Raw genomic sequence first — 57,671 nt, forward strand, 5'->3', positions numbered from 1 at the left:
ACAGACCAGTATATCTGGCTGCAAACCTATAGAACGCAGTTCCTTAACGGAATGCTGGGTTGGCTTGGTTTTAGTCTCACCAGCGGTCTTGATGTAAGGCACCAGGGTCAGGTGCATCAACATGGCACGCTGCGAACCCAGCTCGACTTTCAGCTGGCGAATTGCCTCGAGGAATGGCTGGGATTCGATATCCCCAACAGTACCACCGACCTCAACCAAGGCAATATCAGCATCCCCTGCACCGTTAACAACACGGCGCTTGATCTCGTCAGTGATGTGAGGAATAACCTGAACCGTACCACCCAGGTAGTCACCACGACGTTCTTTACGCAGAACATCCTGATAAATCCGGCCAGAGGTAAAGTTATTACCCTGCTTCATGGTGGTACGAATAAAACGTTCGTAGTGACCCAGGTCCAGGTCTGTCTCTGCACCGTCTTCGGTAACGAAAACCTCTCCATGCTGGAAAGGGCTCATGGTACCCGGATCAACATTGATATAAGGGTCCAACTTGAGCATCGTCACCTTGAGACCACGTGCCTCAAGAATGGCGGCGAGAGATGCCGATGCGATGCCTTTGCCTAACGAGGAAACAACACCGCCAGTGACGAAAATATAACGCGTCATGCTTACCTGCTGTGAATCTAAAATAAAGCGGGGTGAAAAGAGAGTCTCAAGATGGGAAATCAGGATACCAAAACAGGCGGTAAACGTAAAACCGTTATCGAACCAAATGCCAGAGAATCTATCATTATTAACCCTCGGTTTTCCGAAGGCGGCCAGGGAGCGTTCTCAATTAAACATAAGTTTGCCAACGACAGGAGAAACCGTCATCACTGGCTGAAAGATAACCCTCACATACCCAGAGGCCCGGAGCAGCCACCATCTGATCACCATCAAAAATAAATGGAAAATATTCTCGCAGCCAGGGAGCCACCTTATACTCCTGCAACCATTTCTTCAGTGTCTTGCGCCCTTTTCTTCCGGAAATAGCAAATTTTGCATCACTCGGAATATGACAACGACGCTTTAATAACAGTGGTTTTTGCGGCAAGTAAATGGCTTTGCCACTTCCAGCAGACGCTTTATAACAGAACAGTGATCGATCTCCCAGATTCAGGACCGCATCCTTCTGCCAGTCCCATAACATAGGGGCAAACGGCAGCAATTTTGTATTCTCATCCATTACCACCAGCATTTCCTGATAACGACTTAGAACAAAATCGTCAGAAATTTTTATCCGGGGCTCTGCGTCAATCCGGGCATCAATAACTTCCCTGAAAATTTGCTCCAGAGCATCCCTTGAAGGAGGCTGGCACCCCTGCATCTTCAACCACTCACGAACCACCAGACGCTGGGAATAACCTTCAAGTTGCCGTAATGAATCAAGTCTGATCAATGGCCGTTTTTCCAGCAGCCACTCAGGTCGGTAACCCAGACATTTCTCTAGCTGAAATTTTGTGTCCAACAACAAACGCTCATTCAGCTGCCCGACCTCGCCGGCAAACTCAACCAGTCGCCCAGAAGCACCTGGCCAACGCTCCTCAACCATAGGGATCAGCCGTTGGCGAAGAAAATTCCGCGAAAATTGTTCGTCAGTATTACTGTCATCTTCTATGTGCTTAAGCTCATTAACAGCAACATACGCATCGAAGGCTGCTCTCGGAACATTGAGCAAAGGCCGGAATAACGTGCCCTCGCCTAATGCCCGGCACTCAGGAATACCCTGAATACCATCCATCCCCGTGCCTCTGAAAAGCCGGAGCAAAATGGTTTCTGCCTGATCATCCCGGTGATGCCCCTGTAAAAGACAACCACCGGCCGGTAAGACATCAACAAAAACCTGGTAACGGGCATCACGGGCAGCCTGCTCGAGACCATTGCCCTCTTTTTTCAACGCAACCTTAGCAACGATGAGCGGCACATCCCATTGATCACAAATACTTCGGCAGTGCTGTGCCCAGTGATCGGCAAACTCGCTCAGACCATGGTGAACATGCACAGCCCGGACGTCAGAAACAAAACCCTGATCGCGAAGTCTGGTAAGCAGGTGAAGTAAAACGGTAGAGTCGACACCACCACTGAATGCCACCGTTAATGCACATTCCCTGAATGAACCTTGAAGACGGGAAGATAACCGACTGAGCACCCACTCAGAGCTGAGTGGGTGATGTGCAGGATGGGATGTTGTAACCGAACTCAAAGTGAACCAAAATCCCTGATTTTCTGATAACGATTTTCCAGTAGAGTATCGCTGTCCAGTTCCGAGAGTTTATTCAACTGAGCCACCAGCGTTGCTTTCAAACTGGCCGCTGCTGCTTCCGGATCCCGGTGAGCACCACCCAGCGGCTCTTCAATCAGAGTATCCACCAGCTCAAGCTCTTTCAAACGTTCCGCCGTAACACCCATCGCTTCAGCGGCAGTGGAAGCATACTCAGACTTTTTCCAGAGAATGGAAGCACAGCCTTCCGGAGAAATGACTGAATAGGTGGAATAGCCCATCATCACCAGGTGATCACAGACACCGATGGCCAATGCACCGCCAGAGCCGCCCTCACCGATGACCGTTGAGATAACAGGCACTTTCAGGCGAGACATTACCGCCAGATTATAAGCAATAGCCTCGCTCTGCCCACGCTCTTCAGCACCAATACCAGGATAAGCCCCCGGAGTATCGATAAAGGTCAGAATCGGCATATTGAAACGCTCTGCCATTTCCATCAGGCGACAGGCTTTACGATAACCCTCAGGTTTCGGCATACCAAAGTTACGACGAACCTTTTCTTCAATCTCACGTCCTTTCTGGTGACCAATAACCATCACCGGGCGACCATCCAGTCGGGCCATACCGCCCACGATAGAAGGATCATCAGCAAAATGACGATCACCATGAAGCTCATCAAACTCGGTAAAAATATGGCGAATGTAATCCAATGTGTAGGGGCGTCTGGGGTGTCTTGCCAGCTGCGCCACCTGCCATGAGGAAAGGTTGTTAAAAATAGAATCCGTCAGGCTGCGGCACTTATCCTGCAGTGTCGCAATTTCTTCTGTAATATTCAGTTCCGCATCGCTACTGACCAGCCGAAGCTCTTCTATCTTGGCTTCCAGTTCAGCAATTGGCTGTTCAAAATCCAGGTAATTCGGGTTCATGAAATCCACTTATCTATTTAGAGAGGCTCAAGGCTGTTTGCCACCAGCACAACCCGCTGCCCGGCAATCCCAACGACTCCCTCGTATATGACAGGTTATTCGCCCCGTCATGGGTGACCGGATTGACTCTCAGGCTCAGCTTAATCATGGCCGGATAGTAAATAGCAATCAAAATACGTAAACACCGGAAGAAAGTCGAGTTAAAAAGCGTAATCGCCTGTAAACAAAACACCCATATTGTAGCCGTCATGGCCGCCAGAAAAGCATGTCGTTAAAGAATTGCCACTAAACCTCGCAACGAAATATCAACAGACTCTAGCCCTCTCTATCAGATCCTTACAGGAAATACTGGCAGGCAGTGTGCCATATGCCAGCCCGCCTTTATCCAACCGCCCTCTCAGGAAAGTGCTCGCCACCAAAGCATTGCCGGATTGCAATAATAAGCTTGCCTGCAGACAAATAGCCAGATCTTCAACCAGCCGTCGCGCTTCGTAGTGAGCATGGCTGATATTTGCCAATCTATTCTTCAGGCCTGCAATACACTGATCCAACTGCGGATCTGCCCGGGAAGATTTTTCCAGCTCAGCAAACATGACACCCAACGATTCAGGCTCCCGCTGAAATGTCCTCAAAATATCCAGACACTGAACATTGCCACTGCCTTCCCATATGGAGTTCACCGGTGCTTCACGATAAAGGCGAGGCAGAATGGACTCTTCAACATAACCGCCTCCACCGAGACATTCCTGAGCTTCATTAATATGCCCGGGCGCCCGTTTACAGACCCAGTATTTACCGATCGCCGTAGCTAACCTGCAAAAGAGCTGCTCGTGCTCATCACTGGGGGAGTCAAGACTTTGGGCAACCCGAAGACTCAAAGCAAGGGCCGCCTCACTCTCCAGAATCAGGTCAGCCAGAACATTCTCCATCAGTGGGTGCTCTGTCAACACCTTACCCGCAATCTGCCGGTAACTGCAGTGGTGTACCGCCTGAACCACTGCCTGCCGCATTAACGCCGCAGAGCCCGTGATACAGTCAAAGCGCGTCAGGGCAACCATCTGAATAATGGTGTGAACACCCCGCCCCTCTTCTCCGATCAACCAGCCATGGGCATCCTGAAGCTCCACTTCCGCAGAAGCATTGGAGCAATTGCCTAATTTATCTTTCAACCGCTGGATATATAAGCTATTACGCTGCCCATCCTCACGCCATCGAGGCAGGAGAAAACAGGAAAGTCCTTTTGCAGCCTGAGCCAGTACCAGAAATCCATCAGACATTGGAGCCGAACAAAACCATTTATGTCCGGTTAGCGCATAAAGCTGGCCAGGCCCTTTTTTTCCCAGTGGCGCAGCCCGGGTCGTATTGGCCCGCACATCAGTCCCCCCCTGTTTTTCTGTCATCGCCATACCAATAGTCACTCCCGACTTTTCATACCAGGGCTTATTGTCCGGGTCATACTGTCTGGAGTTAATCAAAGGCAACCATCGACTGGCAACATCTGGTTGTTGGTTCAGAGCAGGAGCAGCAGCAAACGTCATGGTTAACGGGCAACAAGTGCCTGCTTCAACCTGGTTGTGCAGATACATCATGGCTGCTCGAGCCATATGAGCTCCCGTTTGGGAGCCCTGCCAGGGTAATGATGGCAGTCCATTTTCAATAGCAGCTTTCATCAGCTGATGGTAGGCAGGGTGGAAATCCACCTGATCGACTCTGTGTCCAAATCGATCATGGGTTCGCAGCTGAGGCAGGTTTTGATTAGCGAGGAAGCCAGCAGGAAAAAACTCATGCCCTGCCAGGTATCCATAGTCATTCAGTATGGGCTCTGCCCATACCAGCGGTTTTAAGGCTTCCTTTAACGCAGTATCCGTCGAAAAAAGATTATAGGGATCCAGTGGTGGTGGCTGATTAAAAACCGTATGAGTTCCAGTAGTCTTAGAAGGGCCATTCATAAGCATGCTCCCCATTCAGATTTCTTGTTTTCTCCATGAGAACGGGAGCTGCCAGACAACAGCAGCACCCCGTTTAAGATCTACCTCAACTCACTGAGGGTATTCAATACGTCCAGTCAGGCATACTCAACTTTCGCGGCATTCTTGCCAAGCCACTGCCTGAGCTCCAGTACCAGCTCATCGCTCGGGCTAACCAGCCATTGATCACCCAACATCAAGCTGGCACGGGCATCTTCGCGACTGTAATCAATCCTGACAGGCAAACGCCCCGGCTGCTCACTCAGCATGGACGATAATTTTCGCCCAAAATGTCCATCAATCTGCTCATAAGAAACGTCCAAAACCAAACGACGGGCATAATGACTACGGGCATCCACCACTTTCATGACTTTCTTCGAACGAACTTTTAAGCTGCCCGAGTAATCATCAAATGTAACCTCTCCCTCGATCACCAGCACGGCATCCTTATGAAGGAAATGCTGATATTCGGTAAACACATCGGCAAAAACAGACACTTCAATCCGCCCAGTACGATCATCCAGGGTGACAAAGGCCATTTTATCCCCTTTCTTGTTTTTCATAACCCGCAGATCAACAACCAGGCCGGCTATATTCTGGCTGTCGCCACGGGCGGGCTGCAGATCCTTGATGCGGTTCCGGATAAAGTGACGGATCTCACCCTCATATTCATCAATGGGGTGGCCGGTCAGATAGAGGCCCAAGGTATCTTTCTCCCCCCCCAATCGCACCTTATCGGTCCATTCACTGGCTTTCAGATAAGTGTCATACACATTTTCTTCACCCGCCGGCACTAATGCACCAAACATATCCATATGGCCTGAATCCAGACTTTTGGCAGCCTGGTCTGCCGCCTTGATTGCTTCAAGCTGACTGGCTTCAAGAACAGCACGATTAAAGTTCAACTGTTCAGGTTTACCGGGAGCAGGCCCCAGAAGATCGAACGCGCCAGACTTAATCAAAGCTTCCAAAACCCGTTTATTGATGCTTTTAGCATCGACACGCTCACAGAAATCAAACAGATCCTTAAACATCCCCCCCTCATTACGAGCTCGAACAATCGCTTCAATAGGGCCTTCGCCAACGCCCTTGATAGCCCCCAGGCCATAAACAATATGACCTTCATCGTTAACACCGAACATATATTCGCCACTGTTAACACTGGGAGGCAGGACGTTCAGTCCCATATCCCGACACTCCTCGATAAAAGTCACCACTTTATCGGTGTTCTGCATATCGGAACTCATAACCGCAGCCATAAATTCCGATGGGTAGTGAGCTTTTAACCAAAGCGTCTGATAAGAAACCAGCGCATAAGCAGCAGAGTGCGACTTGTTAAAACCGTAACCGGCAAACTTCTCTACCAGGTCAAAGATTTTCATGGCCAGTTCGCCATCAACGCCCTGACTGACTGCACCCTCCTCGAATATCGACCGCTGTTTGGCCATTTCTTCGGGCTTTTTCTTACCCATGGCACGACGGAGCATATCCGCACCACCCAGGGTATAACCGGCCAGAACCTGGGCAATCTGCATAACCTGTTCCTGGTACAGAATGATGCCGTAGGTAGGTTGAAGAATGGGTTGCAGCCACTCATGCTGGTACTGGGCATCCGGGAAGGAGAGTTCCTCCCGGCCATGCTTACGGTTAATAAAGTTATCTACCATGCCAGACTGCAATGGTCCGGGGCGGAACAGGGCTACCAGGGCAATAATATCTTCAAAGCAGTCTGGCTGAAGGCGCTTGACCAGATCTTTCATACCTCTGGATTCCAGCTGAAATACAGCTGTGGTTTCTGCCCTTTTCAGCATATCAAAAGAGCGCTTATCCTCCAGATCAATAGCCTCAATCGCCAGGGGTTCTTCCCCGCGTTGCGCCCGGCGCGGATTAATCAGTTTCAAAGCCCAGTCAATAATGGTCAGCGTGCGCAGGCCCAGAAAGTCAAACTTAACCAGACCGGCGTATTCCACATCATTCTTGTCATACTGAGTAACCACTCCTTTACCATGCTCATCGCAATAGAGTGGTGCAAAATCGGTCAGTTTGGTGGGCGCAATGACCACACCACCGGCATGTTTACCGACATTTCGGGTAACCCCTTCAAGCTTGAGCGCCATCTCCCAGATTTCAGCGGCTTCTTCATCCGTTTCGAGAAACTCCCGAATAATCTCTTCCTGCTCATAGGCCTTGTTAAGGGTCATACCAATTTCAAAGGGAATCATTTTAGAAAGGCGATCCGCCAAACCATAAGACTTACCCTGAACCCGCGCCACATCACGAACCACCGCCTTGGCAGCCATGGTACCGAAAGTAATAATCTGGGAGACCGCATTACGCCCATAAGTCCGAGCCACATAGTCAATAACCCGATCCCGGCCTTCCATACAGAAGTCAACGTCAAAGTCCGGCATCGAAACCCGCTCAGGGTTAAGAAATCGCTCGAACAGCAGGTCATATTTGATCGGATCAAGGTCGGTAATTTTCTGGGCGTAGGCTACCAGAGAGCCCGCCCCCGAACCCCGGCCTGGCCCCACAGGGATACCGTTATTTTTTGACCATTGAATAAAGTCCATCACGATCAGGAAGTAGCCAGGAAACCCCATCTGCAGAATGGTATCCAGCTCAAAATCCAAACGATCCCTGTAGACTTTCTCGGTCTGCGGGAAGTCCTGAGCACTGGTGTCAAACAGAAACTCCAGACGCTCTGTGAGACCCTCATGGGAAAATTCACGGAAAAACTGATCCATGGTTTTTCCTTCCGGCACCGGATACTCTGGTAGGAAGTACTCTCCCAGTTTGACATTCACAGAACAGCGACGAGCAATTTCTACGGAGTTGGCTAACGCCTCAGGGATGTCAGAAAAGAGCTCAATCATCTCCTCTTCTGACTTTAAGTACTGTTCCTCACTGTAGCGGTGATCGCGCCGGGGGTCGTCCAGCACCATACTTTCACCAATACAAACCCGTGACTCATGGGCTTCAAAATCATCCCGGGTCAGAAACATCACATCATTGGTCGCCACAACCGGACAGCCAAACTCTGCAGCAAGAGCCACAGAACCGTGAACACACTCTTCATCCCCTGCTCTATTGGTACGGTGCAATTCCAGATAAAAGCGATCAGGAAAAACATCCATCCATTCTTGCAGCAACTCACCAGCAAGCTGCTTTTTGCCAGACAAAAGGGCACGGCCAACCTCCCCCTCTCTGGCTCCGGAAAGTACAATCAAACCTTCTGATTGCGCCATAATCCACTCACGTTTTACCAGCGCTTTATCATGGTGCTGATTTTCCATAAAGGCTTTGGAAATCAGTTCAGTAAGGTTGTGGTAACCCTGCTCATCAATACAGAGCAGTACAAGGCGGGAAGGCGCATACTCATCTGCCGGATTCTCCACCCAGAGGTCTGCACCACAAATTGGCTTGATACCCGCCCCCATGGCACCCGAATAAAATTTCACCAGCGCACAGAGGTTAGACTGATCAGTGACAGCAACCGCAGGCACTCCGGAGCCTGAGATCGAATTGATCAACGGCTTTATCCTCACCAAACCATCGCTGAGGGAAAACTCGGTATGAACACGTAAGTGGATAAATCGTGCTGTCATGGATGAAGGAAGTCCTGAATGGCAATCGGGTTATGATAACAATGAAGGGATACACCTAACAAATTAATATTTAACACTTATTAAATAAGCAAGTAATAAATGCAAAAAGAAAAATAACGCACATTTGAAAAGCACCAGTTAACACTATAAAATCTCCAACACTAACAACCCACGTACAAATAATCCATCAATAACAATAATGAGCAACCTAATTAATACACCAATTAAAATACAACATACTTCAAAACAAGAAGTACTCTGTACTTATGTGCAGAGCAATACCACAGAGATTAAAAATAGAATAAATCAATTACAACCAAAAAAAATAACAAATCCTAACCTAGAAGTACCATTAACACTAAGAAAAGAAGTTACCCAAGAAATCAACCCAAAATATCTAAACAATCGAAAAGATAAAGAAGAAACGATAAACCTGAAAAGGCCGACTTATCACATACCTTATGTCGAGAAATTACCAAATCCAGATAACCAGCTACATCGTATAAAACAAAAAATTGAACATACACCAATTGTATTTCAACAGCTGCTTGACAAAACAGTCATAAAAGCCAAAAGCAAAAATCATCAAATAAAAAATAAACATAAGAGAAGAAATAAAAAAAAGAAAAGAATAATTCTTACAAAATATTGGAACAATAAGGCTCCATTACTTTCTCTTGGAAAAAATGCTGAAATCCTAAAAAAATCCCTAAGAAAAGGAAAAACTAAGACAAAAATAATATTACCGGAAACAGTCAAGAAAAAAATACTTGCTGATTTTAAAAATCACCACCTGCTAAACCCAAACTACTGGAGCCAGATCGTTGAACACTGGCTATCCCTCAGCGCAAAAAGCCGTCAGAAATCCATTGATGCCTTGCTACGGCCCATTACCATAAATAATTCAGACCCACGCAAAAAACTGCATGGACAGTATGGTGTTCTTGCAGCCAGAGATATATCTCCCTACTCTGTCATCGCACCTTATTCGGGGGTCTACTGTATTGGCTCAGATATTCTCAAGGAAAAGGCTTTTTATGGTACAAATGTTGGCCGTTATGCGGTTGACTGTTCAATTGATAATATGCAGATTGATCTGTGTGCTTACGGACATGGAAATATCACGCTCTGTATCAATGCAAACACTACATATTCCAAGGATGAACCGGTTCTAAACGATAATGCTTGCTTCGCGTTGATTATTTACCAGGGCTGGCCCTATATATTTGTAATCAGTATCAGTGAAATCCAAAAAAACGCCGAAGTCCTCATTGACTACGGTCAATATTATTGGAAAGGGCGATAATTTCATATCTTTCGAGACAACAGGGTGTTTCTCTTTTTAAAACATAAGTACCAAATAATTATGGATTTTAAGAGATACTATTAAGCACCTACCAAACTGATCAAATTTAAAAACATCACAGCCACTTAAAAAAAACAAAAACCTTGCCTATCTTAAATACACTATATTTAACATCTTAAAAACTTCTTACCCAAAAATATAAAAAACCATACTATCAATCTGGAGTGACCAAGAATGGCAAACAGCACTGGCTTTATAAAACTCAATCCAGCTGACTTTCCCCCACTGGTGTCTCAGGACATACCTCCCGGGGTAAATCCATTTTCAGCAAAAGATACATCATCATGGGGAAAAAAAGTCAACCCATCTGAAAGCTCATCATATCTGACACGCCCCGAAATCAATCATACTCAAAACAGGAGCTATGCTGCAGTTTTTCAAGACATGCCAGTCAAAATAAAAGAAGGGAAATCAGTAATCATCCAAGAAAAAGACTGGTTTTCGAAAAAACCAAAATCACCGCAAGATATTATCCCAACTGCAGATATAGAGCTACCACCCACAGATATCGATTATGAAAAACAGGTTGATAAGGGCGTAGAAATTCTTAACAGAGAGCTTCAGAAAAACACTGATCCAATATCACGTTTTTTAAAAGTAGAAAGGATGTGTCATCATTTAAGAGAGACACAGAAATTCTATCGTTCGGATCGCTTGCTTATTGATGGCAACCCCGTTGGAAACCATCGCGATAATAAAAATTATAATTATTTCAGAGATAAAATGACTCGACTCTATGAAACTACCATTATTCCATTCCTACAAAGAATGAAACTAGAAATGAGCATTGGGCATGAGTGGCAATACCACTACCCAATTAATGACGCTCTACGATTTCTGCCTTTACACCGCCAATCAAGGAATGAAAACTCCAAAATTTGTTCTTTAGCAAGAGAGGTTGCACGAACATATATTGAAAGGCAGGTAGATTTCCTTAAATTCAGGTCAGAGCTTCCTTGTAAAGACGAAGCAGATGATAATGAGTTTCGTGATGCACTAATGAAAGCTGAAACAGTTCTAGCTAAAAATGCGCCTGCCGTCTTATACGGACTTATAAACCCGGATGAAGTTGAGCAAAGAAAGCAGCAGATAGCAGGACTAAAAGTTGATTTTTACCGCGCAGATGACATTGCAAGGGAATACAAAACAGAGTCAGAACAGGCTATTTTGTATCGAAACTTGGAAAAACTTGCTTTATTGATAGAGAAGATGGCGCCAACGCGAAGTAAACACCATATGGAGAGAATATTTGCAGAAAGATTTTTGTCTCAGATAAGAGAAGCAAAAGAAGAGATCATGAAACCTTACAGCTCCTTGGCTCAGGTTTTCAATCAAACTACTGCTCTTTTTGAAATGCTTCTCAGAGTAAATAGCCAATACAATAAGCAGATAAAAAAATATCCACTCATCAAAAAAGATTTTTTTGGGCTCGCCAGTGGCGTCGCTAAAAAAATGATGCTAAGCAACTATTTCAAAGACCCATTCCCATCGAAAAAGCAACTGATGGATAGCGTCAATGTTTTGCTGACCAACCGACTGCTAGATCCTAGCTGTCAGGAGTTATGGGATATCCATAATGAAGGAAAATATGGCGAGGCGGCAGGAGCATTGCCTGAAACGGCGCTTCTCCCAATAGACAAACCGCACATATTAGACATTTCGGAAAAAATAGAACGGGCCGGTTACTGGCTAGAGGAATCGCGAAGAACAGACATATCTGCAAGACAAGCTGCAGAATTATTAAGACCCATCCTAGCAATCGAGGAACAGATCCGTGAGATGAAGGGCGGTGGCCCTCTATGTTCTGATCGCTTTGCTAACGCAAAGTCTAAAATTTATATGCATTTCTTCCAGCCTGTATTTGACCTGATTAAAGTATTAGCAGAACGCCAGCAAGGTGGTTTTTTGTCGATCTATACTCACATCATTGAAAAAATGGCACCTCATAAAAACAGGATTTTACTGGCTAGTCCCCATACCGATTTTTTACAAAATGACAAATTACGTTCTCAGTGGCAGTTGACTGCATGCAAAGCCTGGGGTTGCTCACTCAGTCGCTTAAACCATCGCAATGTTATGGAGATGGGAATCTCAATCATAGACAACGATCTCGAGGACCTGCTTGACCTTCAAAACGCTGCACCCGATGTGCCATGTGATAAAACCAGAGAGTTATTAGAACAAGCACTGATTACTGTTTTCAAAATCACTAACAGCCGATCTGTATCTGGATGGTGTTCCCCAGAAAAGCTTGAAAAATTAAGCAGCTGGGCCCTTCAATTGTTTGATAAAGAACGCTTAAAAACGGAAAGAGAAATAGGAGCAGCTCCTTACCTCATAAAACAGATTGAAATATGGCAAAAAACCTTTGATGGCAGCCGAGACAGGCTCAAACAAACACCATCTCCAACTCAGGAAAGCGCCAAAAAATGTCATCAAAAGCAGATCACCAAACTCAGGCTTGAACAACAAGAATCCAACGAACACAGTTCCGAACAAACATCTATCTTACCTGATGGTGACATAGCAAAAACTTGTCATGATGCCGACCTGACTAACTCTTCGAAATCCCCAACAACTCCTCAAGCAGCGGCTCAGTTGATGCAGCACTTCGGCAATACCCAGCAGCATCAGCTTAACGGCATGCTGCCTTTAACAGATGTCAATCAACGACACAACACTGTTGAACCTTTGGTGCCTCTGGAAAAGCCTACAGAATTGAGTTCTCCCAGCGCCCAAACCAACCCTCCGACTATGACACAATCAGGTGTCTTCCATTCAACAATGTTTACATCGCCTCCACCAAGGATAAACGCTCCACTCTATAGGGAGCAGTTCCATTTTACTTCCCCCTATACAGGTTTTACTCCTCCTATCCCGTCGTATAGTTCAATAGCTCCTGGACATACTGCAAGATATCCATCCCCCATACCCTCGAATCCTTTGATCCGAGCCGAGCAAATGAGCTTTCAAGCTCAAGGAGTCTTACCACACTCTTATCAATATCAAACACAGACTGATTATCAAAAAATGTCTTCTGCTTTCTATCAATTTGAACCAGAAGTAAGACATAGCCCGCCTGTAACCACAAGACCTCCCCTAAACTACCATGGCATGCTAAATGGCAATCAATTTCTAGCTCCTCCACTAAAGACCAACCCCCCCCCTCCTCAACGCAGCCAATTTTTCCCGCCCCACCCTTCTTTTTTTGCTAGACCTGTACCGCACAATCAATTACAGGCAGCTCTCATACCTGTACAAGGCTACAGGTTTCCAGCGATGTATGGTGCACAAACAATCGAGCAGCAACAAATGAATTTTCAAGCTCAACAGCCTTTACGTCATACTAATTTGCAAAAAGTAAAATACAGTGTTGAAGCCTCAAGGTCTCTAGACATCAATTCAAGATATACTCCCGGCATACCATTTCCACTAAGGCCTCCACAAGATTTATACACTTCGCCACAAGGCAGGCACTATTTAGCCCACCTTCCGAATTCACAACAACTAATTCCTTTAAGTATACCAACACAGCTACAATCAGCTGATCCCGCAATATTACAAGTAGGAAGCACCCTGCAATCAGCACATCAACAAGCTGCTACTCAGCATATAAATGACTCTTCCTATGCAATAGCCACAACACAGCAGCCTCAACTTCCAAACCAAGGCTTTTTTCAGCACAGGGTCTCTTTCTCACAGGTCCAACTAGTGACAGAGCAGTTCAAAGATAGTTTTTTGGGTAGAAATGAGCAGATAAGCCAATTTACACAAAGCATGCAGACTGTCACCCACGAAATGGGGAACTATTTCCAAAGTAGTAACCCCTTGATGCCCAACCAATGTATTTCACAAGTGATAACGATACCCTCCATCAACACACTATATGAATCTCTAGCCCCATATTGTAAGGACAAGGAAATGGAGTCCAAGCTACAAAAGTTCATAAAATTAGCGTTTGATAATAGAGAGAAGGGGGAGGTTTCTGAAATTTTTGATGACTTGACCAGTTACCAAATCCGATACGGATATTTTATATATGCCTCTAATTTAATCAATATGCGCAACTGGTTGTTTCAGATGAGAGAAACTCTTGGACTACCAGTCAATCATGACTTTCAGGCGATTAAGGTAGAAGATTAAGCGATAAAAAAATCAGGCTTCGTTACTGCTGGTCGAAAAATAATAGTCAACCCCAAATAACTGCTTTCTTAAGTGTGGAAAGCTTAGAAAGCAGTTAAAAGCTCACATCTGATCATCATCATCGAGAGCTCGTCACTCAGAAAGCGATAAGCATACCTTTTGTAATATGCGTCTTTCTGGGTTGTCGTGAATAGGCAATAAGTCCCGCCATCAGACTTACAGTAGAATTAAAGAGTGAACGATGTCGAGAGTGCTCTATCTGAGAAATATTCTTTAACAGATCATTCACGCTTTCTATGACTGCACACTTTCGCAACATCACTTTATCAAAGACCTTCTGCTCCCTGGGTTTCATATTTTTCGTGGCTCTGGTTATCAGGCTCAGGCCTTTCTCTCGTAGCCAGTCTGCCAGCTTTTCGGAGATATAACACTTATCTCGATAAAGCCAATCCGTTAGTTCCCCTACCAAGTCTGGCACTGGCTTGCGGTCATCAGTATTGGCTGTTATCAAACAGAATGACAAAATTTCTCCAAAATGATTGATGATAAGGTGGAGCTTAAAACTAAATTTCCAACCTGCGGACGTTTTTCCACGCTTAGCTTCTTCTCAGAAGGTCTTGTGGTTAGTGATCCGGTGATTATCGCAAACGACGATCGGAGTAGAATCCATGAAGGACAAGCCCGTTAGTTGCCCCATGCACTTAGACTTGAGATAAACAGCAGGTGATCTCAATACCTGTCTCATGAGCTCTGCAAAGCGGTTATAGGATATCAGCTTAGGGGCTTACGAGGGGTGATCAATCGCTGATAATAGTGCTTGAAGCTACGGAAAGCACTTTGATGGAAATAGATGATGATGGTCATTATTTCACTGAGCGACAACTTTGATATGACAGTAGGCTTTTGGGTATAACAAATGAGTTGCCTAGGCCATTGTGATTCAAAGGTTTGTAGAAATCATCAATATCAAAGAATACACTGACAATAAACATGAAAGCCTCCAGCTCACTATCTCTAGTGACTTATCCGAAAAATAGCTAAATGACTGGAGCTTCTCTGTCTTTCATCGTAGAACTCACGTTGAATATTAACAATATTCTGCAACGAATCAGAGGTATTTACCTTCACAGAAACTAAATCCAAGTAATAATCACGAAATATTTTCCCAGCTAGAAAATAGGAAACAAACCGAAGACCTAAAAATCTAAATCTGATACTCATTAATCCATAAAGCAGGTATTAGTCTGTGAGAGAAGCTATCTCAAAAATAAATCACGTATTCCTTATATTTCTAACCTTCTCTACAGCAGGCAGCATTTATGCGGACAATGATGGTCCAGACTTGAACCCAAACCACACTTACACCTCAGAGAAAGAAAAACTCACACATTTACAGTTAGATGAAGCAGAAAACCCTGATCAAATTACAGAAGAAAAGATTCTGGATGAAATAGAACGAATAAATAAAGAACTGGACAAGCTGGAGCAGTCCGGACAACTGGACTCTCCAACCAAATTTGCAATTTCTGGTTTATTGGGCACCATTGTCTATGGTGTCGCTCATGCACAGATAGCCTGGTTTTTCAGACCCGAATTCTATACCGGAATGGTAGTCAGCGGTTCATTATGGATAAATGCCGTTTTGATAGGCATCATAAATACAGCAATACCGGGTCTTGCTGTAGGCGCTCTTTTAGGATTATCCAACTACTTCCCTGAGAACCTACCACAGTTACCCATTGAAGAGTTGGTTACCCCCGGACTGGTTGCGATTATTTCAACTCTGGGCATGACACTCCTGGGGGCTTGGCTTTTCCCGGCGTGCCATCACTGCATTAGTTTTCCAATGAAGATGTTTTACACAGCAACAGTGACTGTTCCCATTAGCACTCTTGGCCTGATGGCAACCATTTATGCAAAGCGAAAAGATCTCCACAACAAAAAGCAACTTGATCTTAAGCATCGCTTAAAGGAGGCCCGAAAAACGCTTGAACAAAAAAAGCAGTTAAAACTGCTCCCGAGCCTCAAGCAACTCTCTCACAGGCCTGAATGAACGACGGTGAACAGGTGCAGGCCCCAATTTTCTTAATGCTTCCAAATGCACTTTAGTTGGATAGCCTTTATGCCCGGCAATACCATAACCGGGCCACTCTCTATCCATGACCTGCATTTCGCGGTCGCGGGTCACTTTAGCAATAATAGAAGCTGCCGCAATCTCAGGAACACGGCTATCTCCCTTTACAATTGCTTCAGCCCTACAAGAAAGCGTTGGGCACCGATTACCATCAATGTATGCCAGCTCCGGTTTTACTGATAAGCCCTGAACAGCACGCTGCATCGCCAGCATCGTTGCATGAAGAATGTTCAGCTCATCGATTTCAGCGACTTCCGCCCTACCCAGCGACCATGCCAAGGCATTATTGCAAATGATATCAAATAGCTCTTCTCGTTTTTTTTCAGAGAGTTTCTTTGAATCATTAAGTCCTTTAATGGGTCGGGCAGGATCGAGAATGACAGCAGCAGCAATCACAGGGCCACAAAGAGGCCCCCGTCCAACTTCATCAACACCCGCGACAATCACACATTCTTCACTGACATCGCACCAGTCAAATTGATTTTGCTTCATTAGCTCTTTGCCCGCTGATGGCCTCTTTCACACTGATAGCTATTCGCCTGCTGGATTACCGACATGACCGCTTCAAAAGCCAATCTGCTGGCATTCTGTTTCAACTTTTGATGTACCTTCGTAAATGACAGCTGCAAAGATCTCCGGTAATCCCGATCCTCCACAGCCTTCTTCATCGCATCTCGCAGATTCTCCGGAGTAGCATCATCCTGCAGAATTTCAGGAACCAGCGCTTTATCAGCCAGCAGGTTCGGCAAAGCGACATATTTTACCTTAACCATTCTGCTAATAATGGCATAGCTCAAAGGCGCCATTTTATAACTGACAACCAGTGGTTTTTTATGCAACGCTGCCTCAAGAACTGCGGTCCCTGAAGCAATTAAAATAGCATCGGATGCAGCCATCACAGGCTGAGCCTGTCCATCATATACCGTTACGTTAAGATCAGGGTATTCACTGACAATGGGTAAAATTTGCTGCTTTCGCCGCTGATTGGCACAGGGAATCAAAAACTGTGCATCAGGAAAATCCTTCCTCAACAAGCGAGCGGTATCCAGAAATAGCTGCCCCAGTTTGGCAATCTCTGCTTTACGACTCCCCGGCAGTAAACCAATGACCGGCCCACCGTCATTACTCAAACCCAGTTTTTGTCTGGCTTCATCTTGATCCGGCTCCATGGCAATCTGATCAGCCAGTGGATGGCCAACAAAAGTGACAGCAACATCATGATTACGGTAGTAATCCACCTCAAACGGCAACAGTGCCAGTATATGATCAACAGCGTGCTTGATTTTTTTGAGGCGTCCTTCCCTCCAGGCCCAGACCTGAGGACTGACATAATGAACCGTAGGGATACCAGAAGCTTTTAATTTTCGCTCAAGGGCAAGATTAAAGTCAGGTGCATCGATACCAATAAACACATCGGGCTGATCAGCAATCAAGCGTTCTCTCAATTGTTTACGTATACCCAGCAGCTCACGCAAACGACCGAGAACTTCGGTAAGCCCCATGACCGACAATCGTTCCATAGGAAAAAGGCTTACAAAGCCCTCGGCCTGCATGAGCGGACCACCAATGCCATAGAAGGTGGCATCAGGATAATGGCGCTTTATTTCCTTGATCAGGCCTGCTCCAAGAATATCGCCAGAGGCCTCGCCTGCAACCAGAGCGACTTTCAATGCCCTACCCTGTAATGAAAAGTCAGGGGAAGGCATCAGCGGGTAATGCCCCGGGTCGATGATTTCAACGAGTCAATTAGCAGCTGAATCTCCGGAAGTGACTCCATACTCTCAAGACGGTCAATGGCTTCAGCTGTTCTTAAACCCTGGCGGTAAATAATTTTGTAGCACTGTCGTAATTTACTGACCAGTTCAGGGCTATATCCCCGACGACGCATACCTTCAAAGTTCATACCATGAGCTTCAGCGGGGTTACCACTGGACATTACGAATGCAGGAACATCCTTGAACAATGCCGTATGGGCAGCACTCATACTATAATCACCGATGCGACAAAACTGGTGGACGGTTGTGTAGCCACCAAGTATCACGCTATCACCAACGATAACATGACCAGCAAGCGCCACATTGTTAGCAATAATACAGTTGTCGCCTATAACACAATCGTGGGCTACGTGGACATAAGCCATCAACAGATTATTACTGCCAATGGACGTCAGCCACTGATCCTGAATGGTACCGCGGTGGATCGTACACCCTTCACGAATAATATTGTTATCACCAATAACCAGCCGAGTCGGCTCGCCTGCGTATTTTTTGTCCTGGCACTCTTCCCCAACACTGGAGAACTGAAAAATACGGTTATTTTTTCCAATAACCGTTGGACCTTTCAGCACAACGTGGGAGTTAATACGGGTACCGGCCCCAACCTCAACATCTGAGCCAATATATGTCCATGGCCCTACTTCAACATGCTCACCAATGCAGGCTCCAGGCTCTATAATTGCCGTGGGATGGACCTTCGCAGTTGGATGAATATCTGCCTTTACAGTGTTAGCAGCTTCAGAATCAGTAACGGAGAGTGTGTCGCTCAAGATTTTATTTCCTTTCTTGCACACGTAACTTCTGCAGAGCAGACAATATTACCATCAACTACCGCTTCACAGGCAAATTTCCAGATATCTCGTTTCAGCGCCAACAACCTTGAGCGGAGAATGAGCTGATCACCTGGAACAACCGGTGTACGAAAACGCACCTTATCAGCTCCAGCAAAATAGTAAATTGTATCGCCATCCGTCTTGCGAATATGATAACCAAGGATACCGGCTGACTGAGCCATCGCTTCAATAATTAACACCCCGGGCATGACCGGATGCTGGGGGAAGTGACCATTAAAGTGCGGCTCATTACTGGATACATTCTTAAGGCACTCAATAGTACCATTCTCTATATCCACATGAAGAACCCGATCCACCAGTAGAAAAGGATAACGGTGGGGAAGGATCTCCTTAATTTCCTCAATTCGTCTCATTCGCCATAAACTCTAATCATCGTTGTAACAGAAAAAGGCTGGATAACCAGCCTTTTTTCTAAACCCTATAATGTCTCTTACCGGATAGTGGCAGAGGATATCAGCGAAGCTTCAGTATCACTGTTTTTCCAACTGTTTCACACGTCTGGCCAGATCATCCAGCTGCCGAAAGCGGACAACATTTTTGCGCCACTCACGACTCTCCATAAAACCAGTGCCGGATGAATATGAACCCGGCTTGGTGATGGAGCGTGTAATCATGGCCATGCCACTGATAAACGTGCCATCAGCAATAGTCAGATGACCGGCAAAACCAGCAGCTCCTGCAATAGTACAATTTTTACCAATCTTTGTACTTCCGGAAATACCGACACCCGCCGCAATGGCGGTATTTTCACCAATGATCACATTGTGAGCGATCTGAATCAGATTATCCAGACGAACACCATTATGGATTTCCGTATTACCCAATGCACCACGGTCAATACAGGTATTGTTTCCAATTTCAACATCACAACCAATAACAACGCCACCGATCTGGGCAATTTTATGCCAACGCCCATCCGCATGGGCATTACCAAAACCATCACCGCCAATCACTGCCCCTGTGTGAATAATGGTCCGATCGCCAATGGTTACACCATGACAAACGGTGACATTGCGATGAAGATGCACACCAGCACCCAGAATAGAGTCATGACCAACCACTGTACCCGCATCTATACGAACGCCTGCGGCAATCTGTACACCTGCTTCAATGACGACATTGGCAGCAATAGCTGCAGATGGATCAACAATCGCGGAGTCATTAACAACAGCACTCGGATGAATACCTTCACTCCCCCCTATGTCAGGGTCAAACAGAGAAGAGAGCCTTGCATAAGCCAAATAAGGATTATCAAGAATCAGTGCATTTCCTGAAAAACCAAGCGCCGCATCAGGGCTAAGAATTACTGCCCCGGCTTGCGTGGTTTGCAGATATTTCGCGTAGGCCGGATTGGCGAGAAAGCTTAGCTCATGCTGCTGGGCATTTTGAAGCGTATTCAACCCTGTAATCTGCTTATCGCCATTACCCTGAACTCGAGCCCCACACTTTTCAGCCAACTCTGATAAAGTATAAAAATCATCCATGGCTCATTACTTCATCTTATTCAGGCTTTCGATAACCTTTCGCGTAATATCAATACCAGGGCTGGCATAGATAGCCATTTGACGATCAATTACCAGATCCAGCTTCAAATCAGTGACCACACTATCGATAGCAGTCTGAAGTTTTGGACGGAGTTTTTCACGCTCAGCATTATCAGCTTCCGCTCTTTCAGTCTGATACTGACGCCCTTTCAACTGCCAGTCTTCATACTTTCGCTGAAGCTCAAGTTGACGGACTTTCAATTGCTCTGCACTCAGGGTTGAGCCATCTTTCTGCAGTTTTTCCTGCATACCCCGAACCTCTGTTTCAAGCTTCTGCAAGGCCTGCAGCTGAGGTTTAAATTTACTCTCAGATTTTCTTGCGTATTGCTTGCCTGCATTGGACTCACTCAACACCATAACGGTATCCAGCACACCAATTTTGCTGCCTGTAGATGCAGCATTAGCAAAAGGTGTCACCATAATCAGGGCTAGAATCGCCAGTCTGATCGATTTCAAAATAAGTCTCCTGAAAAATTATCAGTATCCGTAGCCAGCTTGACAAAGCTTAATCGCTTAGAGGGAAACTACGGTAAGATAGCGGTAAAGGGGTACATTATAAAGAAAAGGTGCCTGATAGCACCTTTTAATTACGTAAAACGCCCCCTGAAAAGAGGGCTTTTCAGCACGTGGTTAGAACGGGGTACCCAATGAGAACTGGAACGTCTGTGTCTCATCCTTACCTTTAGCATTCAGCGCTTTGGCCAGACTGAAGGTCAGTGGGCCAAGCGGGGTAATCCAGGTCAGACCAACACCCGCACTGTACCTGAGTTCGCTCAGATCCGGTTTGGAACAATCCACTACCTGAGAACTGCAGGTGGTATCAAACACATTACCATAATCAAAGAAAACACTGGTTCTCAATGAGCGCTGATCTTTTACAAATGGCAGTGGGAATAAAACTTCCACCGTTCCTTCAACCAGAACATCCCCCCCCATACTGTTAAAGTCATCTGCATTATCTCTTTGCGCTGCTTTCGGCCCGAGGGAGTTATCCTTATACCCCCTGACAGAACCAAAACCACCCGCATAAAAATTCTCAAAAAACGGCATTTCAGAGGTACTGCCATAAGCACCACCATAACCCAGGCGGGTAGCAAAACGCGCTGTCAAACTGCGAGTAATAGGCTGAAAGTACTGACCTCTATATACCAACTTGTAAAATGTGGTCGTCGAACCCGGAATAGCTGCGGACAGGGATAAGCTCTGAGAATACCCCGCCGTTGGCAAAAGCCCTCGGTTTAACTCGGATTGCGACCAGCCCAGCGATGTTTTGATGTTAGTAAACTTGGTACCCTCTTCCGTCAGGTAGTCCATGATTACCTGTGGAGTACCGGCCCCAGTTGTAATTTCCGTTCCATCAACCCCAAGACTGAAATTAATGGATTGCGTCTCAGATAACGGATAGCCAAACCGGACATTCCCACCAAACGTATCTGCAGCATAACTGGAGATGTCCGAGTCACTGTAATCATAGGTCCGGTAATAAACATCAAAACCACGGGAAACACCATCAATGGTGTAATAAGGGTCCATAAAGCTGAAATTATAGAGCTGACTTACATCACTCTTATTCAGCCCTACGGTAACCTTGTTACCACTACCCAGGAAGTTACTCTGACTGACAGAACCACCCAATAACAGACCATCCGACTGAGAATAACCAATACTGGCGGTCACACTGCCAGAAGGCTGCTCTTCAACCGTGTAATTGACATCAATCTGATCACTGGTTCCCGGTACAGGAGGCGTCTCAACATTAACCTCTTTAAAATAACCCAGTCGTTCCAGGCGAACTTTGGACTGTTCAATCTTCTGAGTATTTGCTGAAGCCCCTTCCATTTGGCGCATTTCACGACGTAATACTTCATCATCCGTTTTGGTATTACCAGAGAAATTAATACGCCGTACATAAGCCCTTCGACCAGGATCAACAAAGAAGGTCAATTCGACGGTTTTGTCGTCATGATCCGGTTTTGGAATACCGGTAACATTCGCAAAGGTATAACCTTCGTTACCAAGGCGACGGCTTAGAATTTCTTCCGTTGTAGTAATCAGCTTACGGGAGAAGACCTGTTCTGGCTGAGCCAGTAAAAGCTTTCTGGCCTCGTCTTCAGGAATAATCAGGTCACCTGCAAGTTTGACGTCACTGACAGTGTATTTATCACCCTCGTCCACGTTAACTGTGATGTACACACTCTGCTTATCAGGGCTGATAGAAACCTGAGTAGATGTAATATTAAAATTGATATAGCCTCGGTCCAGGTACCAGGACCTTAGGCGCTCCAAATCACCCGATAGTTTTTCACGGGAGTATTTATCCGCAGAACTGAAAAACTGATACCACTCAGCTTTCTGCAGTTCAAAAAGACCGATCAGCTCATCTTTAGGAAACGCGGTATTACCCACAACATTAACGTGCTGGATTGTCGCAACTTTGCCTTCCTTAACATTAATTCGAAGCTTGACCCGGTTACGGGGCTGCGCCTCTACATCAGCAGTAATTCTGGCACCGTATCGACCCTGAGCAACATACTGCCGCTCAAGCTCAAGGCGAATAGCTTCAAGAGTTGCCTGCTGAAAAATCTCACCTTCAGCAAGACCAGAACGCTCTAACCCCGTCATCAAGTCTTCAGTCTTGATGGCCTTATTTCCCTTGATCTCAATAGCGCTGATGGAGGGTCTTTCGACAACGCCAACCACCAGCACATCACCCTCCCGGGCCATGCGAATATCATTAAAATAACCGGTTTGATAGAGAGCACGGGCAGCTCCGGCGATATCCGGTGATTGAATATCGTCACCAACCTCAACAGGCAGGGCATTAAAGACTGTCCCGGCTGAAACCCGCTGAAGGCCATCAATCCGGATATCTGAGACGATGAAGGCCTGGGCACCAGGCGCGATGGCTAAAGAGCCAATCAGCAGAGACAACAGTGATCGCTTCATGGAATCCGTTCTTATCCGTGTTCATTTGGCATTAACGTGAAAAACATTTTACTTCACCGTTTTTCATGGTTTGCAGATGGCGCAGGGCGCAAAATGCTTTTCTTTGGTCCGGGGTGGCGGCAAGTCTGACGCAGTACTTACCCCGGAAAGACTATTGACTTTCTCTTCAAAAGAGTCTCTGAGAACTCATTGAAAGAGTCGGCTCAAGTCGTTGTACATGGCCAGCATCATTACGCCAACAACCAGAGTCACTCCAATTTTCAAACCCAGTGTCTGGACTTTCTCTGACAGAGGCTTGCCTCTGACCATTTCCACTAGGTAAAAAAGTAGATGGCCACCATCCAGTACAGGTATGGGCAGCAGGTTCAACACCCCGAGACTGACGCTCAACATTGCCAGAAAATAAAGGAAATTTTCCAGCCCAGACTCAAGCGACGCGCCAGCCACTTTAGCAATGGTTATCGGACCGCTCAAGTTTTTAACAGAAACCAGACCAACAACCATTTTCCAGAGGGACTCCAGAGTCATAGTTGTTAGAGACCATGTTGCCTGAGCACCCTTGGCAATCGACTCAACAGGACCATACTGTAGATGGCGGATCATACCTTCCGGCCAGGTAACCTGCATAACACCTGCACCAATATAGCCGGTAGTCACACCCTCTGATGATCGACTTCCCGGAGTGAGCTGTATATTCTCAGTATTTCCACCCCGTTCAATCAAAAGCTGCAGAGGCTTTCCGGGGTTATCGCGAATAATCTCTACAAAATGCATCCAGCCAACGATGTCTTCATCACCAACAGCCAGCACCCTGTCTCCAGATTTCATCCCATCCCTCGTAGCAGCGCCATCCGGTGACAGCTGACCAATGACTGCCGGAATTTCTGGAGAATAAGGAATAATACCCAGTGAGCGTATTGGATTTGGCTGCTCTTCACTCACCAGCCAGTCAACTACCTGAAGGTTTTTATCTCTGACCGCACCCTCTGCGACCTCGCCAGGCTCACCAGAACGAACGGAGAAAGAAATACTTCTGGATTCACCCAGATACGCCAGCAATTCCATATTTACCGCCTGCCAGCCAGGAGTTTCAGTCCCATTGACAGCAACAATTTCATCGCCAGGCAGAAGGCCTGCAACCGCTGCAGGTGATTCCGGAATAACTTCGCCCACCTGCGGCATCAAGGTGCGGACACCCACCATGTACATGAGCCAGAGGGCAAAGATCGCCAAAAAAAAGTTAGCGACTGGCCCAGCGGCAACAATGGCTATCCGGGAAAGCACAGGCTTACTATTGAAAGAGAGGTGTTGCTCACCACTGGGAACAGGCCCCTCCCGCTCATCCAGCATTTTGACGTAGCCACCAAGAGGAACGACGGCAACTGTGTACTCAGTGCCATGACGGTCCGTTCTACTCCAGAGCGACTTACCAAAGCCCACAGAGAATCGAAGTACCTTAACGCCACAACGTCTGGCCACCCAGAAGTGACCAAACTCGTGAATACTTACCAGTATCCCAAGGGTTACCACAAAGGCGAAAATGGTTTGCGCTGAGTCAAGAAGGGATTCAAAAATCATGCAACACCCTGCATTTGAGAAACCTGTTTCTGTGCCAGATAACGAGCATCCTTATCGGCTTCCAGCACTTGTTCAAGATCACCGGCATTCATAATGGGCAATGTCTGCAGCGTTGCATCAATTACTTCAGGGATACGATCAAAACGCAGCCTGTGATCAAGAAACGCGTCAACTGCAATTTCATTAGCTGCATTCAGCATGGCTGCAGCTGTACCACCACTACGAGCCGCCTCCTGAGCCAGCTGCAGGCAACGATAGCGCAACATATCCGGCGCATAAAAGTCCAACCTGGCAATATCCGTGAGCGATAGCGGAGATACACCGGACGGAATCCTCTTTGGCCATGCCAGAGCGTGAGCAATGGGTGTTCTCATATCAGGATTCCCCATCTGCGCCAGCACTGAGCCATCCTCATAATCGACCATCGAATGGATGATACTCTGTGGATGAATAACCACTTCTACCTGATCAGGCGTTGCACCAAATAACCAGCAAGCCTCAATAAACTCAAGCCCCTTATTCATCATGGTCGCAGAATCTACAGAGATCTTACGCCCCATACTCCAGTTTGGGTGAGCACAAGCCTGCTCGGGTGTAACAGTAGCAAAACTTTCTACAGGAGATTGCCGAAATGGCCCCCCAGAAGCTGTCAGCAATATTCTTCTAACCCCCACTCGTTCAAGACCTGATTGGTGCTCAGAAGGTAGACACTGAAAAATTGCATTATGTTCACTGTCAATGGGTAGCAGGATAGAGCCAGAAGCCTTGACTGCATCCATGAATAAGGCACCTGTCATTACAAGTGCTTCCTTATTGGCCAGCAGAACCTTCTTGCCAGCACGAACAGCAGCCATTGTTGGCACCAGTCCAGCAGCGCCAACAATAGCAGCCATGACAACATCAACGTTACTATCCGCTGCAACCTGAGCCATCGCAGTCACACCGGATTCTACCGATATGCTCAATCCTTCAGCCTTAAGATCAGCTCGAAGAACTTCCGCTGCCTGCCTATCAGCCATCACGATATACTGAGGCCGAAATTGACGAGCCTGCTCCAGCATAACATTCGCACTTTTGCCGGCAACTAATGAGTGAACGCTGAATTGATCAGGGTTTCGAGCTATTACATCCAGCGTGCTTTTTCCGATTGACCCCGTAGAGCCCAGCACACAGACCTGCTGCCTGGCAGATTGAGAGCATAATACAGTCATGACCTATATACCCCTGATTATCATGACGTAGAGAGTAAATACCGGAACGGCCGCAGTCAGACTGTCAATTCGATCAAGAACACCACCATGACCTGGTAAAAGATTACCACTATCCTTAAGCCCCCTATACCGTTTCAGAACACTCTCCCACAGGTCACCCAGAACGGAAACCAGAACTGTCAAAATGGTCAGCGTTAACAATGACACCCCCTGAAAGAAGCTCACACTGCCAAACAGTGTAACAAGGCTCGAAATGAGCATTGACACCAGAACGCCCCCCACCAGCCCTTCCAATGTCTTTTTTGGACTAACCCGCTCAATAAGCTTTATCTTACCAAAACGCTTGCCAGCAAAATAAGCGCCACAGTCTGCTCCCCAAACCATCACCAGCAGGGTAACGATAAGCCAGGCTGAATCCGTCATTTGCTTGAGTTCATAAAGACCAAGCCACGCTGGCACCAGTGTTAACACCCCCATCAAAAGCCTGAGCGGTCGACTTACCAGCAAGCGTCCACTACCAGGGTATTGTTTAACAAGGACGAAAACGACCAACCACCAGACAGCAGCCAGACCAAGTATCAGAAAGGGAGGTAGAAAAAGGGTAAGTCCACAGAAAGCACCAACAGCTAATGTGTATGAAAGCCGTATGAATACCTGTTCAAAACCGGAGAGGTTTGCCCACTCCCATGCGGCGAGCATAATAATCGCAGCAATAAAATAACCAAAGCTGGTCAACGGCAATAAAAACACTCCAGCCAGCGCCAATGGCGCTAATACCAGAGCAGTTATAATTCTTTGTTTCAGCACGTAGTTTCAGCCTCCACCTGCTCGCTTGTTTTGCCAAATCGTCGCTGGCGACGGGCGTAGCTCAGCAGGGCCTGCTGAAGTTCATCACGTCCAAAATCAGGCCATAATGTTTCGGTAAAATAGAATTCACTATAAGCACACTGCCACAACAGAAAATTACTAATCCGCTGCTCACCACTGGTTCGAATCAGGAGATCGGGTGGAGGCAGGCCTGAAGTACTAAGATGCCGCTCAATAGCTGACTCATCAATATCCTCAGAACTCAGTTCACCTCGAGCGACCTTTTCTGCCAGTTGGCGTGTAGCAGAAGCAATATCCCACATACCGCCATAGTTGGCTGCGATCACCAAAGTTACCGAATAGTCTTCTGCAGTTTGTGCCTCAACCTCATGAATGTGCTTCTGGATATCAGAACTGAACCGGGAGACCTCACCAATCACTTTCAAACGGATACGGTTCTTCTTCAGCCGCCGGGCTTCTCTTCTGAGAACGTTCAGGAATAGACGCATAAGCCCATTCACTTCAACGACAGGCCGGTTCCAGTTCTCACTACTGAAAGCAAACAGTGTCAGTACTTCAACACCATAGTCAGCACAGGCCTCAACGACTTCACGAACCCGATTAACGCCCGCTCGATGACCAGCAAGCCCTGGTAAATGCTTACGCTTGGCCCAGCGGTTATTACCATCAAGAATAATAGCCACATGGCGCGGCAGCCTCTCCGATGGAACTCCCTCAATGCCGCTTGTTCCCTGTAAAGATGTATTGGCCATGAATAAAGACGATCTGAAAATTGGCAGGTAAAACGTTTTTAGATAAAGAAAGTTTAACAGTAGAACCTTGCAGGAGCCTGCAGTAAAAAGCAAGCACCAGCAAAGTATCAATTGACAACTGACGCCTGTTACTTTGCCTGTCAGCATAAAAATAGTGTCGCAGGATCCTTAGCGGATTGCACCGCTTAGAACGCAACGACGCCATTTTTATAAAGTGCGATCCAAGGTAATCAAGACTGTCATCAGATCGCCATAAGATCATTTTCTTTGACAGAAAGACTTTTATCCACCTCAGCAATAAAGTGATCAGTCAGCTTCTGAACATCATCCTGCCCACGACGCTCATCATCCTCACTGATCATTTTTTCTTTTTCCAGTTCTTTAATGTCCGCCAACGCATCACGGCGAATATTACGAATGGCAATACGTGCATTCTCTGCATCCTGCCGGGCCTGACGTGTATACCCTTTACGAGTTTCTTCAGTCAGCGGCGGCAGCGGGATACGAATCACTTCGCCTGCAGTAGAAGGATTCAGCCCCAGGTCAGACTTCATAATCGCCTTCTCTACATCAGGAACAACCTGCCTCTCCCAGACACGCACGGCCAGAGTCCGGCCATCTTCAACAGAAATGTTGGCCATCTGGCTCAGAGGTGTTTCTGAACCGTAGTAGGAAACCTTGATACCATCGAGAAGACTTGGATGAGCACGACCAGTACGAATCTTATTGAAGGCAACCGTCAACGACTCAATGGTTTTGCCCATACGCTCTTTGGCATCATCTTTAATTTCATTGATCATCATTAACCCCCGTTTACCAGTGTTCCTTCATCACCACCAACCACCAGATTAAGCAATGCACCGGACTTGTTCATATTAAACACCCTTAATGGCATCTGCTGGTCTCGCACAAGGCACACCGCTGTCAAATCCATAACGCCCAGCTTACGCTCCAGGACATCATCATAGGTTAGCTGGTCAAATTTTACTGCATCAGAATACTTAACCGGATCCTTATCATACACACCATCGACCTTGGTTGCTTTCAACACTGCATCAGCACCAACCTCGATACCACGCAGGCAGGCCGCCGAATCTGTCGTAAAAAAAGGATTTCCAGTACCAGCAGAAAAAATCACGACATCGCCAGAATTGAGGTATCTCATGGCACGCCGGTGATCATAATGCTCGACAACACCACTCATAGGAATGGCTGACATAACCCGGGTATTAATATTGGAACGCTCAAGGGCATCACGCATAGCCAGGGCATTCATGACCGTCGCCAGCATCCCCATATGATCACCGGTCACACGATCAAGACCTGCAGCACTCAGCTCAGCGCCTCGAAAGAGGTTTCCGCCACCAATGACGATACCAACCTGCACACCGATCCCTACCAGCTGACCGATCTCCAGCGCCATTCGATCCAGAACCCTGGGATCAATACCAAACTCACCCTCACCCTGAAGGGCTTCACCACTGAGTTTAAGCAGTATACGTTTGTATTTCGGTTGACTATCACTTGCCGGCATGTTCAGTTTCCGAGTCTGATTGGCTAAATTACACTCAACCCGCAAATGCGCAGCCAACTGGAAGTCAGCTACCTTCTGGAAATCAGCTACCATCCGGAGGTTAGCTGAAATAGCCGCATTCGATGAGACATCTGGCCACAAGCCAGCGAGTTGAAGTGTCCTGACAGTTAATTCCTTACTTCATGACTTTCACATGAAAAAAAACTGGAAATCAACCATCAGTTTCAGATGGACATAAAAAGGCCAGCCCTAGGGCTGGCACAGGAGTTTGCCCGAGAGCAGCAATCTACCCCCAGACAAACCCCGAAGATCACAGTCCTGCCTGAGCGCGAACTTCAGCAGCAAAGTCCACTTCTTCCTTCTCAATACCTTCGCCAACTTCAAAACGAACAAAGCTGATGACGGCAGCGCTGGACTTCTTAGCCAGTGCACCAACAGTAGTATCAGGATCTTTAACAAAAGGCTGTTCAACCAGGCTGCTTTCAGCCAGGAACTTGCCGATACGACCTTCGATCATTTTTTCAATGATATTAGCTGGTTTGCCAGACTGTTCAGCCTGAGCTTTGAAGATCTCTTTCTCTTTTTCAACCAGCTCAGCTGGCATGTCTTCTTTGTTAACCACCTGCGGGTTAACAGCGGCAACGTGCATAGCGATATCACGAGCCAGCTCAGTATCACCACCTTCCAGCTTGGTCAGAACCGCGATACGCTTGTTGCCGTGAACGTAAGAACCGACTACACCGCCTTCAACGATCGCAATGCGACGAACACCAATATTCTCACCAATCTTCTGAACCAGCGCTTGACGAGCTTCTTCAAGCTCACCTTCCATCAGAACAGCAACATCAGTCTCTTTACGAGCGAAAGCAGCGTCAACTACCTGCTGAACGTAACCCAGGAAGTTATCGTCACGAGCAACGAAGTCAGTTTCACTGTTCACTTCAACCAGAACACCAAAGCTGGCATCGTCAGCCACTTTAACAGCAACGATACCTTCAGCAGCGATACGGCCAGCTTTCTTGGCGGCTTTTGCCTGACCGGACTTACGCATTTCTTCGATCGCAACTTCGATGTCACCCTGCGCTTCAACCAGTGCTTTTTTGCACTCCATCATGCCCAGACCAGTGCGCTCACGCAGTTCTTTTACCAGTGCTGCACTAACAGCTGCCATGGTTGATTCCTCTCAATTTGACAGTCTTGCTCCAACTCTGCTTCACGAGAGATGGAAAAGAAAATAGTTATCTGTACATCGGAAAAAAGGGGGCAAAGCCCCCTTACTTCCTACCTAAAGATACAAACAGCCTCTGTGGCTTTTACAGGAGAGTCTCAACAACAGCTTTCCCTAATCATCCTGCAAGCAAACCAGCAGGTCTGACTACCCAGATACTGCCTGAAGTCGGATCCTTAAAAGCCTCAGGCTTCTTTAGAACCTTCCGCTTCTTCAGCTTTTGGAGCTTCCTCAGCAGCCTTTGGAGCTTCTTCGACTTCTACAAACTCTTCTTCAGCACCAGTGTTCGCACGGGCACGGCCTTCCATAATCACATCACCAGCAGCCTTCAGGTACAGCTGAATAGCACGGATAGCATCATCGTTACCTGGAATGATGTAGTCCACACCTTCAGGACTGGAGTTGGTATCAACGATACCAATAACAGGAATACCCAGCTTGTTGGCTTCCTGAATAGCAATGCGTTCATGCTCAACATCGATAACAAACAGCGCGTCTGGCAGACTACCCATATCCTTGATACCACCAAGGCTGCGATCCAGCTTTTCCAGATCACGGCTACGCATCAAAGCTTCTTTTTTAGTCAGTCGCTCAAAAGTACCGTCATCACGCTGGCTTTCCAGGTCACGCAGACGCTTGATGGACTGTCGAATAGTCTTGTAGTTGGTCAGCATACCACCCAACCAGCGGTGATCAACGTAAGGCATACCACAACGGGTAGCTTCTTCACGAATGATCTTGCCAGCAGCGCGCTTGGTTCCAACAAACAGAACCTTGTTCTTACCTTCAGCCAGCTTGCCGATAAACTGCAGAGCGCCATTAAAGGCAGGCAGGGTGTGCTCGAGGTTGATGATATGAATTTTGTTACGTGCACCAAAGATGAACTTGTTCATCTTCGGGTTCCAGTAACGAGTCTGGTGACCGAAATGTACGCCAGCCTTGAGCATGTCACGCATAGTGACTTGAGTCATGGGAATCTCCTGATTCAGGGTTATGCCTCCACACACCCCATGCATTCGACCAGGCTTTATTTCAAGAGAGACCTCTCGAGAGAAGCTCATTGAGAAAAGCCGGCACCCAGAATGATGTGTCGGTGTATGTGAGATCTATTTTCAATAGTAAATTTTTTAATGAGACTCGCTTCATCCAGCCCTGAGGCTGAACTTAATGTATCTCATCTCGAAATCGAGTGGCGCTTTATACCATATCCAGGCAATTTTCGAAACTTTTTCTATTTATTAAGAACTAATAACACTCCTGTAGCACTTTTCGGATCATTGTGAATTGCGCAAACGAAGTCTTTCTATTGAACCCATGCTGTTTGTAACGGAGACTCTATTTGTATGATAAGCCAGAACGCACCAACTGGAATCACGATAGCCAATACACTTATTCATGGTCATCGCTCTACTGAACAGCGACCAGAAAGCCCGAAAACCAGCCACCAACTCAAACCAATAGCCAACTCTACCGGAGGGGCTATTCTAGAGCATAGAGAATGCTCAGAAGCCTCCCCACTACCCTCCAACCTTGTAAAAAATACTGAACCCGCCAATGTTAGAACCCACCCACCCCTCATGAAGCCAATGGATCAACTCGCAGGAATGATGACCAAGTTAGGCCCTAGTAACCCTGCATCAATACGGACACCGCGAAATAGTGTAGATTTTTCAGATTCACATCAGGTGGAATCCACTCGACGTGCAAAAAAAAGGAAGCTAACAACATCACCTGCGTTAGAGCAGCCTCCCTCAGAGAAACGCTTAAAGCTACCCGTTATGGTTGAAAAAGCAATCCACCCACAGGAAGCTTTTTATCACGCAAAAACATCTTCTCCAGCAACTCCTGGGGTTCGTGAATTCCCCTCCCATTCTCAGCATCCACTCAACACCAGGGAACTCATATCAAAACTGGAAATACTACATCAAGACAGATATCCACTTCTTCTTGAAGAGAGAAGCCAAGAATAACAGGAGTTCTCAACAAAAGAGCTCTACAAATTGCTATTATCCTCCTCAACAGCATCATACAGCCGCTCCAATATATCCGGAACAGCAGACATCACTCGGTTCCAACTTGGAATAAAGGGTCGTTCCATGGGGTTTTCAAGGAAGTGCTGACCTGCCTCCATGATATTTCTGGCAAACAGCTCAACGGCCCGCTCCTCACTGTCACGGTCGACATATAACCCGTTAATCATGGCGTCATCGTAATAGGACTCGATAAAGTCCAGTGCGACTCGGTAGTACGTTGCTTTAATAGTTCTGAAGGTTTCCGTATTAAACTGAACACCATTGGTCGCCAGTTTACGAAAAATAGCCTTGATGATGTCATGGCTCATTTTTGACAACCCCCGACTCACATCACCTTCAGACAGGGGCTGATGCTTATGGTCGTAAATATCCGCAATATCCACCTGACAGAGGCGCTTGCTGGAATAATTTCGCTTGACCTCCGACAGCACACCGATCTCCAGCCCCCAGTCACTGGGAATCCGGATATCGTTAAACACACTGGTTCTCATGGAGAATTCACCCGCCAGGGGGTAACGGAAGCTGTCCAGATATTCGAGATACTCCATAGGCCCGAGGATTTTTTTCAGAGCCCTTAATAGAGGCGTAACCAGCAGGCGGCTCACCCTTCCATTTAACTTATTATCAGCAATTCGCGCATAGTATCCTTTGCAGAAGTCGTAACTGAACGCTGGATTAGCGACCGGATACAGCAGTTTAGCCAGAAGATCCCGCTGATAGGTCACAATATCGCAATCATGCAGCGCGACAGCTTCAGACTTTGCTGACGCCAGCACATAGCCATAACAATACCAGACATTCCGCCCCTTCCCCGGTTCTCTGGGCGCCAGCCCTTTACTGGCCAGCAACACATCAATTTCCTGTAACTTGGGACCGTCCTGCCAGAGAATACGGTGATGCTGATCGAGCCGTCCAAAAAAATCTTTGGCATAGGCAAACTGCTCTTGATCGGCACGATCCAGTCCAATCACAATTTCAGAGAGATAACGAACCTGGCTCAGCTCTTCGACAATATGCCCCAATGCTGGCCCTTCCAGCTCTGAAAACAGTGAAGGCAACACCAGAGACATCGGGCGCTGACGAGAGAACGCCAACAGATCATGCTCCATGTCTTCAGTTGATCGAACTCTCAAATTATGAAAATTGGTAATAATTCCATTCTGATAAAAGTCACCCATTACCGCATCCTTTCTCAGCTGTTATTAGAATTTTTTTTCATCTTTTACTCAGCAATTCGAGGATGGCTTGATTCCAACCCTCAGGACCAACCCCCCGGGTTTTAACCACCTTAGCGATATGCCCCACCTCCGGTTCAAGGCCGTGCTCTGAACGGATAAGCACCGGATAATCCACCGCTTCAAGCATCGGCAAGTCGTTCATCCCATCACCAAGAGCACAGGTCTGAAAGGTATCTTCCGGGTATTCCTGCCAATACTTTTTCAGAAGCGCCTGCAATGCCAGCCCTTTATTACCTTTTCCGGAAACATGGTAAAAACGCCCCCCCCTTGTCAGATGAAGCCCTTCAGATTCCAGCAATCCGACAAACTCCGGCAGCACTGAGTGACTATCAAGCCAGACCAGAGGCTCACTGGCCTTACGGGTCATGGCTTTACCAGCTTCATCTCGTGATAACCCGGTAACCTCGGCCACCTGCTCCACAGTTAAATCGCCAAACCCTTTAAATCGAAAACCATGCTGACGCCGGATATTGGACAAAATTCGGCGTATGCTCCGATAAGGCTGGCCATGAAAAAAGTGGGTGGGTTCTGTTTCGCAGGAGTCCCGAAAACAGCCTGCAGGGATCGTTGTCACCATGCCATTTTCAGTAATAAACGGCTGCTCTACCCCCATTTCCCGCTGAATAACAGCCGCCTCTGCCAGTGTTTTACTGGTATTAAAAATGACCGGTATTTCACGTTCACACAGCAATTTCAAGGCAGGCTGAGCAGCAGCCCAGCTATAGCTGTCATGATCAAGCAGAGAGCCATCAAGATCGGTAAAAACCAGAATTCTCAGCGTTTTTACTTCCATCAAAAAACCATCCACTCAGCCAAAACGCTTTTGATAAATGGCATTGGTTGCCTCGACAAAACCACCAATACTGCCGCAATCAAATCGCTTACCCTGAAATTTACAGGCAATCACACAACCACTCCTGGCCTGAGTCAAAATGGCATCCGTGAGCTGCACCTCACCGTTTTTCCCAGCTTCCGTATTGGCAATAATGTCAAAGATATCGGGGGTCAGAACGTAACGTCCAATCACGGCAAGATTGCTGGGCGCCTCAGAAGGAGCCGGCTTCTCAACCATGTCCGTCACCCGAATCAATTGTTCATCCAGAGCCTCCCCCACAATCACACCATATTTTTCAGTTTCTGCCTCTGGCACTTCCTGAACCGCAAGAATTGTGCAACGAAACTGCTTATAAAGATTAACCAGCTGAGCCATCACCAATGGCCCCTCATCATTCATACAAAGATCATCAGCAAGAATGACACCGAAGGGCTGATCACCAATTAATGTCTTTCCGCAGGCAATGGCATGCCCCAGCCCCAGCATCTGATTCTGCCGTGTATAAGAGAATGTACATGCCGACATCACATCCCGAATCGAAGACAGTTTCTCTTCCTTACCACTTCCCGCAATCTCGGCCTCAAGCTCATAGTTAATATCGAAGTGATCAGGTATCGCCCGCTTATTACGGCCATTCACAAAACCAAGATCCGTTAATCCGGCTTCCATAGCCTCCTCAACGCCATATTGAATCAGTGGTTTGTCAACAATTGGGAGCATTTCTTTAGGCATGGACTTGGTGGCCGGTAGAAATCGTGTTCCATAACCGGCAACAGGAAAGAGACATTTTGAAATCATTCAATAACTCCATTTACTGATTTATCAATTGCACATTTACTGCAAAACAAAGCAGATCCCGTGCCAAGGTTATATGGCACAACTCATGCTTCCGATAAAGAGAGTAAACAAGATGGCCTTTATTTCAGGAGATGCACAGTGCAAAGCTACCCACCTATCTTTGCTTCATTTCACCAGACGCTGTCACAACTTCTAAAACTCCCATATGGAGACAAGTCTGAGGATCTGGCCAGCATCATTGTCCTTCGGGTAGAACACTTCCTTCTCAACAACGCGCACCAACATTTTCCAACATGGTCAGAACAGGATATCTATCTGATCACCTATGGTGACAGCATCATTGACGGAGAAAAAAAACCACTCAACACCTTAAATTCATTCCTTAAAAAGCAGCTAAAACAACTGATTTCAACTGTTCATATACTACCCTATTTCCCTTTTAGTTCGGATGACGGTTTTTCAGTCATTGATTATCTGCAAGTTAATCCAGCACTGGGACGCTGGAAGGATATCAGCGCCATAGCCAAGGATTACCGGGTGATGACAGATCTGGTCATTAATCACGTATCCAGGGAAAGTCTTTGGTTTGCAGACTTTGTCAGTGGCACCCAACCTGGCAGGGATTACTTTATTGAACAAACTCCGGAAACAGACCTGACCATGGTCACCCGCCCCAGAAACTCCCCCCTTCTGATCCCGACCCAGACGCGCCGCGGAACCCGCCATGTTTGGGCAACGTTCAGCGAAGACCAGATAGACCTCAATTTCAGAAATCCTGATGTACTGATAAAAATAGTCGATGTTGTGCTTTTCTATCTTGCACAAGGCACCAGTGTGATTCGGCTTGATGCCATCGCCTTTCTATGGAAAGAGCTCAATACAACCTGTGTGCACCTGCCAGAAACTCATACCATCGTAAAATTAATGAGAGTAATCATCGAAAAAGTCAGACCCGGCGCGCTACTGCTAACAGAAACAAATGTACCTGATAAGGAAAACTTCAGTTACTTTTCCCATGGCAATGAAGCCCACATGGTATACCAGTTTGCCCTGCCCCCGCTGATCCTTCATGCACTAAACAGAGGCACAGAGAAACATCTGGCGCACTGGGCAAGGGCATTACCAGAATACCCCAAGGGATGTACTGTATTGAATTTTACAGCATCTCACGATGGCATAGGACTACGCCCCCTGGAAGGACTCGTTCCTGATAATGAAGTCTCGGAACTGGTGGACAGCATGCATAGATTCGGTGGTTTTGTGAGTGTTCGCACGCTGGAAGATCAGAGCGAGAAGCCCTATGAAATCAACATTGCCCTGTTTGATGCCATGAAAGGCACTCGCCGTGGTGAAGATCACTGGCAAGCACAGCGTTTTCTCTGCTCACAGATTATCATGCTCGGCATGAAAGGCATTCCAGCAATGTATATTCACAGTCTGCTGGCCACACCAAACGATCTTTCGGGTGTTGAAAGCTCTGGCCGAACCCGCTCTATCAATCGTCGTAGATGGGATCTCAAAGATCTGATGACAGAACTGAATAACCCGGTTTCAACACAAAGTATGATTTTCAAAACCCTGAAAGAAATCATTGAGATCCGTAGAAAAGAAAGCTGCTTCCACCCTGACAACCCACAAGCCATTATTGATATAGCCCCAGGTATTTTCGCTTTTTCAAGAACCGAACCAAAAACCGGAAAACACCTGATTGCTATTCATAACCTGACTCATACCCATATGAAACATTGTCTGAAAAAATACAGAAACTGGTTTGAACTGCTTGGGAAAAAGCCCTTTGTTTCAGATCACTTAAAACCCTATGAGGCCCTGTGGCTGATTCCTCCTCCCAAAAGCTACACCCCCCAATCAGATTAATACAATCGGCAAACTTGCTTTATATCACAGACACTTATGAGTAAAAAACAAGATAATCTTTAGGGTAAACATTAAGCCCTACATTAACATTTTTGCAGGGAAAGCCAGCAAAGCCAAGCCTGTTTTTGTTCAATTGATTTACTACGTAAACCCTACAGTACAGCGGAATTCTTCTTAACTAACGAGAATAGAGAACAAATGCTTACCTCCAATATATGACGATTAACTTGTCAACTTATCAAACCTGAAAACATTCAAAAACAATACACAAGTAAGAACTTCCTTACTAAGGATTACCTCACTTCTATCAAGACATCCCGTAGTAAGCCCAACAAGCAATAATCAACCACAAAGTTAAAAGATACTTTTTAGAATCACCAAACAAATCACAAACAACAATAAGCTAGCCACTACGGCTATCTAAAATGGCTTTATTAGTTAAATTAACTCCATGCACACTCAATAAGATGGAACTATATTCTTTCACCACGGTCAATCAACAAAGCAGATAACTTACCTCAAATCAGAGTTTAAGCGATGAACAGAATCCCTGGCAGCCTGTTATTGTGCGCCTTATTTATTTCAATTCCGTATATAGAAACAGTAGAAGCAAGAAACCCCACACGAACAGAGCCAATCCAGGTTGAACATAACCATGGACACTATTCACCTTCTGGCTATTATCATGAAAAAATGCCCAGAGCTGATCTGGAAACAGCATTACCTCCCGTTGTCAATGTTACACCGGACAGTACCGATGAATTGAATATCAATCTATCCAACAAAACAGAAATTGAAAAACAATATATACAGGCTTTCTATATGAGGGGTGAGCGTGATGGAGACATCCTGCTCTCAACCATTGATAGACTGCATAGCAGGCTCAGAGATTTAACCGTTGTGGCTTCAGAAATCCAGAAAGCTTCTGACGAAAGCATTCTTCAACCAATACCAGTGAAAGAATTTCTCAGCAATGTGAGAACGTTCAAACAGGAGTCCAATTTATTTTTGGAGGACGTCAACAACCTGGAAAACTTTCCCACCCTGAGGCCCGACATAACGGTTGATCCAGAACATCAGGTTGATATGCTACCTCTGGTTCACCAGTATCAATCAGCACTGCGAAGACTGGACTCTCAGGTCAGCGAACTTCACTTCACCATTGTTCTCCCAAATGGCATTTTTCATCAGCAGCTCGGGATTAACAGTGATCAGCTAAAAGGAATGTCTCTTTATACCTCTGATCAAATATCTGACATGAAACGCAACATCCTGCAACTCAGAGCCATGCGCACCCAGGATAAGCGCGTCATTGATGAGGGAATCAACCGCTTCACCAAAGATGCCATTGAAACCTTCATTGATACTTTTGGCACTTCCGAAAGGTACAGAACCATGTCCGACCCGGAAGGCAGCAAAAGAGCCAAAGAGATGCTGATGGATGCATTCTGGGCAAGATCCTACATCCGGGCCACCTACGGCATTCAGATAGGCTGTATCCCTGTTGAATACGATAAGCGTATTTTCAACCTAGATTATTACCTCAATGATATGACTGTTGGAGCCGCCCCCATATACGACCAGAACAAGCTCATGCGCTATTCAAACCTTGCCCAGGAAGCCATGGTGACCATAGAGAATTCTGCCAGTAAAAAGTGGTCCTCTGTCAGCTCATGGATAACCTGGGTTGCCGGTAAATCCAATGAGATGGACACTAAATACTTCATCATTGCCCTGATCAAAAAAGACATTGATGAAGAGCTGGCTATCAGCCGTTCAGGTGGGCTGAGAAAAGTTCGTGACGGATATCGCCATCATTACCTTAGTTCTGATATGGGCCGTGCTCTATATCAAGTAAAAGCCAGACAGGTATTCACCTCCCCAACCGAGATGGATGAAGATGATATCGAAAGTGATGTCATGGTCGTTGAGGCAGGGACACTCAAAGGTGCTGTTGCCATGTGCATTAACGCCTTGGAAAATCAGGAAAACCGTCTCGATGAAGCACGAAAGTTGCAAAGCGTGGTTGATGAACTGACAAGGGGCAATGTCTATTCTGACCGCAGAAAAAGGCGCCAGGGCTTCTAACCCGGTTGACTCTAAAAATATAGTGGTTAGGTGAGTACCCGGAAATGGGTACTCATTTGCAAAATAATTATCTTATTAAAAATTTTCGCAGGTCATTTTAATGGCTATTAAAAAGCACCTTTTGTATGCGGCTTTACTAGCCATACTTTTTCCTTCCAAACCCTACGCTTTTCTCGGAGGCTCGGAGCCCTATTTCATTGCAAATTACTGCTTTCAAAGATCAGCCTCCTATGACAGACCGAGCTGGTCATGTCCCGGACAAATTATTCCTTCCTACAAAACCCGAAATTTCCGGTTTGAAGAGTTGAAGTGCTCTGGCAACAATAATACACATGTCCGTTTACCAGAATCCTTTGATGAAGAAGCCTGGCTTGACCTGAAAAACATCAGTCGTCATGAAGCTGCCGATATTTTACGACAACAACCTTCACCAGCCTGGTCAGGTGAAATACATTATCAAACTTATATTCACTGGGAGTGGGAAGACTGTCGCCTGGTCACTGATGCATTTATCTGCGGAACCTACGAGGTTTGTGAAGAAAGAGTTGTACCAACAGAGCACGGTGGCACACAACACGTCAACCAGTGCCATCTGGAACCAAAAAGTTGTTATGCAGATATCACAGTTCATGAAAATCAGTACTGTACCGGCGGGGATGGACAACTGGACTTTGATGTAGAGTTTTTGAAAAAAAATGCTGATCACTGGAATCCGGGGAGTCCCAACTATGTTGATCGACTTGCCAATGGGTATGACCTCCTGCCCGGAGAAGAGGAAGCAATCACGATCAGTAATCTGAAAAGCAGCTGGTGGGAGTCTCATTCTACAGAGTTAACCCCAACTCTTATTATCGAAGACCCCAAAAATGAGTACAACCTTAGACAGTTTATTCATAACCAGCAATCTGATAGCCTTTCATGCCGCTTTCAGGGTCATGACAAGGTCAGTTTTACCGTAGACACCCAGAGAAGAATTGCTTCACAATCACCTAATGCGTTCTCACTCCCCAAAGCTTTTGACAATGAAGACATTGACCCACTGGTATGGCAGTCCGCACCTGGCATGAATGGTTCAAGAGAAGAAAAAGGCTACCCGCTGATAATGAGAGCACAAGACTTCTCAGCAGCCGCCCTCAGTGAAGTCTCAGAAGACGTAACAGAAAAACTGAAAAACATCATTGTCAGGGTTCAGCTCTATGAACCCTCAATATTTGGAGAGCGCTTAAAGGCAACCATTTATATTGATGAAGCGAAAGCTATTCAGCAAACACTGAATGCCATCTCAAGTGATCAGAAGATACGACGGTCCACACTTTGGGAGTTTAAACTAAAAAATGGCAATAACCCAAACAAGAACATCTATAGAAGCTACCTGCCATCATTGTTTTATTATCCGGGAAAAATTTTCTTGTCGGATGAAGCACTCAGTTATGAGGATAATCTGGCTCCTGATACAGAATACACACTCAAATTAACGGTCTACCAGAAAAACCTTCCCTTCTACCATCAGTCCTGTGAGTCCGATCCCGATGCTTGGGATTGTAAGTGGTACACCTTATGGGGACTCTTCAGCTCAAGTCGGCATGAAGATAATTATTTTTCAAGGAAAAGCCTTGATGTCAGGTTCAGATCAAATCCCAATGTTGACCTGAGAACCTGGTCATCAAGCTTCTGGCACTTTGTCAGCTATGCTCAACTTGCGATACCTGTAGGGGCAGTCGCTCTATTCCTCCTAATGCCTTAGCTCGTGATTACAGGGCTCTATACGAGCCCTTGTGATGAAAAAGGCTCCCATGCCATGATCAGTTTTTTCCATTCCACCAGGGTATCAATGCTGATACTCTTTTCATATTCTATTCCTGCTTCAGCGCTCTATTACTGCGTTGAACGACACGCCCCTATCGAAAGACGCAGTGAATCGTGCCCAGGACTGGTAATCCCTGCTAATAAAAGCCGAAACTTTATGGGTGAGAGCTTGAAGTGCTCTGAAGCACATCATGAACACCTTCGACAGCAGATGCCTTATGATGAAGAAGCATGGCAAGACTTAAAGAACATTGATCGAACCAAAGCAATAGAGTTTCTTAGGCAACTTCCGGAACCAGAATGGTCTGCAGCTATTCATTACCCAACGAATCTTCACTGGAGCTGGCAGGAGTGCGAGTTGGTAACATCGGAGCTGCATTGTGGAGCCATTGTATATTGCGATGATAACTCATGTACCCATATACCACTGACTTGCTATGCAGACATTACGCATGATGAGGAACTGGCTTGTGGGCATGGACAGCTTGATTTCAATGTGAAGTTCATCAGAAAAGATGCTAAATGGTGGCATCCCGGACACAAAAACCATGTCGACATCCTCGCTAATGGTTATGACCTGCTACCCGGTGAAAAAGAAGTCATTACGGTCGGTAATCTGAAGACCAGCTGGTGGAGCGGTAATCAGTCAGAAAAACTAAGCCCAACATTGTCAATTGAAGATCCCAGAAATGAGTACAGTTCCGGCATGACGATAAACGACAAGCATGCCGAGAGCCTTTCATGCAGAGTTAATGGTTACGATAATGTCAGTTTTTCTGTGTACACTTCCAAAAGAATCACCTCAAGTTCACCCAATGCTTTTTCCTTACCAACGGCCTTTGACAACACAGAACTTGAACCTCTGATCTGGCAATCAACCACTGGGTATAATGGTCAGAGAGTAGCCAAAGGATTCCCTCTTATCATGAGAGCCCAGGATTATTCAGCAGCAACAATGAGTGAGGTTTCAGAAGATATTTCTAAAAAATTAAAGAGCATTATTATTCGAGTTCAGCTTTTCGAACCCTCAATATTTGGAGAAAGATTAAAGTCGACCATTTATATTGATGAAGCGAAAGCCATTCAGCAAACACTCAATGCCATTTCAAGTGACCAGAAGATTCGGAGATCAACGCTCTGGGAGTTCAAGCTAAAAAATGGTGACCACCCCAATAAAAATATATACAGAAGCTTTGTCCCTTCACTTTTCTATTACCCGGGCAAGGTATTCTTGTCTGACGACGAGCTCAGCTATGACGATCATCTGACTCCCGATACTGAATACACTCTGAAATTAACGGTGTACCAGAAGAACCTTCCTTTTTACCTCCAATCCTGTGAGTCAGACCCTGACGCCTGGGACTGTAAATGGTATACCCTTTGGGGGCTTTTCAGCTGGAACCGCTATGAAAGGAACTATTTTTCGAAAAAAAGCCTGGATGTCAGGTTCAAAACCAATCCCAATGTGGATCACAGAACCTGGCTATCCACCTTCTGGCACTCTGTAGGATGGACACAAGCCTTAGTGCCTATTGGTGCTACCGTGTTAACGCTCAAATACTTGGGAATCTGGTTTTAAAAGCATGGCTTAATAAGTGCTTTTCCAAAAGGATAATCTGCCATTTTCAAGCCCCTTTTAAAGAATGCCTGCCCAAAATAAGTATTTTTACCAGTATTTTCAGGCATAAAAAAACAATCATCCAACGCTTATTAAATTCAACAAAATAATAGCTGGATTGACCAGAAAAAATCAAAATAAACACCTGCCATACAATGAGTTAAGCACCAGTTTCAACTTTTTATTTATATTCAACTTATGTACCATCGTTCATTATTTTCTCAACATACTTGAGAAAAAAGCTTTATGTCGGGGCTTTTGCCCGACCACCAAGTAGCCTGAAAACTCGGACTTCTTTAACACGATCCATAGTCTGATGGCTGAAATTCATGATGTGCGAAAATAAGCACACTTATAAAAATTGACACAACTGTTGGAGTGGAATATGTCGTACCACGAAGTACTCCCAACAGGTGATGCCAAAAATAATAATAAGCGCAGCACCTTTAATCGTTTTCTCAGCACTGTGGAGTGGTTAGGCAACCTGCTACCTCATCCGGTGACTCTATTCGCGCTCTTTGCGTTTGCCATTGTCGTGCTAAGCGGCCTGGCTTCCTGGTTTGGCCTCAGTGTTATGGACCCCCGCCCTATTGGTGCTCCCGGAAGAGCTGCCGACGGTATCATCGAGGTTGTTAACCTCCTGAATGGTGATGGTCTCAGAATGATTGTCACCAGCCTGGTGTCCAACTTTACCGGCTTTGCACCACTGGGTACCGTACTGGTGGCCATTCTTGGAGTTGGCATTGCCGAACACTCCGGCCTGCTTAGTGCAGCTGTTCGCTCCCTGGTCATGAAAGCCTCCAAAAACACGGTGACTCTTATCGTTGTTTTTGCTGGCGTTATCTCCAATACCGCCTCAGAGCTGGGCTATGTCGTTCTGATACCATTAGCAGCAATGATATTCCACTCGCTGGGCAGACACCCTATTGCCGGGTTAGCCGCAGCTTTTGCCGGTGTATCGGGTGGTTACAGCGCAAACCTGCTGCTCGGCACCGTTGACCCACTACTGGCCGGGATCACCCAGACGGCAGCCAGAATTATCGACCCAACCTATGTCGTTGGACCTGAAGTTAACTGGTATTTCATGGTGCTGAGCACCTTTATGATTGCCGGTGTTGGCAGCTGGGTGACGATCCGGTTTGTTGAGCCCAACCTTGGCCCATACAACCCAAAAGAAGCCAGCATCAATCTGGCCGAGGAAAAGCTGGATCAGATCACCTCAGACGAAAAGCGGGGCCTGAAAATGGCAGGTCTGTCTGTTCTGGCGGTTTCTGCCCTTATGGCACTGACTATTGTTCCAGAATGGGGTGTATTGAGAAACCCGAATACAGGACTGGTTGCCGGATCACCTTTCCTCAAGGGTATCGTTGCCATGATTCTGGTATTTTTTGCGGTACCCGGCATCGTTTATGGCAAAGTAGTTGGCACTATCAAGAATGACCGTGATGTCATTGACTGCATGGCCAAAAGTATGGGCACCATGGGTATGTATATTGTTCTGGTGTTCTTTGCCGCTCAGTTTGTCGCTTTCTTTAAAATGACAAACTTCGGAACGATCTTCGCCGTACTTGGCGCAGAATTCCTGCAAAACATCGGACTGACAGGCCCCCTGCTCTTCCTCGTTTTCATTCTGATGTGCGGCTTTGTCAATTTGATGATTGGCAGTGCTTCAGCACAGTGGGCTGTTACAGCCCCTATTTTTGTTCCCATGCTTATGCTGGTCGGCTATGCCCCGGAAGTGATTCAGGCGGCATACCGGATTGGCGACTCAGTCACCAATATCATTACTCCCATGATGAGCTATTTTGGCCTGATTGTTTCGTTCGCGACTCGCTATAAGAAAGACTTGGGAATCGGCACATTGATTTCCACTATGCTGCCTTACTCTATTTTCTTCCTGATTGGCTGGACAGTACTGTTCTTTATCTGGGTATTTGTGCTAAATATGCCAGTAGGTCCCGGTGCTGCTACATACTACACAGCTGGCTAACCCTGTGGCGCCCCTTCTCCAGAAGGGGCACTTAAGCTTTTATAATATTGTTAATACTTCGCTCAGGGATTCTGATAAGATAATAAGCATTATCATTTGACTTTCGCATCTTTTAAGCGGCTTAACCAAACAATGAATGTAACCATTAAAACCCCTGAAGACATTGAAAAGATGCGCATCGCTGGCCGTCTGGCCGCTGAAGTGCTGGAAATGATCGAACCTTATGTGAAGCCTGGCGTTTCAACAGGGGAGTTGGATCGCATCTGCCATGACTATATTGTTAATGTTCAGAAAGCAATCCCAGCCCCTCTGAACTATGGTGCTGCACCAGGGCGTCCCGGCTTTCCAAAATCCACCTGTATTTCCATTAACCAGGTGGTTTGTCATGGCATTCCAAGTGATAAGAAGTTTCTGAAAAGCGGTGATGTTGTCAACATCGATATCACGGTTATCAAAGATGGCTATCACGGTGACACCAGCAAAATGTTTCTGGTGGGTGAGGTTCAGGCATTTAATCAAAGGCTGGTTCAGGTTACTCAGGAATGCCTTTATATGGGCATTGAACAAGTTAAACCCGGTAATCGTTTAAGCGATATTGGGCGTGTCATTGCCAGACATGCCCATGCCAACCACTTCACTGTGGTCGAAGAGTATTGCGGTCATGGTATTGGCCGGGTTTTCCATGAAGACCCTCAAGTCATTCACTATGAAGGCTATAACGATAGAAATGACTGCGTTCTGAAAGAAGGAATGACCTTCACCATTGAGCCAATGATCAACGCTGGCAAGAAAGGAACAAAGTTGCTGGGTGATGCATGGACAGCGGTAACCAGAGACCGCCGACCTTCAGCACAATGGGAACATACCATTGCGGTGACTGCTACGGGTTATGAAGTATTAACCAAACGATCTGAAGAAAGCTTCTAAAAAAAGCCTCCAGCTCCAAAACTAAACACCTTGAAGGTATTCATTACCTTCAAGGTGTATCAGTAATCTCTACCGTCAGCTGTCCACCCCCAAAGATTCCAGAATTAACTGCGCACCAGACAGGTAAGCCCGATCAGAATCAAGCAACGTGGTTTTAATGGAAAGTTCATCAAACGCCAACTGGTAAAGCTCCATCAACTGCCCGCTTCCAACAACGACAATATCATCTAACCCCATAGACTTCAGGTCTCGGAACTCGTGACCAATCAATAGCCCTGATAAATAACTGCTGACATGCTCTGCCTCAATTTGACTGACCAGCCGCCGGGTACTCGAACTGAATAAGACTTTTGACAAACAACCTGACTTCAAGGCGGTTCTGACGCCGGTCATAAAATCAATGGAAGACGTTTTCTGTTCAATGCCTGAGTGCCGAGATAAGGATGAATATTGATCCAGCAGCTTGAAGAGCTCACCCGTAATATATGTGGACAAAAGGCTAACCCCCCCCTCTGCCACCCTGACCAGCTTCGAATGTTCTCCTGGTCTCAGAATCCACCCATCTGACAGTGCCTGCTCCTTGATGGCACCAATAATAGATACCTCTTCCCCCCTTAAAACCTCGGGATAATCTTCCCCCGTGTGCAAAATACCCGGTACTATAAACACATTTTTCAACTGGTTGGTAGGAACCGTGACTACCCCCCCCTGAATCTCAACACTGGAACAAGGCGTGTGAATATAGGGCGCCTCTACCCAACCCTCTCTAGCTCCCACCAGCCCTGAAAGAATGATTGGAAACTCACCATGAGCAGATAACCATGAGTCAATCAACTGCCTTAATGTGACCTCAAATGCCTGATCCTCAACCTTAAGTACCCCCTGCTCACCAGCCTTAGTATCTACCAGGTTTCCTTTTTTAATCAGAAAAGCCTTGTAACTATCGGCTCCCCAGTCAACTGCAGCCCATATTTGACCAGAAGAAAATATACTCATAGTGACGTATTACTCATGCAGAAAATGCAATGAAAATAAAACAGGAGGCAGACACATTCGATTCATATTTAAGCGTTACAAGCCATTATAGTACTGATTTTTTCCACCAATCCCCTTAAAATACTCATAAGTAGCTGAGCAAAAAAATCAGAAATGCTCAATTCCGTTTGCATAGCCACTTAATCAGGTTCAATAAACTCTCCCGATCAGGTCTTGAATCAACCAGTCCATTTTATGAGTCAGAAACAGCCCTGAGCCAACAATAAAAGACAGAAGCCTATAATGAGTAATCCTTTCCAGAAGATTCCAGCCCCCGTTAAGGACAGTCTTTTTAACAAAAGCCAGTTCCGTGCAGACCTGACCATTTCTAAAACGCCAATCCCTGCCTATAAGAAGTGCCTTAAAGAAGCCACCGCTAAAATGGATCAATGGTTCATGGATGGAATGGATATTGAACAGCTGGTATTTGCCAGAGCCTGGCTTATTGATCAGGTGTTATGTCTGTCATGGGAACATCTGGACTGGACCAAAGGCTGCCCTATTGCCTTGCTGGCTGTTGGCGGCTATGGAAGGGGGGAACTTCACCCCGGTTCCGATATTGATATCCTGATTCTTCTTGAAGAAGACCATTATAATGAGCACCAAGATGCCATTGAGCATTTTTTGACGTTACTCTGGGATATAGGCCTGAAAGTCGGATCCAGTGTGCGATCTCTTGCCGAGTGCGCACATCAGGCAGTCAATGACCTGACTATCATTACAAACCTGATGGAATCCAGAGTGATATCAGGCCCAGCCGTACTGCATGAGCGTTTGCTGGATATCACGGACACTGACCATATGTGGCCAAGCCAGCGATACCTTCAGGCAAAATTTGAAGAGCAACGTAAGCGACACCGGAAATACAACGATACCGAGTATGATCTGGAACCCAATATAAAAGGTTCTCCGGGTGGACTCCGGGATCTTCATATGCTGGGCTGGGTCGCTCGACGACACTACGGAACCCATGATCCCGCAGAGCTTCTGGAACTTGGCTTTCTAAGCAATGTTGAACACCAACAGCTACTGCGATGCAGGGCATTTCTGTGGAAGATTCGCTGGGCCCTGCACTCACAGACCGGACGCAGTGAAGACCGACTGCTATTCGACCACCAACGGACACTGGCCAGTCAGTTTGGCTATCATGACCACACTGGCGCACTGGCTGTTGAGCAGTTTATGCAGAGCTATTTTCGAACGGTCATGATTGTCAGCCAGTTAAAGGACCTGCTGCTTCAACATTTTGATGATGATATTCTCAGTGCCGGTGAGTCTCAGGAAGTTCGCCCTATCAACGAACGATTTCAAGTGTGTAATAACTATATTGAAACCGTTCACGATAAAGTGTTTGCCGAATATCCGCCCGCAATACTGGAAATGTTTGTCCTTATAACCAGAGACCAGACGATTCAGGGACCGACAGCAGAAACCATAAGATTACTCAGGGACTATCGCCACCTGGTAGATAGCACCTTTCGCAAAGACCCTCGGTGCACGCGGCTTTTTCTGGAGTTAATGAGAGCACCGTTCACACTCACCGCCACACTGAGAAGAATGGCCCGTTATGGCATTCTGGGACGGTATCTACCAGAGTTTGGGCAAATCATTGGTCAGATGCAGTATGATCTGTTTCATACATTAACTGTCGACGCCCACACTCTGCTACTGATCAAATACTTGCGCGGTTTCTCCTACGAAAAGAGTCGCCAGCAGTTCCCCATTGCGTCAAAAATTATTCATAGAATTCCAAAACCCGAACTCCTCTATCTGGCAGGCCTGTACCACGACATCGGCAAAGGTCGCGGTGGAGATCACTCTCAACTGGGCGCAGTGGATGCAAAACAATTCTGTCGAGTGCATGGATTAAACAAAGAAGATACTTCATTGATTGTCTGGCTGGTTCAGGAGCACCTGACGATGTCAGTCACTGCTCAGAAAAAAGACCTGTCCGATCCTATCGTCATCCAGGACTTTGCCCGCCGTGTTGGCACAAGGGAAAGACTGAAATACCTCTATTTGCTGACGGTGGCCGACATCAATGCGACAAACCCCGGGCTATGGAATGGCTGGAGAGCCTCCCTGCTCCAACAGTTATTTTCACAGACTCACCAGCTATTAAAAAGGGGTATTGATAACCTTCCTGAACTCAATGAACAAATTGCCAATACCCAACAAAAGGCTTTGCTATTACTTAAGGAGAAGGGCTTTGAAGAAGCCTGGATCCTGAAGCTATGGGAACAGTTCAACGATGAGTACTTTCTTCGACACCAGAGTGATGAGATCAGCTGGCAGACGGAAGGAATCCTGAACCATCGGCCCGGCAAGCCTTTGATACTGATCCCGGAAGTCAAAGATGGCTATGAGCATCAAGGTTCCAAAGTATTTGTTTATACCCATGACCAGTCCAACCTGTTTGCAGCGACAGTTGCGGCCTTCCATCAACTGGGACTGGCTATTCAGGATGCCCGAATTATTACGTCTAATAATAACTTCAGTCTGGATACCTACACCGTGCTTGAAGAAGATGGATCGGCTATTGGCCCCAACCCGGAGCGGATTCTTGACATACAGGTTCACTTACAGAATACACTGGCTGCGCCTGATAAATTTCCAGAACTCATTCGCCGAAGAACACCCCGGCAGCTTCGCTACTTCAACCGCGAACCGGTTGTCCTGATCAGTAACCAGGTCGAACCCAGACAAACCATTCTGGATATAACGGCTACAGACCGTCCCGGCTTGCTGGCCCTGATAGGAAAAAGCTTTGCCAAACTTCAATTACAGGTCCATGGCGCTAAAATTGCCACATTTGGTGAAAAGGTTGAAGATAGTTTTATTATTGCGGACAGTAATGGCGACACCATTCGTGACGCACAAAGCTGCAAAAAAATCTGTGATACATTGAGCAGTGTTTTACGAGAAGCATCCAGCCTTGACGCAATAACACCCTGACTTTTCAAACTGTAGAATTGAGATTAATGTGCCAGATAATTTCTGGCACTCAAAATCCGCACCGTTTCTGGTGAATGGCCAGATACACATTCCTTCTATCCAATTAGAAGTCAATTATCGTACAATTCAGCAGCAATTTATTGCCGAATCATCAGTACTATACCCAAAGGATTTCAAGTTGCTACGCGGCGGCAAGTAAGCAAAGCCCCTTGAGCCTACAAATAGTAGGTGATCGGACTGAGCTGGCGTTCCAGTAAACGAATGCAGCCAACAAAGTAGCTATTTGCAAGGCAACGGGTATATGGCAATCTACCCATGACTCTGTGTCATCAGGTATTTAGCGTTTTATGGTCTGGATGATCCGACAATCCAGTGACTGGTGCTCAGCACCCCTCTCAAAGCTGTTTACCAATAAAAGGCAGTAACCATGATCTATGCCTATAGTGCTCAGGAAAACCAATTTTCCATTGACCGGGTTACCCCAGATTTCCCTCCGGCCAAGGGCACTATATGGTTAGAAGCCACTGAACCGGATAGTGACGAACACCACTGGTTGACTACGCACTTTCCCGGATGCCTGCCTGAAGAAGAGGACCTGGGTGAAATTGAGATATCATCACGCTACTTTGAGACAGAAAGCGGTATTCATATCCGCTCACTGTTTCCGCATCGTGCCGGTCACGATCTGAGAAACATTAACGTTGCCTTCAACCTGAGATCCGACAAACTCATCACCCTGCAGGATGAGCCCACAGGCCTGTTCAGGCTGATGCGTAAACATTTGAAAACACAGCATGTTAAAGCCGCCACACCACTGGATGTTCTCATCGCACTGTTTGATGCCAAGGTTGAATATCTGGCGGATACCCTGGAAGAAGTATACGAAGACCTGGAAGAGGTCAGCCAGAATGCACTTTCAGAACAGTATAAGGATGTTAATGAACAGCTACGAACCATCACACTTCAGGAAGACCTGAATGGCAAAGTAAGGCTGAATCTGCTGGATACGCAGCGCTCTCTCCGTTACCTGATGCGTTCATGCAACCATATGCTGAACGATGAACAGCGGGACAATATTCGGGATATGCTCCGGGATATTGAATCCCTGACACCGCATACCGGCTTTATATTTGAGAAAATCAACTTCCTGATGGAATCGACCATGGGTTATATCAATCTTGAGCAGAACAATATCATCAAGATTTTCTCGGTTGCCGCTGTGATGTTTCTGCCTCCAACATTGATAGCCAGTATTTACGGAATGAACTTTAAAACCATGCCAGAGCTTTCCGTTGAGTACGGCTACCCTCTTGCCCTGGGGCTTATGCTGCTAAGCGCACTGGCAACGTTTCTTTTCTTCAAACGAAAAGGCTGGCTGTAGCTAGGGGGCGTTATCAACTGGACATACAACCAGCCACCCATTATTTGTACCAGACAAGGCGCGAGCTGTGTAGTGTGGTTGCTCCACATGAGCAGTGAGCAACGCAGCATGGTGCAAATAATGGGTGGCCCTTTGGGTTGGCCATACAAGCACTCATGCCGTGTTGAACGTCTTGAACAGGGAACCACCATGTCCTGCGCCGTTCACCTTGCCTGAGTGCTTGTATGGCCAACTGGTTGAATGGCCAGTTGGTAACGCCCCCTAATGAAATATTAGCCTCTGTTATCAGCCATCAGGGGCTATACTCTTCTCACCTCAAGCCAAGATTCACTGGGGTGATTCCTATCATGAGCATTCCCAACACAGTCCATAATTATCTCTCTGAACAGAAGATTCCCTATCACACGATCAGACACCAACCCAGCAAAAGTTCAGTCCAGAGTGCCATTGCTGCGCAGATCCCACTCCACCAGCTGGCCAAAGCTGTTGTCCTGAAAGACAATCAGGATCACTACCTGATGGCCATTTTACCTGCCGCAAACCGGGTCAATATTCACCAGGTGAGTCAAATCACCAATTCAAGGCTTCAACTTGCAACCGAGCATGAGCTTAACTGCACATTCAAGGACTGTGAACCCGGTGCCATTCCTCCTCTCGGCCAGCCCTATCATATGAATATGCTCTTTGATAACCGGATTTGCCATAATCCGGATATCTATCTGGAAGCCGGTGACCACGAAACATTGATCCATTTATTACAGAGTAGTTTTCAACAGCTTATCGACGGCCAGCCTCATGATGACCTCTGCTCAGCCCCACCAAAAAACATGAAATAACCACCGATGATCTCCTGCCTCGTTTATAACCCGGTGTCTATATTAATGTCAGGGTGCCATTCGACTGAGTGAATCCCTGAGGTCCGTAAGGCTTCTTAACTACCACTTTCACAGATAGCGTCCATACTGATATCAGATAGTTCGCTCTCGAACGAACCCGTCACCAGAAGGGCTATTCCACTTAAAAAGGAGCAGATCCCGGTAAAACATCCAATAATCGGGGATCCTGAAGCTGAGAATATGAATCAGAGACTGAGTTTACAGAATATTGTTGGTATGGGGTTTATGGTATTCGCCATGTTTCTCGGTGCAGGGAATCTGATTTTTCCCCCTATGGTAGGACAGCTGGCTGGGGAGGACATGTGGTATGCTGCCGCGGGCTTTTTGATAACCGGGGTTGGCCTGCCATTATTGGGTATTGTTGCCATCTCCAGAGTGGGAGGCGGGTTTAATGAGATCAGTGGGGAAATGCCCAGACCGTTGATCATTGCCCTTGGAACCTGCATTTACCTTATTATTGGGCCATTATACGCAGTACCCAGAACAGCCCTGGTGTCCTATGAAGTTGGACTTACACCTTTTCTACCCGAATCCAGCGAGTTTACACAGCTTATATTCAGCCTGATTTTCTTTAGCATCTCCTGGTATCTATCTATTCGTCCAGGCAAACTTCTTGAATCGGTAGGAAAGCTGATTACACCGGCTCTTATTGCCCTGCTGGTAATCCTTGGCCTTTCTCCCATCATATCACCGCTTGGCGTACCCGGTAATGCCATGGGAACCTATACCGAAACCCCGTTTATCAAGGGCTTTCTGGAAGGGTATATGACCATGGATGCTCTGGCGGCATTGATGTTTGGTATTGTTATTATTACCAACCTCAAATCCCATGGCATTAAAGAAAAGGCTAGCCTGTTTCATTACAGCATCACCACCGGGGTAATTGCAGCCATTGGTCTGGCCTTGGTTTACCTGTCTCTATTCTACCTGGGAGCAACCAGCCGGGAAGTAGCTCCAGATCCCGGCAACGGCGGACAAATTCTGACCACCTATGCCGAAACACTGTTTGGCACGACCGGTATCGCCTTGCTGGCAGCCGTTGTAACCCTGGCTTGCCTTACAACTGCAATTGGCTGTATTACTGCCGCCAGTGAATACTTTGACGAGATGTTTGAAAAAATAAGTTATCGATCAATCGTTACCATCATCAGTATTGTCTGTGTTTTCTTTGCCAATATGGGATTGAATGAGATCATTGACCTTTTCATTCCTGTACTGCTGATTCTATACCCGATATCCATTGGATTAATCTTTCTGGGCCTGATCAGAGACTGGTTACCAAACCCGGTTTTAACCTACCGAGCGACGCTAGCGACCACCTTTTTTCTTAGCATCATTGATCTACTGAGAATTAAAGATTACGCAGGACTACAGCCAATCCTGCAACCTTTCAGCCTTATTCCCGGCTATGAAGATCACATGATTTGGCTACTGCCTTCAATTGCTATATTATTAATCACAATCTTCCTCGGCTTTGCCATCAAGCCAGCATCGAATTGTGAGATGCCATAAGTGTCATTTGTACAACGTATGTTTTGTTGTCTGTGCAGCTTCTACCTGCACAGACAAATAAGTCTGCCCCCCCGTAAATCGTCTTTTTTGCTCAGAATACACCCCAACCCTCTCATAATGCCCTCATAACCACCAGTTAATTGATACCGGTTACTATCAACTAAAGCCGGACATCAATATTCGTCTTAACATTACCGGATGCTTATCAGAATTTAATCATGATTGGGAATTGGCAAGCGGAGGCAGATCAAGTAAGCTTCCTCATTTTTAGTTGCCGATACTTCAGCCACTATAACCAGAAGCAGGTTTTTAGACCTCTCTGATTCCGTTGATCACAGGCAACAGCCATGGCTGCACGCATATGACGCGTGAACCCTAATAATCCCCAAAAAATCGTAGTGCTAGTCACATGTCCCGCAACTTGGCCCTGCCCGCTTTACTTTTTTTAATCATGATTTTAACCGGCTGCCAGACAGTTTTTTATAAAGAGCGTCCCAGAAAGGACGATTCAAGTATTATTCAACCCGTTCCAGTCCCTGAGAAGTCGGAACGTCCCATGGTGCCATCAAGACCGGAGGAAACAACCCTGCCTCCTGCCAAGACCCATGCGATTACCATCCGGGAACAGACCATACAGACCCCGGCCCACTTGGATGGGCGTCTGGTGCTGGGTATCAATGAAACAGCCTCCTTACCCAACCTGAACCTCACTATGCAGGCAAAACTGGATACCGGTGCAGAAAACAGCTCCGTTGATGCCAGAAACATCCAGTTCTTTGAACGAGACGGAAAAAAGTGGGTCAAATTTGATCTTCACCGAACTTCCAAAGGTACGATACCTCTGGAACAACCCGTTAAAGGCATCATAAAAATCAAGCGACCAGGGCTGACCTCCATTGAGCGTCCGGTCATCCACCTGACAGTGACTATTGGAGAGATTACCCAGGCGATCCCGGTATCTCTCACCGATCGAAGTAAATACGAGTCGCCACTGTTAATAGGAAGAAGCTTTATGCAGGACCTTGCTGTTATTGATGTCAACCAGAAGTTTATCGCCACCAAGTCGGTGATCAGCTCCAATAACCGCAAAGCTGAAGTTCCTATTACCCAGAAGTCATACACTCGGGCAACCATCAAGCCTGTCAGTGTGAAGGGGATGACGACCCTGGGAGCTGTTGAGCATATGGCACTACCAGACACAGGCACTGTTCTGAAGGCTCGCATTGATACTGGTGCACTGACGTCTTCTATTGATGCACGGGATATCGAACTATTCCAAAAGAATGATCATGACTGGGTCCGTTTTCAACTGGCAAACTCTGTTGGTGACCTTGTTACTATGGAAGAGCCGGTTACCCGCTTTGTCCGCATCAAGCGGCATGGAGAAGATTCTGAACGCCGCCCGGTAATTACACTAAACGCCCAGATTGGCAGTATTTCCCGACCAACACAGTTTACCTTGCGCAGCCGGGAAAACTATGAATACCCTGCACTTATCGGCGCCCGCTTTCTTGAGAAACGGGCTCTGGTTGACGTATCCAGAGAATATACTTCCGATACCAAGCAGCCTTGAGCGGCATGCAGCCTTTTGAGCAGTAATATAGACAGTAAAAAGCGAGGGAAAGAATGAAAGGTCGTTTTCAGCTTGGCCTTATGGTCGCTGTTCTGATTGTGGCCGGCCTTGGATTAACCCTGTACAAACATTTTGCACTGGGCTTTCCTCTGCTGGGTAAAGATGTCACAACGGTTTGGAGCATTGAGGCCTGGGTCAGTTTTAAAGCCCAGGATCAGGCAGCCCAGGCCAGCCTGACCCTTCCCGACCAACAGTCCGATGTACGAATTCTGGATGAGTCATTTGCTTCACCCGGCTATGGTATCAATCAAACCAATGACGGAGGCCAGCGTCGTGCAGTATGGAGCATTCGCAAAGCGGATGGCCGCCAGGACCTGTTCTATAAGGTTAAACTTCACCTGGAACAGGGCATCAGCCCAAGCGTAAATGACCAGCCTGAAGCATTTATTGCTCCCGTTCTTCCTGAACCTTATCAAACTGCAGCAAAAAGCCTGTTGAAACGAGTAACAGACCGCTCAGCAGACCCTGTCAGCTTTGCCGGCACTATGATCAATCAGTTTAATGCCAAAGAACCCAGTCAGAATACCAATATGCTGCTTGGCATGGTGGAAGAAGGCGTAAAACTCCCTGATTTGCTGGTCAACCTACTTCACATGGCGAATATTCCTGCCCGCATTGTTCGCGGACTGCACCTTGAAGATGGCCGTCGTCGACAACCCATCGTTGACATGATTGAAGTGTACGATGGCACCGAGTGGCAGCTCTTTGACCCGAAAACCGGCAAAGCTGGCAACCCTGATGCATTTTTTCTCTGGCAGCGCGGCGCCAAATCACTTCTGGATGTAATGGGTGGCGTTAATTCAGACGTTAAGTTCTCAATTATTTCCCAGAATATACCCACCCGCGAGCTGGCACTTACACAGGCCACGCAAGATGGAGCCGCATTAATTGATTTCTCCATCTACTCTCTGCCACTTGAAATTCAGAACGCTTTTAAAATTATCCTGCTGATTCCCATTGGCGTTCTTGTAGTCCTGATTATGCGCATTATGGTTGGGCTGCGTACATCCGGTACCTTTATGCCCGTGCTTATTGCCATGGCATTCCTGCAAACACAGTTACTCCCCGGCCTGGTGATTTTTATATCCTTGGTATCTATTGGCTTATGGATTCGATCCTTTCTCAGTCAGCAAAATATGCTGCTAGTTGCACGACTGGGCGCAGTCATTATCGTTGTCATATTGATCATGGCTGCCATGAGTATCCTGAGCTGGAAAATGGGCATCACGCAGGCACTCACGGTCACCTTCTTCCCTATGATTATCCTGGCCTGGACCATTGAAAGAATGTCAATCCTCTGGGAGGAGGAAGGGCCCAAGGATGTCGTCAAAGAAGGCGGCGGTAGTCTCCTGGTAGCAACAATGAGCTATCTGCTGATGTCGAACCACATCGTTGAACAACTGACCTTCAACTTCCCTGAATTGATGCTGACGTTACTCGGTATCGTTCTGCTACTGGGCCAATACACTGGCTACCGCCTGCTGGAATTAAAACGGTTCTACCCACTGGTTCACTCTGAAAATAAGCAGTCATGAGTTTAAAAAGCATCAGAGGATAATAGAGGTGGGTTTCCCATGGGATGGTTAAGTACTTTTGTTCATAACACACTCAAGAAAAATTCGATCACGACACCAGCCCAGCTGCGAGAAGCTGGGATTCTGAGCATGAACAGCCGTAACCTGAATTATATTTCAAAATATAACCCCAGGCGGCTGCTCCCTTTAGTGGATGACAAGCTGACAACAAAACGCATGGCTGAAAAAGCCGGTGTTGATGTACCAGAGCTGATTGGTGTCATTGAGTACCAGTCAGATATTCGAAAGTTGAAAAGCATTCTAGAGCCGTTAGAACAGTTCGTTATCAAACCAGCCAAAGGCAGCGGCGGCAAAGGCATTTTGGTTATCACTGGCCGGGATGGAGACCGCTATGTAAAAGCCAGTGGCGAAAGTCTATCCTTCACCGCTATAAGTCGTGATGTCTCCAACATTCTTGGCGGCCTCTACAGCCTTGGTGGCAAAACCGATGTCGCAGTCATCGAAAGCCTGATCGTGGCTGACCCCATTTTCAGAGACTACAGTTTTGAAGGAGTACCGGATATTCGGGTCATTGTTTTTCGGGGATTCCCTGTGATGGCCATGATGCGACTGGCTACCCGAGCTTCGGATGGCAAAGCGAACTTGCATCAGGGAGCTGTTGGCGTCGGCCTGGACATTGCCACCGGAAACAGCCTCCGTAGCGTACAGCATGACCTACCGGTTCATCATCATCCTGATACCGGCCACAACTTCTCTGCGCTCAACGTCCCCCACTGGCATAAAATACTGAGCCTTTCCGCAGCCTGCCATGAAATGACCCAGCTGGGTTACCTCGGAGTAGACCTGGTTCTTGACAAAAACCTTGGCCCACTGATTCTCGAGCTCAATGCTCGCCCCG

At 46.6% G+C, this 57,671-nt stretch carries 42 protein-coding genes and 1 pseudogene (2 of these 43 only partly in view); 18 read left to right on the top strand and 25 right to left on the bottom strand.

Annotated features, from left to right (window positions below; all coding sequences use genetic code 11):
* The 5 genes from GV64_RS15380 to dnaE form a co-directional block, all read right to left on the bottom strand.
* Positions 1 to 627 carry the 5' end (the start) of a CTP synthase gene (locus GV64_RS15380; protein WP_020584370.1) on the bottom strand. Its footprint begins 1,005 nt before the window's first position, so 627 of the gene's 1,632 nt are visible here — the first part of the coding sequence; its start codon is at positions 625 to 627; the stop codon falls past the left edge of the window.
* Positions 628 to 796: 169 nt separating this feature from the next.
* Complete coding sequence (gene tilS / locus GV64_RS15385; protein ID WP_020584369.1) at positions 797 to 2,203, bottom strand: tRNA lysidine(34) synthetase TilS; 1,407 nt, start codon at positions 2,201 to 2,203, stop codon at positions 797 to 799.
* A complete protein-coding gene (gene accA, locus GV64_RS15390; protein ID WP_026258537.1) occupies positions 2,200 to 3,150 on the bottom strand; it encodes an acetyl-CoA carboxylase carboxyl transferase subunit alpha in 951 nt (316 codons plus the stop codon). The genes tilS and accA overlap by 4 nt, the downstream gene beginning before the upstream one ends.
* A gap of 305 nt (positions 3,151 to 3,455) precedes the next feature.
* Positions 3,456 to 5,105 carry an acyl-CoA dehydrogenase family protein gene (locus tag GV64_RS15395; RefSeq protein ID WP_020584367.1) on the bottom strand — a complete coding sequence of 550 codons (1,650 nt, stop codon included), beginning with the start codon at positions 5,103 to 5,105 and terminating at the stop codon, positions 3,456 to 3,458.
* A gap of 110 nt (positions 5,106 to 5,215) precedes the next feature.
* On the bottom strand, positions 5,216 to 8,725 hold the full coding sequence (dnaE, locus tag GV64_RS15400; RefSeq protein WP_020584366.1) for a DNA polymerase III subunit alpha: 3,510 nt from the start codon (positions 8,723 to 8,725) through the stop codon (positions 5,216 to 5,218).
* A gap of 199 nt (positions 8,726 to 8,924) precedes the next feature.
* On the opposite strand from dnaE, the gene GV64_RS15405 reads away from it, so the two are divergent.
* On the top strand, positions 8,925 to 10,031 hold the full coding sequence (locus GV64_RS15405) for an SET domain-containing protein-lysine N-methyltransferase (RefSeq protein ID WP_152554080.1): 1,107 nt from the start codon (positions 8,925 to 8,927) through the stop codon (positions 10,029 to 10,031).
* Positions 10,032 to 10,265: 234 nt separating this feature from the next.
* Positions 10,266 to 14,234, top strand: coding sequence for an atrophin-1 family protein (locus tag GV64_RS15410; RefSeq protein ID WP_020584364.1), 3,969 nt, complete (start codon positions 10,266 to 10,268; stop codon positions 14,232 to 14,234).
* A gap of 136 nt (positions 14,235 to 14,370) precedes the next feature.
* Here the strand turns inward: GV64_RS15410 and GV64_RS25640 are convergent.
* Positions 14,371 to 15,226: pseudogene (locus GV64_RS25640) on the bottom strand (IS982 family transposase).
* A 254-nt stretch (positions 15,227 to 15,480) separates the two neighbouring features.
* Between GV64_RS25640 and GV64_RS15420 the strand changes: the two are divergent.
* A complete protein-coding gene (locus tag GV64_RS15420; protein WP_020584361.1) occupies positions 15,481 to 16,287 on the top strand; it encodes a hypothetical protein in 807 nt (268 codons plus the stop codon).
* Here GV64_RS15420 and rnhB read toward each other — a convergent pair.
* The 15 genes from rnhB to rpsB form a co-directional block, all read right to left on the bottom strand.
* Complete coding sequence (gene rnhB / locus GV64_RS15425; protein WP_020584360.1) at positions 16,240 to 16,860, bottom strand: ribonuclease HII; 621 nt, start codon at positions 16,858 to 16,860, stop codon at positions 16,240 to 16,242. The genes GV64_RS15420 and rnhB overlap by 48 nt on opposite strands.
* A complete protein-coding gene (gene lpxB, locus GV64_RS15430) occupies positions 16,860 to 18,074 on the bottom strand; it encodes a lipid-A-disaccharide synthase (protein WP_020584359.1) in 1,215 nt (404 codons plus the stop codon). The genes rnhB and lpxB overlap by 1 nt, the downstream gene beginning before the upstream one ends.
* Positions 18,074 to 18,856, bottom strand: coding sequence for an acyl-ACP--UDP-N-acetylglucosamine O-acyltransferase (gene lpxA / locus GV64_RS15435; RefSeq protein WP_026258535.1), 783 nt, complete (start codon positions 18,854 to 18,856; stop codon positions 18,074 to 18,076). The genes lpxB and lpxA overlap by 1 nt, the downstream gene beginning before the upstream one ends.
* A 53-nt stretch (positions 18,857 to 18,909) precedes the next feature.
* Entirely contained in the window at positions 18,910 to 19,350 is a 441-nt protein-coding gene (gene fabZ, locus GV64_RS15440) for a 3-hydroxyacyl-ACP dehydratase FabZ (RefSeq protein ID WP_020584357.1), read from the bottom strand.
* Positions 19,351 to 19,467: 117 nt separating this feature from the next.
* Positions 19,468 to 20,481 (bottom strand): UDP-3-O-(3-hydroxymyristoyl)glucosamine N-acyltransferase, encoded by a 1,014-nt coding sequence (lpxD, locus tag GV64_RS15445; RefSeq protein WP_020584356.1) that lies wholly within the window; start codon positions 20,479 to 20,481, stop codon positions 19,468 to 19,470.
* Between the two features lie 6 nt (positions 20,482 to 20,487).
* Complete coding sequence (locus GV64_RS15450) at positions 20,488 to 20,997, bottom strand: OmpH family outer membrane protein (protein ID WP_020584355.1); 510 nt, start codon at positions 20,995 to 20,997, stop codon at positions 20,488 to 20,490.
* A 174-nt stretch (positions 20,998 to 21,171) separates the two neighbouring features.
* Positions 21,172 to 23,487, bottom strand: coding sequence for an outer membrane protein assembly factor BamA (gene bamA / locus GV64_RS15455; protein WP_020584354.1), 2,316 nt, complete (start codon positions 23,485 to 23,487; stop codon positions 21,172 to 21,174).
* Positions 23,488 to 23,673: 186 nt separating this feature from the next.
* A complete protein-coding gene (gene rseP, locus GV64_RS15460; protein ID WP_020584353.1) occupies positions 23,674 to 25,065 on the bottom strand; it encodes a sigma E protease regulator RseP in 1,392 nt (463 codons plus the stop codon).
* Positions 25,062 to 26,276, bottom strand: a complete 1,215-nt coding sequence (gene ispC, locus GV64_RS15465) for a 1-deoxy-D-xylulose-5-phosphate reductoisomerase (RefSeq protein WP_020584352.1) — start codon at positions 26,274 to 26,276, stop codon at positions 25,062 to 25,064. Before ispC ends, rseP begins: the two co-directional genes overlap by 4 nt.
* A 3-nt stretch (positions 26,277 to 26,279) precedes the next feature.
* The gene (locus tag GV64_RS15470; RefSeq protein WP_020584351.1) at positions 26,280 to 27,083 is read right to left on the bottom strand and encodes a phosphatidate cytidylyltransferase; all 804 of its coding nucleotides are present in this window, start codon (positions 27,081 to 27,083) and stop codon (positions 26,280 to 26,282) included.
* Positions 27,077 to 27,856 carry a polyprenyl diphosphate synthase gene (gene uppS, locus GV64_RS15475; RefSeq protein WP_152554081.1) on the bottom strand — a complete coding sequence of 260 codons (780 nt, stop codon included), beginning with the start codon at positions 27,854 to 27,856 and terminating at the stop codon, positions 27,077 to 27,079. The genes GV64_RS15470 and uppS overlap by 7 nt, the downstream gene beginning before the upstream one ends.
* 242 nt (positions 27,857 to 28,098) lie before the next feature.
* Positions 28,099 to 28,656, bottom strand: a complete 558-nt coding sequence (gene frr, locus GV64_RS15480) for a ribosome recycling factor (protein ID WP_026258533.1) — start codon at positions 28,654 to 28,656, stop codon at positions 28,099 to 28,101.
* A 2-nt stretch (positions 28,657 to 28,658) separates the two neighbouring features.
* The gene (gene pyrH, locus GV64_RS15485; protein ID WP_033403603.1) at positions 28,659 to 29,390 is read right to left on the bottom strand and encodes a UMP kinase; all 732 of its coding nucleotides are present in this window, start codon (positions 29,388 to 29,390) and stop codon (positions 28,659 to 28,661) included.
* Positions 29,391 to 29,700: 310 nt separating this feature from the next.
* Entirely contained in the window at positions 29,701 to 30,561 is an 861-nt protein-coding gene (gene tsf / locus GV64_RS15490) for a translation elongation factor Ts (protein ID WP_020584347.1), read from the bottom strand.
* A 242-nt stretch (positions 30,562 to 30,803) separates the two neighbouring features.
* Positions 30,804 to 31,589, bottom strand: coding sequence for a 30S ribosomal protein S2 (gene rpsB, locus GV64_RS15495; protein ID WP_026258531.1), 786 nt, complete (start codon positions 31,587 to 31,589; stop codon positions 30,804 to 30,806).
* Positions 31,590 to 31,961: 372 nt separating this feature from the next.
* On the opposite strand from rpsB, the gene GV64_RS25950 reads away from it, so the two are divergent.
* Positions 31,962 to 32,588 (top strand): hypothetical protein, encoded by a 627-nt coding sequence (locus tag GV64_RS25950; RefSeq protein WP_020584345.1) that lies wholly within the window; start codon positions 31,962 to 31,964, stop codon positions 32,586 to 32,588.
* A gap of 23 nt (positions 32,589 to 32,611) precedes the next feature.
* On the opposite strand, the gene GV64_RS15505 is transcribed toward GV64_RS25950, so the two are convergent.
* The 3 genes from GV64_RS15505 to galU are packed head-to-tail and all read right to left on the bottom strand — an operon-like array spanning position 32,612 to position 35,522.
* Positions 32,612 to 33,829 (bottom strand): glycosyltransferase family protein, encoded by a 1,218-nt coding sequence (locus GV64_RS15505; RefSeq protein ID WP_020584344.1) that lies wholly within the window; start codon positions 33,827 to 33,829, stop codon positions 32,612 to 32,614.
* A gap of 37 nt (positions 33,830 to 33,866) precedes the next feature.
* Positions 33,867 to 34,682, bottom strand: coding sequence for an HAD-IIB family hydrolase (locus GV64_RS15510; RefSeq protein WP_033403602.1), 816 nt, complete (start codon positions 34,680 to 34,682; stop codon positions 33,867 to 33,869).
* A gap of 15 nt (positions 34,683 to 34,697) precedes the next feature.
* Positions 34,698 to 35,522 carry a UTP--glucose-1-phosphate uridylyltransferase GalU gene (galU, locus tag GV64_RS15515; RefSeq protein WP_020584342.1) on the bottom strand — a complete coding sequence of 275 codons (825 nt, stop codon included), beginning with the start codon at positions 35,520 to 35,522 and terminating at the stop codon, positions 34,698 to 34,700.
* Between the two features lie 138 nt (positions 35,523 to 35,660).
* Here galU and GV64_RS15520 point away from each other — a divergent pair, with 138 nt between their 5' ends.
* From GV64_RS15520 to map, 6 genes are all read left to right on the top strand, one after another.
* The gene (locus tag GV64_RS15520) at positions 35,661 to 37,397 is read left to right on the top strand and encodes a sugar phosphorylase (RefSeq protein WP_020584341.1); all 1,737 of its coding nucleotides are present in this window, start codon (positions 35,661 to 35,663) and stop codon (positions 37,395 to 37,397) included.
* 537 nt (positions 37,398 to 37,934) lie between these two features.
* Entirely contained in the window at positions 37,935 to 39,485 is a 1,551-nt protein-coding gene (locus tag GV64_RS15525; RefSeq protein ID WP_020584340.1) for a hypothetical protein, read from the top strand.
* A 100-nt stretch (positions 39,486 to 39,585) separates the two neighbouring features.
* Positions 39,586 to 41,229: a hypothetical protein gene (locus GV64_RS15530; RefSeq protein WP_020584339.1), complete on the top strand. Its 1,644-nt coding sequence runs from the start codon at positions 39,586 to 39,588 to the stop codon at positions 41,227 to 41,229.
* An 87-nt stretch (positions 41,230 to 41,316) separates the two neighbouring features.
* On the top strand, positions 41,317 to 42,870 hold the full coding sequence (locus tag GV64_RS15535) for a hypothetical protein (protein WP_152554082.1): 1,554 nt from the start codon (positions 41,317 to 41,319) through the stop codon (positions 42,868 to 42,870).
* A gap of 424 nt (positions 42,871 to 43,294) precedes the next feature.
* Positions 43,295 to 44,899, top strand: coding sequence for an AbgT family transporter (locus GV64_RS15540; RefSeq protein WP_020584336.1), 1,605 nt, complete (start codon positions 43,295 to 43,297; stop codon positions 44,897 to 44,899).
* Positions 44,900 to 45,031: 132 nt separating this feature from the next.
* A complete protein-coding gene (gene map / locus GV64_RS15545; RefSeq protein WP_020584335.1) occupies positions 45,032 to 45,826 on the top strand; it encodes a type I methionyl aminopeptidase in 795 nt (264 codons plus the stop codon).
* Between the two features lie 75 nt (positions 45,827 to 45,901).
* On the opposite strand, the gene GV64_RS15550 is transcribed toward map, so the two are convergent.
* Positions 45,902 to 46,822: a 2-dehydro-3-deoxygalactonokinase gene (locus tag GV64_RS15550; RefSeq protein WP_020584334.1), complete on the bottom strand. Its 921-nt coding sequence runs from the start codon at positions 46,820 to 46,822 to the stop codon at positions 45,902 to 45,904.
* A gap of 282 nt (positions 46,823 to 47,104) precedes the next feature.
* On the opposite strand from GV64_RS15550, the gene glnD reads away from it, so the two are divergent.
* The 8 genes from glnD to GV64_RS15590 all read left to right on the top strand — a co-directional run.
* A complete protein-coding gene (gene glnD / locus GV64_RS15555; protein WP_020584333.1) occupies positions 47,105 to 49,816 on the top strand; it encodes a [protein-PII] uridylyltransferase in 2,712 nt (903 codons plus the stop codon).
* A gap of 427 nt (positions 49,817 to 50,243) precedes the next feature.
* Positions 50,244 to 51,197, top strand: coding sequence for a magnesium/cobalt transporter CorA (gene corA, locus GV64_RS15560; RefSeq protein ID WP_020584332.1), 954 nt, complete (start codon positions 50,244 to 50,246; stop codon positions 51,195 to 51,197).
* 87 nt (positions 51,198 to 51,284) lie between these two features.
* The gene (locus tag GV64_RS26145; protein WP_269078666.1) at positions 51,285 to 51,413 is read left to right on the top strand and encodes a hypothetical protein; all 129 of its coding nucleotides are present in this window, start codon (positions 51,285 to 51,287) and stop codon (positions 51,411 to 51,413) included.
* Between the two features lie 8 nt (positions 51,414 to 51,421).
* A complete protein-coding gene (locus tag GV64_RS15565) occupies positions 51,422 to 52,033 on the top strand; it encodes an aminoacyl-tRNA deacylase (protein WP_020584331.1) in 612 nt (203 codons plus the stop codon).
* Positions 52,034 to 52,273: 240 nt separating this feature from the next.
* A complete protein-coding gene (gene brnQ / locus GV64_RS15570; protein ID WP_020584330.1) occupies positions 52,274 to 53,605 on the top strand; it encodes a branched-chain amino acid transport system II carrier protein in 1,332 nt (443 codons plus the stop codon).
* A gap of 409 nt (positions 53,606 to 54,014) precedes the next feature.
* Entirely contained in the window at positions 54,015 to 55,178 is a 1,164-nt protein-coding gene (locus GV64_RS23895; RefSeq protein WP_020584329.1) for an ATP-dependent zinc protease family protein, read from the top strand.
* Positions 55,179 to 55,231: 53 nt separating this feature from the next.
* Positions 55,232 to 56,773 carry a UUP1 family membrane protein gene (locus GV64_RS15585; protein WP_020584328.1) on the top strand — a complete coding sequence of 514 codons (1,542 nt, stop codon included), beginning with the start codon at positions 55,232 to 55,234 and terminating at the stop codon, positions 56,771 to 56,773.
* Positions 56,774 to 56,812: 39 nt separating this feature from the next.
* Positions 56,813 to 57,671: the 5' portion of an alpha-L-glutamate ligase-like protein gene (locus GV64_RS15590; protein ID WP_020584327.1), read on the top strand. Its footprint extends 140 nt past the window's final position; 859 of the gene's 999 nt are visible here — the first part of the coding sequence; its start codon is at positions 56,813 to 56,815; its stop codon lies off the right edge, out of view.

The sequence above is a fragment of the Endozoicomonas elysicola genome, assembly GCF_000710775.1.
Taxonomy (GTDB): domain Bacteria; phylum Pseudomonadota; class Gammaproteobacteria; order Pseudomonadales; family Endozoicomonadaceae; genus Endozoicomonas; species Endozoicomonas elysicola.

Coding starts and splice junctions, on each gene's coding strand:
- accA (WP_026258537.1), bottom strand. CDS start 3,150: ATGAACCCGAATTACCTGGATTTTGAACAGCCAATTGCTGAACTGGAA.
- GV64_RS15395 (WP_020584367.1), bottom strand. CDS start 5,105: ATGCTTATGAATGGCCCTTCTAAGACTACTGGAACTCATACGGTTTTT.
- dnaE (WP_020584366.1), bottom strand. CDS start 8,725: ATGACAGCACGATTTATCCACTTACGTGTTCATACCGAGTTTTCCCTC.
- GV64_RS15405 (WP_152554080.1), top strand. CDS start 8,925: ATGAGCAACCTAATTAATACACCAATTAAAATACAACATACTTCAAAA.
- GV64_RS15410 (WP_020584364.1), top strand. CDS start 10,266: ATGGCAAACAGCACTGGCTTTATAAAACTCAATCCAGCTGACTTTCCC.
- rnhB (WP_020584360.1), bottom strand. CDS start 16,860: ATGAAGCAAAATCAATTTGACTGGTGCGATGTCAGTGAAGAATGTGTG.
- lpxB (WP_020584359.1), bottom strand. CDS start 18,074: ATGCCTTCCCCTGACTTTTCATTACAGGGTAGGGCATTGAAAGTCGCT.
- fabZ (WP_020584357.1), bottom strand. CDS start 19,350: ATGAGACGAATTGAGGAAATTAAGGAGATCCTTCCCCACCGTTATCCT.
- lpxD (WP_020584356.1), bottom strand. CDS start 20,481: ATGGATGATTTTTATACTTTATCAGAGTTGGCTGAAAAGTGTGGGGCT.
- bamA (WP_020584354.1), bottom strand. CDS start 23,487: ATGAAGCGATCACTGTTGTCTCTGCTGATTGGCTCTTTAGCCATCGCG.
- rseP (WP_020584353.1), bottom strand. CDS start 25,065: ATGATTTTTGAATCCCTTCTTGACTCAGCGCAAACCATTTTCGCCTTT.
- ispC (WP_020584352.1), bottom strand. CDS start 26,276: ATGACTGTATTATGCTCTCAATCTGCCAGGCAGCAGGTCTGTGTGCTG.
- uppS (WP_152554081.1), bottom strand. CDS start 27,856: ATGGCCAATACATCTTTACAGGGAACAAGCGGCATTGAGGGAGTTCCA.
- frr (WP_026258533.1), bottom strand. CDS start 28,656: ATGATCAATGAAATTAAAGATGATGCCAAAGAGCGTATGGGCAAAACC.
- pyrH (WP_033403603.1), bottom strand. CDS start 29,390: ATGCCGGCAAGTGATAGTCAACCGAAATACAAACGTATACTGCTTAAA.
- tsf (WP_020584347.1), bottom strand. CDS start 30,561: ATGGCAGCTGTTAGTGCAGCACTGGTAAAAGAACTGCGTGAGCGCACT.
- rpsB (WP_026258531.1), bottom strand. CDS start 31,589: ATGACTCAAGTCACTATGCGTGACATGCTCAAGGCTGGCGTACATTTC.
- GV64_RS25950 (WP_020584345.1), top strand. CDS start 31,962: ATGATAAGCCAGAACGCACCAACTGGAATCACGATAGCCAATACACTT.
- GV64_RS15505 (WP_020584344.1), bottom strand. CDS start 33,829: ATGGGTGACTTTTATCAGAATGGAATTATTACCAATTTTCATAATTTG.
- GV64_RS15510 (WP_033403602.1), bottom strand. CDS start 34,682: ATGGAAGTAAAAACGCTGAGAATTCTGGTTTTTACCGATCTTGATGGC.
- galU (WP_020584342.1), bottom strand. CDS start 35,522: ATGATTTCAAAATGTCTCTTTCCTGTTGCCGGTTATGGAACACGATTT.
- GV64_RS15525 (WP_020584340.1), top strand. CDS start 37,935: ATGAACAGAATCCCTGGCAGCCTGTTATTGTGCGCCTTATTTATTTCA.
- GV64_RS15530 (WP_020584339.1), top strand. CDS start 39,586: ATGGCTATTAAAAAGCACCTTTTGTATGCGGCTTTACTAGCCATACTT.
- GV64_RS15535 (WP_152554082.1), top strand. CDS start 41,317: ATGCTGATACTCTTTTCATATTCTATTCCTGCTTCAGCGCTCTATTAC.
- GV64_RS15540 (WP_020584336.1), top strand. CDS start 43,295: ATGTCGTACCACGAAGTACTCCCAACAGGTGATGCCAAAAATAATAAT.
- map (WP_020584335.1), top strand. CDS start 45,032: ATGAATGTAACCATTAAAACCCCTGAAGACATTGAAAAGATGCGCATC.
- GV64_RS15550 (WP_020584334.1), bottom strand. CDS start 46,822: ATGAGTATATTTTCTTCTGGTCAAATATGGGCTGCAGTTGACTGGGGA.
- glnD (WP_020584333.1), top strand. CDS start 47,105: ATGAGTAATCCTTTCCAGAAGATTCCAGCCCCCGTTAAGGACAGTCTT.
- corA (WP_020584332.1), top strand. CDS start 50,244: ATGATCTATGCCTATAGTGCTCAGGAAAACCAATTTTCCATTGACCGG.
- GV64_RS26145 (WP_269078666.1), top strand. CDS start 51,285: ATGAGCAGTGAGCAACGCAGCATGGTGCAAATAATGGGTGGCCCTTTG.
- GV64_RS15565 (WP_020584331.1), top strand. CDS start 51,422: ATGGCCAACTGGTTGAATGGCCAGTTGGTAACGCCCCCTAATGAAATA.
- brnQ (WP_020584330.1), top strand. CDS start 52,274: ATGAATCAGAGACTGAGTTTACAGAATATTGTTGGTATGGGGTTTATG.
- GV64_RS23895 (WP_020584329.1), top strand. CDS start 54,015: ATGTCCCGCAACTTGGCCCTGCCCGCTTTACTTTTTTTAATCATGATT.
- GV64_RS15585 (WP_020584328.1), top strand. CDS start 55,232: ATGAAAGGTCGTTTTCAGCTTGGCCTTATGGTCGCTGTTCTGATTGTG.